We start from the raw sequence: 40,680 nt of genomic DNA on the forward strand, positions 1-40,680 counted from the left end.
CCAGACAGGGTAAAAGCATCAGTGTGACAAACTCCACTGGCTTTAATTTCCACTAAAACTTCTCCTGCTTGTGGCCCTTCTAGTTGCACAGTCTCGATAGTTAATGGCTTACCTGCACCATAGGCTACTGCTGCTTTAACTTCCAAGAGTTAGCCCTCCCGTAAATAATTCAAAATTCAAAATTCGTCTTGGAAAGTTTGCTCAACGGGGGAAACCCCCGCACGCAACTTTCCGCAAAATTCAACAAGCCCTAGTCAGTGTGCTAATGGGAAATATCCATCGCTTAAAGTCATTGTTGGCAATTTATGGATATCTATCTTAGGATGCTTACGAGTTTTTTCATAGTCTGTGTGTCAGTGAACCAGAAAATTGCATTTTTGGGAGAGATTGGTACATTAGTTACAGGCGGTAAACTGGAAAAATGATATCTATCTGCCGCGATAAATTTATATTGTCGTCAACCCTTCACTTACCTTTACTTTTGCATAGCTTATGAACCCTGCCCTAACTAAAATTGGCTCTCAAATGTCTAACCTCACAGGTGTCCGAGCAATTATGAAGGACATTAACGAAACGCTAAAAGCTAATCGGGGGCAGGAATTAATTAATTTGAGTGCAGGCAATCCGTTGATTTTACCAGAGGTAGAACAGTTGTGGCGGGACTACACAGCAGAATTGTTGGCTAGTTCAGAGTATGGGGAAGTAGTTTGTCGTTATGGTTCCAGTCAAGGCTACGCGCCATTAGTTGAGGCGATCGCTAACGACTTTAACAAACGCTATGGTTTAAACTTAACTGAGCGCAATATTCTGCTCACCCCTGGTAGTCAAAGTCTCTACTTCTACGCTGCTAATTCTTTCGGCGGCTACACTAATAATGGTCAGCTCAAGCAAATAGTTTTACCTTTAAGTCCAGATTATACAGGTTATGGTGGTGTTTGTTTGTTTCCAGAAGCTTTATTAGCTTACAAACCCACTCTCGACATTGACGCAGCTAATCACAAGTTTAAATATCGTCCTGACTTCAACCAGTTATCAGTTACAGAAAACACAGGCTGTATTATCTTTTCCCGTCCCTGTAACCCCACAGGTAACGTCATGACAAAAGATGAGGTGCAGAAAATCGCTGCTTTAGCGGCTTCCTATGATGTACCCGTGTTAATCGATTCCGCCTATGCACCACCATTCCCAGCCTTAAACTTTACAGATATGCAGCCAGTATTTGGCGACAATATCATTCATTGTATGAGTTTATCTAAAGCTGGATTGCCAGGGGAACGCATTGGCATCGCCATTGGGGACGAAAAATGGATACAAGTTTTAGAATGCTTCCAGACAAACTTATGTATTCATCCCTCACGTTATGGACAGGCGATCGCGGCTCGTGCTATAGAATCCGGTAGTCTGGCACATATCTCCGAAACTGTAATTCGTCCCTTCTACCAAAACAAATTTACAGTTCTAGAAGACACCTTAAATAACTCCATGCCCAAAGATTTACCTTGGTTCTTACACCGTGGAGAAGGTGCAATCTTTGCTTGGCTATGGTTAAAAGATTTACCGATTACTGACTGGGAATTTTACCAAGAACTCAAAAAAGTCGGTGTAATCATCGTTCCTGGTAGTACATTCTTCCCTGGTTTACAAGAAGAATGGCAACACAAACACCAATGTTTACGTATCAGCCTCACAGGTAGCAACGATGAAATTGTTCTGGGAATGCAACGGTTAGCGAAAGTCGCAGAACAGGTTTATCAAAGTGCGGCGGTTAGTGCTTAAAGATGGGCATTGGGCATTGGGCATTGGGCATTGGGCATGGAGTATAAAATCACCTTTGTCCTTTTACCTTTTAATTTCTCATCTTTACCTCTATCGCTATTTTGGTAGCGTGCTTCGGTAGTTAATTTAACAATCATGAACCTCAAACAAACACAACAAAAGACAGGAAGACGAAAAGTAGGGAAGAAAGAAAAACCCAGTCCCCAGTCCCCAGTCCCCAGTCCCCAGTCCCCCAATTTAGATGACTGGATAGAAATCGGTAAAATTGTCGCACCACAGGGTTTAGCTGGGGAAATACGGGTTTATCCCACAACTGATTTTCCTGAAAGGTTTGAGGAGTCGGGAACACGTTGGTTATTACGTCCAGGGGAAACAGCACCACAACCCATTGAGTTATTAGCAGGGCGTTATGTAGAAGGAAAAAATTTATATATCATTCAATTAGCTGGTGTCGAAGATCGCAACCAAGCCGAAGAATTACGTGATTGTAAATTATTCGTCCCCATTAGCGATCGCCCCCAACTAGGAGAAGATGAATATCATGTGATTGACTTAATTGGTATAGAAGTCTTCTTGCAAGAGTCCGGGGAACTAGTGGGTAAAGTAGTTGATGTCATTCCAGCTGGTCATGATTTGCTAGAAGTACAGTTAACGCCACATGATCATGAGCAAAAACCCAAGAAAGTTTTGATTCCCTTTGTGAGAGCGATCGCACCTGTAGTAGATATATCATCTCGTCGCATCGAAATCACTCCCCCCGTCGGCTTATTGGAACTCAGTCATTAGTCATTAGTCATTAGTCATTAGTCATTAGAGAACAGGTAACAGGTAACAGTTTTTCTCATCTCCTACCTTGTCTTCCCCTGCCTCCCCTGCTTCCCCTGCTTCCCCTGCTTCCCCTGCTTCCCCTGCTTCCCCTGCTTCCCCTGCTTCCCCTGCTTCCCCTGCTTCCCCTGCCTCCCCTGCCTCCCCTGCCTCCCCTGCTTACCAAAGCAACGGTATATCTTTTAGTTGGAAGTTCCTCAACTAATCCTCTATATTCTGTGTTTGCTCGGCTAAACCGTCTTGTGGTGAAATGATGAGAGTGATTCCTGCTGTGGCTAGTATACTGATGATAGCTACGGCAATTAAGGTATTTTGTTTGCCAAATCTGAGAAATACCCTCAAACTTTCAAGGAAGCTACCACTACCTGTTACCTGTATCGGTTCTAGTGCAGCTAATGCAGCCGCCGCATTTGGATAACGGTATTGCCATCTAGGTTCTACCATTCTGCTTAACCAGTTTCTCAAGCGGGGATTGAGTGTAGAGAATTCCTGCAAATTGAAGCGATACTTACCGTTAACTAACTGACTGATACTGATAGAACGAGTCTTGGCAAGTAAGTAAATTAACGTTGCACCTACACTATATAAATCTGATGCTGGGGTGAAAGGCTGACCCAAATGTTCCTCCGGTGGCATAAAATAAGGCGTGCCACTGGCTAAACTGCTAAGAGCCATTTTTTCACCTTGTATGTGTGCCAAATCAAAATCAATCAGATAAGCATTGAATTGCTCATCAACTAAAATGTTTTCTGGTTTGATGTCGCGATGGATAATCGTATCAATACGCTGCTGTAAATACACCAAAATCTCTAAAACCGACATCGCAATTTGTTTAATTGCCTCTGGATGCAAGTGCGGTATTGCAGCTAAAGAAGGAGCGTTTTTATACTCCTGTACTATGTAAAAACCTGTAGCGGTGGTAAAAGTATCTATATAACGAGGAATGCGGGGATGATTGAGTCTTTGTAAGATTTGTAATTCTCGTTCATAAGCCGTTATTCCTAGCCAGTCTACACCAACATGAGCAAGACTAAACTCTTTAATCACCACCCGTTGTGGGGAGTTACGGACATGAGCAAGATAAGTGATGCGTCCCCCTTGCTGGTTGCGTCCCAACTCGCGGATAACTTGATAACCCAAAGCAGAAAAATCTGGATGTTGAATTAAGGGATTTTTCCCTTGATTATTGACATCAAGCTCCATTACACACCACCTGAGTTTGATTTTGTCAAGGCGAAGTCAACAAATTATAAATACTCCTCTAGATGATTACTTGCCATTCTGCCCTACTTTTGCAGTGATGAGTGCTGAGTGCTGAGTGCTGAGTGCTGAGTGGGGAGTGATGAGTAGGGAGTGATGAGTGATTTTTTCTCCCCTGCACCCTGCACCTCTACACCCTTAAACCCTTACACCCCCACACCCCTACACCCTTACACCCCTACACCCCGCTTTTCTGTTCTAACCAATCAATAATCTCAGCATTGACAATATTCGGGACTTCATCGTGGGGACAATGGCCAGCATTAGGAATGGGTACGATTTTGACATCTTTACCATCTGTCAGTGCTTGTTCATAAATTTTCGCACCAGTAATGGGTGTCCAGGGGTCTTCAGCACCCCAAATCACTAATAGGGGACGGTTGATTTTTGGTAGTAGTTCCTGTGGTGCTGGGCCTGGAGGTGCGCTGATAATGGAGGTGAATACTTTTTGCGCTCCTGGGTCGCAGGCTGGAGTGTAGATTAAATCAACTAGTTCATCAGTAACGGCTGTGCGATCGCAGTACACTTGATAGAGGGTGCGGCGAATTTGCTCCTTTTGGCGGATGCGATTAAATATTAACTTACCTGTAATGTGCGATCGCACAAAACGATTAAAAGCCGCCATCACCACTCTTAAAGCTGGGTTCAATTCATGGGAACGATGACTCAACCCACCAGCTGAATTAATCAACACACCGCCAGCCGTGATTTCTGGATATTCAGCCATCACTATCAAACTGATGAGTGCGCCAATAGAATTACCAATAAATACCGCCGGTTGTTGGATATGCTCTGTCCAAAAATCTTTTAATAGTTCTGCCCAAACCTCTGTACTGTAATCTATAGGGGCTTTATCCGAACCACCAAAGCCCAAAAGATCCAACGCAAACACCTGATAGCCAGCATTCGCTAATACGGGAATATTTTTGCGCCAGTGTCCAATGGAAGCACCAAAACCATGCACTAGCACCAAAGGTTGTCCTGTACCCATGACGGTGTATTGAATTTTATGATTGCGCCAAATCCAAATGAGTTTTTCAAACTGCGCTGTAGATACTTTTTGCTCTGGTACTAATGTCATTATTAAGATTCCTATAGTATTGATATATATAGTAAAGTGTTTCACCTCCTAGCATTCTCATCAAAATGTTAATTTGAGTAATGAGTGCTGAGTGCTGAGTGCTGAGTGCTGAGTGCTGAGTGCTGAGTGCTGAGTGCTGAGTGCTGAGTAATGAGTAATGAGTAATGAGTAATGAGTAATGAGTGCTGAGTGCTGAGTGCTGAGTGCTGAGTAATGAGTAATGAGTGCTGAGTGCTGAGTGCTGAGTAATGAGTAATGAGTAATGAGTAATGAGTAATGAGTAATGAGTAATGAGTTGTGGGGATTAAAAGAGAAATAAAGACTACCTTGTCCCAGTCCCCAGTCCCCAGTCCCCAATCCCCAATCCCCAGCGATGCACTGAGCTTGCCGAAGTGTCCCCAGTCCCCAATCCCCAATCCCCCCATATTCCCCGAACGTGTTAGTTTTATCTTCACAAAGGGATTAATAGATGAAGGAACTGTGAAGTTCCCTTCACTTTTAGCCACTTAATACGGTTCGAGATGAAATTTAGACATCCACGTTCCCTACATCATGTCAGCACAGTTTTTCTCACGGCTACATCCTTAGCAGTATTTTCTCCCATATTGTCTGCCTATGCAGATCCTGGAATTTCTACCAAGGTGACGCAAACACAGCTACTCGCAGATGAATCTCTCAGTAGTGATGCTGAACAACTGCCAGAACCAATTAAAATAGCTGTTCTACAAGATATTTCTCAACGCACTGGTATTGAAGTTTCTCAACTCCAAATCATTCAATCGCAACAACAAAGTTGGTCGAATAGTTGTTTGGGTTTAACAATTGCAGATACTAACTGTACAGAAGCAGAAGTCAGTGGTTGGCAGGTAGTAGTATTAAAGGATCAACAAGTTTGGGTATATCGCACTGATGAATCTGGAACATTAGCCAAACTGGATGAAGATGCTACTCAGTTTGTTAATGCGATGATACGGGGTGAGGAAGTGACATCTCGCAGAACTACTAGCAGAACTGTAGAAAAACAAACAACTAGAGTTGAGCGCAATACTCAAGTAGTTGCAACTAGTAGTTCTGTTAAAGGTAAAAAAACAGGCTTCAGCTTGGCAATTTTACAACCATCGGGTAATTTTTCCGATGTTATTGCGCGTGTTTCCTATAAAGCCAAACGCCACAAAGGCTTTGTAGCGGAAAGATTTTTAGGTGATTTTAAATACAAATTAAATCGTAAAGCCAAATTTGCTAAAGGATTAAAAGCAGGCGATCGCGTGGTCGTGCGGCTGTATGATCTGCAAAACCGCTTTATTGGTTACAGCGAATTTGAGTTATTGTCAGCTCACACAGCAGTTAACTTAATTTTGTCCGATAACCCCACAGAATATCAAGTTGTGCGTACTGTTTGCGGTGCTGATGCTGACCAAGATGGCACAATTGATACTAATACCACCGCTTACGACTACTTTACCCAAGTTAGTAATGAACGGGTAACGTTTTTGAGTAGTTCCCAAACTATTAATATCAGTCAATTTCAGGCTGAAGGTTTTTCCACTGTCGCCACAAATAGCGTTTATCCGACTTCCTTCCGCACCGGTGAATTTACACTGGTACGTCAAACAATGAATGTCTTTAGTTACAACTTGGCGGAAGCATTAAAAGTTGAACCAGGTAGATTAGTAGAGTTTAATGAAGTCAGCAATGATGATAACTCCATATATGACATTGGTCAGTTGATGATGACCTATCGTGAAATTGGGGTAGGGAACGGGATTCAGGTAAAATTTGCTGATGTTGGGGATAATTACTGGGCTAAAGACTTTATCGCGGAATTAGCAGCACTGCAAATTATCCAAGGTTTTCCCGATGGTAATTTCCGTCCTGACGAACAGTTGACACGCGCCCAATTTGCGGCAATGCTAACTCAAGCTTTTGCTAAAGCTAAAGTGAGAAATGCTATTAGCTTTCGGGATGTCTCTACTAGATATTGGGCTTATAACGCCATTCGTGATACCTATGCAATGGGCTTTTTAAGTGTGGCTGGGAATAACTTCAAACCTATGCAAACATTGTCTCGTTCAGAAGTTTTGCTAGCTTTAGCCCAAGGACTCAATTATACATTTAGCGGTTCTACGCAAACCATTTTGGCAGTTTATCAAGATGCGACTAGTATTCGCTCTGATGTGCGGAATGCGATCGCAGCCCTCACCGAACGGGGTATCATCGTTAATTATCCCAATGTGCAAACCCTCAATGCTGATAAAGTAGCCACTAGAGCAGAAGTTGCAGCTTTAATCTACAAAACCCTAGCCAGTACAGGTGATGTATTTGATATCTCCTCTCAGTACGCCATAGACAGCATACAGCAGCGAGCCGAGGTTGATAGATTTAATCGCACTGATGACGATGACAATGATGATAAAAAAGTCCGTCGCCATTGTAACCAAGGTATTGGCAATGGTTCCGAAGGCTGCGATCCTGGTAATTCCCGTCCCCACGATGGTAGTAACGATGAAGATGGAAGAACTCCAGGCCGTCCCAGATAGTATTCTCAGTTTTCTCAGAAGCCGATGATTGCTTCTTGATAAGTTCACAGTAGGATAAACACCAAGGGAAAAGGTAAATATATTTCTAAATTTTTACCCTTTCCCCTTTCTTAATAACTCAACCAACATCTTTTTTACTTTTACATTCTTTCTTTTGCCTTTTGCCTTCCTATTCCCCAGTTCCCTTAACATAAACATCTTGAATAGGGAAAGGAATCGAAATCCCAACTTCCTGATAACGCTTGTGCAGTTTCTTAATAAATAAATGTTTGCCGATGCGCTGGTCAAAATATTCACTCACACGCATATATAAAGTAAAATCTATACTGAAATCTCCAAAAGAGTGAAATCTAATATATGGTTCATTCTTAATTAAATCAGGGGCAATTTCTTGCATGACTTCCTTTGCCACTTCTACTGTCACCTGTTCCACCTGTTCCAAATCGGAATTATAACTCACCCCTACATTCATAGTTAAAGTAATTTCCTTGGCAGGTAGATGATAATTAGTGAAAATTGTCGAGCCAAGTTTAGAATTAGGCACAATCACGACATTATTAGATAATTCTCTAATAGTGGTATTTCGCCAAGAAATATCTATGACATATCCCTCATTGCCATCATTCAATTTCACATAATCACCCGTACGCACTTGTTTAGAAAGAATTAGATAAAAACCAGCAAATAAATTTGCCAAAGTATCTTGCAATGCCAAACCCACTGCTAAACCACCGACCCCTAAAGTTGTGATAATCGGAGTAATAGCAATTCCCAAAGTTTGCAAAATAATTAATATGCCTAACCCCAAAACAGCAGCTTTCGCAACATTAGAAATTAGTGATGCGGTAGCTCTAGCGGCTGATTTAGTGTAGAGATTCAAAAACCCAGCCGTGAATCTCGCAGCAACTAAAGTAATAGAAAACAGAAAAGTGATGGTGGTGAGTCTTTGTAATAAATTAATGATATCTGTTTTAATGGGCGCGCTGACAACTGCACCAGAAAAACCCGCTAGCATGAACCAAACAAAAGGCATAGATTGCAGGGAAGTAAAAATAATATGACTTCCTGGAATATTTTTATCAGTAGCAAACTTTTGTAATCGATGGAAAACAACTTTTTCACCAATAATTCCTGTCAACAAGCCCACTAAGATTAATGCTAGAGGTAAAATCCAGTCCATCATTATCAATTTTTAATTTCCTGTCAGCAGATGATTACTGCAAGATTTTACCTCATGACTACACCATCAAAAATCTCCAGATGGGTGAAATACTAGAATTCGGGTGAAAATAAATAATATGGATCTACCGATTATTTATCATCCCGATTACGTTGCACCATTACCTGAAGGTCATCGCTTCCCGATGGCTAAGTTTCAATTACTCTATGAGTTATTATTAACTGACGGCGTAGCCCACTTAGAACAATTTCATTTGCCAAATCAGCCGCCTTTAGAATTAATTGAGTTAGTCCACACTCCCGACTATGTGCAGAGTTACTGTCAAGGGACATTAGATTCCAAAGCACAGCGTCGCATTGGTTTACCGTGGAGTCTAGCCTTAGCCAATCGTACCTGCATAGCAGTCGCTGGGACAATCCTGACAGCAAAGTTGGCATTAAAACAAGGTTTAGCCTGTAACACTGCTGGGGGAACACATCACGCCTTTCCTAGCTATGGTTCTGGTTTTTGTATTTTTAACGATTTAGCCATAGCATCCCGTGTGCTGCAAAAACAAGGACTTGTCAAAAAAATCTTGATTGTTGATTTGGATGTGCATCAAGGAGACGGTACAGCCTTTATTTTCCAGGATGACGAGAGTGTATTTACTTTCTCCATGCACTGCGAAGTTAATTTCCCAGGAACTAAACAAACAAGTGATTTAGATGTTCCTCTACCCGTGGGAATGGAAGACGACGCTTATCTCCAAACCTTGGCGAATTATTTACCAGATTTGCTATCTCAAGTCAAGCCAGACTTAGTATTTTATGACGCTGGTGTTGACCCCCATATAGGCGATCGCTTAGGTAAACTAGCCTTAAGTGATACTGGCCTCTTCCGCCGAGAAATGCAAGTCTTAAGTACCTGCGTCAGTGCTGGCTATCCCGTCGCCTGCGTCATTGGTGGCGGTTACGCCGATGATATGAAGTCTTTAGTCTGGCGACACTCCTTAGTACATCGCGCCGCTAGCGAAACTTATCACCAATATAAATTATACTAATTTTCTACATGATATTACTGATAATAAAGTTTTTAAATATGTTTTAATGTAATTAAATTAAAAAACCCTATTGGCATATTATCAGGTTTTGTTGATGGACAATCCCAAAATCAGCATCTACGAACTATCATCCGACGACTGGGGATATAATTTGCTAGGTTCGGCAATTGACCGTCTTATCCGTGATCTTGAGGGTGAAGATGTTATTGAAGCACATACTGACTTTCAGGAAAGGCGAGAACTTGCTAACGAGTTAATGTTAGAAATGTTTGGACAAGAGCCTTGCCTATTTTATGTGCGTCGTAAAGGTCTAGGGAAACTTAATGGAGAAGAAATTTGGGAACTGACAGTAGCCACCGATAGAGATGATGTGCTACTCCCTCGAAGACTTGAAAAACTACGAAAAACTTTAGGATTAAGAGCTGCCGTACAACACAATGGATACGGCGGTTTAAAAATCATTTCTACTCGGTTGTTACAAACTGAGTTGAGTTATGCTGATGGCTATTCTTTACCTTGTTTTTTACGTTTACTTCCAAACTACAAATACCAAATCAATATTCCACAAGCAGCACTAACTAAAATAGCTAAAATGCCTATCTGTGGTGATCATGTACCTACAGAAGAGCAGATTAAAGCTTGGAAAGTGTTTTTACAAATAGAGAAGAAAATCGCTCAATCACGTCAGTTTTGCGTATATTTATTAGGTCATAATTATGGCTCTGCTACCAGAACCATCAGCTTTGATATTGATGTAGACTTAGCTACTGTTGACGGTGCTGAAGAAAATTCCCTTGATGCGGAAGATTTTTGGCAACGTGTAAGACGGGCAAAAAATGAAGATATCAGGTTATTTGAGACTGTTCCTGATAGAAGAAACTGGCGTGATAGTCGCCAATTAGGGTTAATTGAAGGATTTGATTCTCAGAAGTGTATCATCCGTGTGAGACTAGAACGTGAACTAGCAGAACAGATGGCAGATGGGCTTTATCAACTACCATCTTCAGGATTTTTATATTTTCAAGCTGCTGGTGATATACAACAGATTCGTCGTAAAGAAATAGCTTTAGATGACCTAAATCAAGGTCGTACCCAAAACCCCTACTTAGGAAATTTTTTATTCGATGCTTCTCAAGCAAGAGGAATAAAAAACACTGTTCAACTTCAACTAGATGATTTATTATTATCATCCGCTAATCCTAGCCAGAAAGCAGCAGTAGAAATGGTACTTGCATCTGAAGACTTAGCTTTGATTCAAGGTCCACCAGGCACAGGTAAAACTACTGTAATTGCCGAAATTTGCTATCAAGTTGCTCTGCGGGGTGGACGTACTTTAATTGCTTCTCAAGCTAATTTAGCAGTAGATAACGCCCTGAGTCGATTAGTTCACAACCCTGTAATTCGGGCTGTGCGAAAAGGGAAAGCTGAAAAAGTAGGAGAGGAAGGACAGCCATTTTTAGAAGAAAAAGTAATTAATACGTGGCTAAACAATACAGCTACTTACTGTGAAAATAATCTTGGACAAAGACTTAAGGATGTAAAAGTATTACGTGAATTGTTGATATTATCACAAAGATTTTTAGAATATCTGAAGTTAGAAAATGTATTCCAAGAAGAACAAAGTATATTAGAAACACACAAAGCTAATTTAGAGTTATCCTGTGCAAATAAAACGAATGAATATCAACAAGTAACAGAAGAATTAATTAAGATTAAATCTCTCAAAAGTGCTGTGGATAACTTGTTAAATCAAGTATCTTTAGTAGATTGGCAAGCTCCACAACTTGTGAATTTGTGGAATAGCCTTCTGCCATATATCTCTACAGATATTTATGTCCGAGACTTTTGTGCAAATCTTCGGATTGCAGTTGATTTAGCTTCTGAAATTGGCATAATACACACAAATGTTAGCTTATTTGGTTTAGCTACTTGGTTGCATAATACAGCCACCGTTAACATTTCTGAATTTAAGACAGCTTTAGATTATGCAAATCATACAGCTACAGCTATGATTGAAGCTGAGTCAGCCGCACAGACTCATAGACAAAATTCGCAGTATTTTACTGAGCTCAATTCAAACTACAAAAGATTTCTTAGTGTTCAGCAAAGTTTACAGCAAGAAATCAGGAAATTACAAAAACGTAAGTCTGAAATCAGTTCAGCAGTGATTTCATTAGATACATGGCTACTTACGGCATCATCTACTGTATTTAACAGCTTGACACAATCTTTTAAGACGCGCCAAAAGTTTATAGTTGAATTAATAGAACTTCCTGTAGAGTTATTAACACTCATACAACAGTATGATTATGTAGACGGGGAAAATACTTTTGCTGATTGTCAACTAAAATTTAATGACTTAATTCAGCAATATAGTCAGTGGGATACATCTTGTAACCTATTTAGAGAAATTAAAAATTTAGTAGTAAGAGGAAAAAACTTATTAGGTAATCGCATAATTAGGGAAAGTGATATTTCTGAGATGAGTGCTATTAAAGAAATAAACCCAGTTATATCTCTTTTTAAACTAAAACAATTAGCACAAAATAGTCTTGAAAAAATTGAGAAGCCTTTGGGTATTTGGGAACAGATTATTGAAAGAATTATTGTATTTGCTCTTAATTATAAAAGCTTAGAGACAATTATCAAAATATTACGCCCATATAGCCGTCATTACAGTGTAGCAATCACCCTTGAGTTTGTTAATAGACAAGCGAAAATTCTACTTCAAAGAGTTAAACCGATTTATAGTGAATCAATCCTAATTGAGATTACAAACGAAGTAGTAAAATGTATTAATCAAAATGAGTATACATGGCTAAAGCAATTACAGGCTGAGACAGAACAAACTCAACAAAAGCTAGAAAAAGAATTAAGTGAACAAGTAAGCATAGCAGATAATTGTAAACAAAAAATACTAGCTATTCAAGAATCTTTAAGAATTTCTCATAGTGAATCAGGCTTTAAGTTAAAAAGAGCGATCGCACTATTGCAGGAGCTTTCCCAATTCTCACATTTACCAGATGAATTGCAGGTTACAGTTACAAGAATGCTTGGCGATTCCTCTAATATATTAGCTGAAATTCCACATTTTACCGCCAAAATACATCCTATTGAAAGTCGAATAAAACAACTAGAAAATGTATTATATTTAATAGATAATTCGGCATTGCTTTCAAAAATTCAATCTTTGCTGATAGATAAAATATCAGACATACAATCAACACAGTCAAAGTGTAAGAATAAACTAACAGAATATCAGAAACAACTCAACCAGATCATAGTTAAGTTACAGCAAAACTTAGATAAGCTATCAGCAGAAAGAATCTGGTGGCACTCAACATGGGAAGCAATACCAGATAAATTTAAAATAGCGATTTCTGCTAATGACTCTTTTTCTATAGAAGCCCTATGTGAAGTTGAAAACCATTTTAACTATTGGCAACAGCAACTAAAAAATGAGGAGACTTATTTAACAAGATATCAGAACTTTATTCAAGATTGGATTCAGAAACTGCGTCAACCATCAGAAAGCGATCGCAATGATTTGAGACGAATTTATTTAAATAATGCCAACGTGGTTGGTATTACCTGCGTTCAGGCTGCTAATCGTGATTTTTCTGACGAATTTAAATATTTTGATGTCGTTATCATTGACGAGGTTAGTAAATGTACGCCTCCAGAGTTATTAATTCCAGCCTTAAAAGGTAAAAAGTTAGTTATGGTAGGCGATCATAAACAACTACCACCGATGCTTAATACTGACACTTTAGAAGAAGTTGCCCAAGAAATTGGTAGTACACGCGAAGAACTAGAATTCTTAGAAGAGTCTATTTTTAAACTTCAGTTTGAGTCTGCTGAACAAAGCATTAAGCAAATGCTGAACATACAATATCGAATGCACCCCTTCATTATGGGTGCAATCAATCAGTTTTATGACGATAAACTAGGATGTGGCATTTTAGAACCTGATATAAAACGCGCTCATAATTTAGCAGGTAAAATTATTCAAGAACAACATCATATAGTTTGGATAAAAACACCTATAAATCCTGATTATCAAGAGAAAAGAGAAGGTACATCTTTTATTAATACTCAGGAAATTGATGTGATTGAAACTTTGTGTCACCATTTTAATGATATTTGGGCCACTAAAGTAGCTACTGGTGAACCAAAAAAAGAAATTGCCATAATTACATTTTATGGCGCACAACTCAGAAAAATTGACGAACGACTGCGTTCTGAATCATTTCCATCTTTACAAATTCGTACTGGTACAGTTGACCGCTTTCAAGGTATGGAAAGACCTGTGGTGATTGTTAGTATGGTTCGCAACAATCAGGTTAAAGATGTGGGATTTGCTAAAAAGCCAGAACGAGTTAATGTAGCCTTTTCCCGCGCTCAAGAACTATTAATAATTGTAGGCTGTCATGAATTATTTACTAGTCAACGAGGAAAAGTCGGCAATATGTACTCTCAAATTTCCCACGTTATCCGTCATCAAGGAGGTTTAATTGATGTTTCTCGCATCTGCGGCTAAACCTATTGATGAACATCTGAAAAGTTTAGTAGATAAAATTGAAGCACAAAGTTCTAGCTTATCAGTTTTAGCGGCACGTCAATTTCGATATAATCTCTATCAAACTCCTATAGAGGTAACTATTAAAGAGGCTCGCAATGTTAATCTTCTTGAAGAGTTCATTATTCGAGCAGGTATTGAATTTGACACACCGCTAACAGCAGACGAATTAGCATCCGTACTTGGTCTTGATAGTGTATTTATAAAAAGTACGATTGCAACACTTCAATCATTACAAGTTATAGGAAATACTTCAGAAATTACTGTTACACCTGAAGGACGTTTGTTTTATGAGAGAGGTTCTGTGCCTCAACCTCCATATACAGTAAAAATTTATGCTTTTACAAGTCCTTTAGAAGAGAATATTATTTTTAAGTATGAATCATTAGATTTATTAGATAATGCTTTAATAACGCTGCCGAATTTAGCAGAATTTGTAAATATTGAACAAGAAAATAATGGTCTTATCTCATTATCATTAGATGAACTACAGCGAAAAATTCAGGATTCTAGTTTAGCTCTTCATATTCCAGAAGATGGAAAAATCATTAACTCGTGTAAAATTATCTCACCTGGAAAAAAAATTTGGAAAAAAATAGAGGTCTTAGTAATTTATGATGCAAATGATGATCAATTGAATATTCAAGTACGCAATGGTAATAAAATTTTGGAATCTGCAACAAATAGCCTACAATCATTTATAGCTGACGAGAAGATTTCGCTAAAATCATTATGTTTTTTATCTGATGATATCATCAATTTTGAACGCGAAGCGACTCTTAAAAGGAAAAATACCGAAATAGAAGCTAGAGTTGAGAAAATCAGACAAAAGGCACTAGTTTACAATACAGAAACAGATTCAAATACAGATAAATCAATAGAAAATGGCACAGCTATTCAATTACGTGATAGACAAATTAATCAAGCTTTTTGGGAAGTATTAAAAGCTGCGAAACGTCAAATTCTCATATATTCTCCTTGGGTCAGTTCTGTCGTTGTAGATGGAAAATTTCTCAAGCTACTAAAAGAATTAGTAAATCGTGGAGTTTGGATTTTAATTGGATATGGAATTGCACGACGACAAGAAGATGAGGATAGACCAATACCGCCAGAAGTAGAAGCCAAACTACAGGCGATAAGAACACCTGATGGTTTACCTGGTGTAAGCATATTTTGGTTGGGTGACTCCCACGTAAAAGAAGTAATAGTTGATCAAAAGATTCATCTTTGTGGATCTCATAACTGGCTTTCCTATCGTGGTGACTACCTGCCACGAGGTGAATCAGTATATAAGGTGACAATTCCGAATCAAGTACAAGAAGCCTACGAGTTTCTGTCTCATCGCTTTCAACATCATGCTCAAACACTATGGCAAAAATCTTTAGAAGCGCGTGATCCTCAGATGGCGATCAATTCTTTGTGTGTATGGGCTTCTCTGGGAATGGAAGATTTTGCACTCCGAGAGATACAGGACAACCATTTCTCAGAACTTTTGCCCATCTGGGCAAATATTAAAGCACAGTGTGAAAGAAGCGCGACTAGATATAAGCACAATTAGACAGTGAATGAGCTTCTATTTTCTCCATCTTCTCTGCCCCCTGCTCTACATAGTGATACGATATTTTTTAGTTGGAAGTCCCTTATCGGTAATCCACAATCAATAAAATGGGTGATTACCCTTCACCGACTACCGAACTCAACAGATAACTTAAGTATTAAGATGTACAGGCAAAACAAGTATTTTTAATCAAATTGAGATTAAAGATTCTTAGAAAATATGAATTGAGAGTTAATCAACTTCTCAATATACAAGGTTGGGTTGAACGGAGTGAAACCCACAAAAACAAGGTCTTTGGGTGTTGGGTTTCGTTCCTCAACACAACCTACACCTAAATTTACCAAAGAATTGAAAAACAAGGGTTTTAGATTTTTATACAGTGAGAGTGATTAAAGAAGGGTAGGTAAGGTGAAATTCCATAATTCTTAACTTTAAAGTCGCTCTCAGAGTCGATAAAAAAACTCGTTGACATCGATAAAATCTATAGGCAATAGAAAGCCGAGGAGAACGCAGTGGGCTTACTAAAAGGCTTTGAAATTGAAATGTACACCGGCACGCCCCAAGGAGAAATCATTGGACTCTCCGATAAAATCGTGGCGGAATTAGATGGCTTTGTCAGAGAACCAGATAGCCGCAACGTAGAATATGTAACTAGTCCCTTGCTGAATTATGAAAGCCTATTGTGCGCCTTGCTGACTCCTCGGCGAACCTTACGCAACTACCTGCAAAAATTGGGTGACTACACCTTAATTCCAGGTAGTACCCTATCTTTGGGAGGAAGCGATCGCTTTGTTCGTTCCGACCCCACTAACCCTTATCACGACTACATCGAAAACACCTACCACACCAAAGTCGTTACCGCCAGCGTCCATATCAATATAGGTATAGACGATCCAGAAATCTTAATGCGGGCTTGTCGGTTAATCCGCATGGAAGCACCCTTATTTTTAGCCTTAAGTGCTGCATCTCCCTTTTTAGACGGTAAAGCCACAGGTTATCACTCCACCCGTTGGGGTGTCTTTCCCCAAACCCCAAACCACGTACCATTATTTGCAAGTCACGCCCATCATATCGAGTGGGTAGAACAGCAACTAGCCGCAGGGACAATGCAAAACGTCCGTCATCTGTGGGTATCAGTCAGACCCAATGGCGATCGCCGTCCCTATGACCTCAATCGCCTCGAACTGAGAATTTGCGATTTAGTGACAGATCCCATCGCCTTACTCGCCATCACCGCCTTGTTAGAAGCGCGACTGTTACAACTCATCGAAAACCCCGACTTAGATCCCCTCAGCCAAAGTATTTTCTCTCCCGAAGAACTAGTTAAAATCGCCACTAACAACGAAATAGCAGCCGCTACCCTTAGCCTTGACGCACAACTGCAACACTGGCAAGATGGCCGCACCATCATCGCCAGAGATTGGATATCCGAAATCTATGACGAAGTTTGGGCGATCGCCAAACAACAAGGTTTTAGCTGTTTCCTCTCACCATTACAGAAAATCCTCCGCGTCGGTAACGAAGCCCAACAATGGTTACAACTGCATGGAGTTGGCTTAGACACCCAACAAGTAATCACCCAAGCCATCACCGCCACCCATGAACGCGAACTGGAACTGCAAGATAAATTGTGTTCCTCTTTAGTTGGTTAATTAGGGGTGTAAGGGTTTAGGGGTGTAAGGGTGTAAGGGTATAGGGGTATAGGGGTGTAAGGGTATAGGGGTGTAAGGGTGTAAGGGTGTAAGGAAGACTTTACCCCAATCCCCAGTCCCCAATCCCCAATCCCCAATCCCCAATCCCCAATCCCCAATCCCAAAACCTTAATTTTTTCTTTTAAAAATCTAATCTATGGCCATTGCTTGATATTTATTAACAAAACCTATGGTTAGCCTCTGTCTATTGGTATATATTTCGTGGTAAATATATCTTTTTATACAAATAGAAGTTTTGCAGACCATGCCCCAGGTAGTTCTAGTTCATCCCCAAATTCCACCCAACACAGGTAATATCGCCCGCACTTGCGCCGCTACAGGTACAGAGTTACATCTCGTCGGGCCTTTGGGATTTGAAATTAGCGATCGCTACCTCAAACGCGCCGGCTTAGACTATTGGCCTTACGTCAAACTGCACTATCACAAATCCATAGAAGCATTTCAAACAGTCCACCAACAACGCCAAGGCAGATTATTGGGTTTCTCGGTTGGTGGCAGTTCCAACTATATTAAATATCAATATCAAGATGATGATTGGTTACTCTTCGGGAGTGAAACCACAGGATTACCACCAGAAGTTTTGTCAACTTGCGATGCTACCTTACATATACCAATGGCTCAACCAGGTGTCCGCAGCTTGAATTTGTCTGTGAGTGTGGCGATCGGTTTATTTGAAGTCCGCCGCCAGTTGGGGTACTTACTGTAGTTTGCTTCCTGAACTCCCGCACGTAATTTTACTGAGATAAAACAAGGCAAATTCTCGCCAATTCGACAATTTGAATTCATTAATATCCAGTAGCCACATCTATTTTTGTATTATTTGTTACTATTTTTTATAGTGACAAGAGTAATAATACTGAAAATATTAGAAAATCAGAGATAATTATGATAAGAAATTTGTATATCAAATTCCATCAAATTGCGAATTGGAATGATAGATTTTGATGAATTCAAATGATGGGAGTGCAGGGAACTAAAAACTGAAAACCCTTTCTGAGCAAAGAGCTTGAACAATATTGCCTCAAAAATATTATTGTCTAGCAAAAAAGCAGACGATAGTTTGTACGGTTGTTTTTTAGGGAATAATCAACGTAAAGTCTCGTGTTGAGAAGACGGATCTGGTAGAAAACCCTTGAAGATATCTACAGCAGGGGGCATAGCTTTTCCAGAAGTCTTAGTAAGAATTGCTTACAACGACTTTTTTCTGAGAGAATATCATGTATTTTCCAGCTAAACCGTCAACAGTAACAGGAAACTAGGACAAATCTGGAAGTAACACACTGTGTGAGGGGGTGAGGAGTCGAACGGACAAGTCAGCATAGCAACTTTTTAAGTTTTGCTAACAGGTGTGAACTTGTCTAAATCAGAGAAGCAGGTTAATCTTGCGTAAGTATCTCTGGTAAGAAGTGATCTTGATCTATCGTCTGATGTGATCTAGATCGTTGACTAGTTCCAACTGAAAAATCTAGGTCAGTTAAGCGCTATTGATCATAGGAGGTCGTCTTTGAAACGAGCATTGAAAAAAAGAGTGAAGGCTGTGTTGAACAATACCCCTAGCAGCGATGATGCCCCAGTGGAGCAACTAAACGTGGCTAACAATGATGCTAATCGCCGCGCCCGTAGACAAGCAGCCATGATTGGTTTAGCCCTGTCAATGGGAGCAACCAGCCTTTTGGTGACTCGGCAAAGCGATCAAGCCCAAGCAGCAGCACCTGTAGGTAGTCAAAAAGCGGCCTCAACGGTTTCTGCTGCATCTGATAAAGAAGTGAAATTTGCTCCCACCAAGCTAGGGACTCCCGTAGTCTTATCAGCAAGTGTGCCAGAGAATCCTGTCATCGTTGAACCAACAGCAGTTTCACAGTTGCCTGGGCTTGAAGCTAAATGGCAAGTTTTGGCCAGTGGAATGTCTGTCCCATCTTCAACATCAGAAAATCCTTCCCAAAACGTTACAACTAACAAAACTTCCATAGAAGACCAGCAAGAGCAACTGACAGCACCACAGCCAGCGCAATTGACCCCAGAACAGCTGGCTCAAGCTAACAGTGCGAATGCTGAACAAACTGCATTTATCAAAACACAACCACAAACAGAAGCAACAGAGAGTGCAGATGAAAGTGGTGAAATTAATGCCCAATTAAAGGCACAGCAAGAATTTGCACTAACTCGCCTACAAGAAAAATCGAACCGTTTAAGAAAAAGTCTGGCGGAGTTGCGGTCTGAGGAGTCAAAAGAGTTATCAAAAACTACCTTTGAGTTGAAGCAGCCAACAACAATAGCCAATCAGCTGCCTCCCCTCAACACCCAAGGTACAGTAATTGAACAGTCGCCAACACTCACTGACGGTAGTCAAGATAATCTGGCCACAAGTGTAAAACAACCACAAGCCATTACTATTCCCGTGCAGCAACCAGCAACAACTGCACCAATAGTGACACCAAAAATCACAGCACCATCGTCACAAGGGACTTACGAAGTCAAACCAGGGGATACCCTAGCGGCGATCGCTAATCGATATAATACTTCCATTGCAGAAATAGCCAAAGCTAATGGCATCAGCAATCCCAATCAGCTACAAATTAGCCAAAAATTGGTGATTCCTACCGCTCCAGTTAACAGCCGTGCCATCCCACAAAACCCAACAAACGCGCAATACAACATCAACTCTCCCATAGCTAGTTTCCCCGTCCAACCCACTAGCATCAACTCCCAGCCATTCACTTCACAAACACCTGTTCTTGCTGATAACAGCAGTGTAGATAACAGCAGTGTGACTGTCCCAACCACAGCACCAGCAGCACCGCAAACCTTAGCACCTGATGTTGTTGAGCCAGAAACAACTGCCAACGAACCAGAAGTTCAAGGTGTAGGTGGTGATACCCCAATTCCCAGAGCTTTTGTTGAAATCCAAAAGCCCAGAAAGTCATCTGATAGAGTAGCTAGAGCTAAAAACGAAAGACTCCGCAACCTACAGGCAGAAATTCAGCGACTACAACGCAAATACCGCACTCAGCAAGCTGGGAACAATACCACACCAGAAAGAGAAGATGCAGCCATACCTATTCCTGTATCAGCTCCTAATGGTGTAGCCACCTCTAGACCCGTTTCTAACCAAGGAAGCGTTGCTATCCCCATTACTGTCCCCACTCCCATTACACCTGGTTATGCTAATGAACCAGTGAAACCAGAATTCCGAGCAACTCTTCCTTTAACCGACGAGTCAGTTAACCCAGAATTCTTGCCTAACAGTGGAGCCAGTCAACTTGCACCATCTCGTAACACCAACCGGACACGGATAGCAACCCCCCCATCTGGTGTGAGTGCAAATGATTCCTTGGGTAGAATGCGTGGAACTACCGTTTCTCCTTCTGTTAACAAGCTACCGCCATTAGCAGCTGTAGACCAGTATTTACCTCGTTCCATCGACGAAAACACACCCCCACCCTCGAATTCTTCTGTAGCCTACATTTGGCCAGCGAAAGGTGTACTCACATCTGGTTATGGTTGGCGTTGGGGAAGAATGCACAGAGGTATTGATATTGCCAATGCTGTAGGTACACCAGTGTTTTCATCTTCTGACGGTGTCGTTGAGAAAGCCGGCTGGAATAAAGGTGGCTATGGCAATCTTGTAGATATTCGCCATGCCGATGGCAGTTTAACTCGCTACGCCCACAACAGTGCCATTTTGGTACAAGTAGGTCAACAAGTACGCCAAGGTCAGCAAATTGCCAGATTAGGTAGCACCGGCTTTAGCACCGGGCCACACCTGCACTTTGAAATTCATCCCACAGGTAAAGGTGCAGTTAACCCCATAGCAATGCTACCTGCAAACCGCATATAGCAAAGGCTGTTTTCTATTGGATTACCATCTTATTTTTCAGGGGGAGTTAGTTTAGCTCCCTCTTTTTTCGTTGGGCAGGGGGCATGGGGCATTGGGCATCGGGCATGGGGCATTGGGCATCGGGCATTGGGCATCGGGCAGGGGAAGAAGGGATTTCCTACTCATTACTTCTTACTTCTTACTCATTACTCAGCACGGGCTAAACGCCCCGCTTCCGCTAACAGCACTCAGCACTCATCACTCACCACTCTCTCTGCTATTCTCAGTTTGGCAGAACGCGATCGCGGATTTTCTGAAATTTCTGCTTCTGTGGCAATAATTGGCTTTTTCGTCAAAACTTTTAATAGGGGTGAATTGCGTAACCCGTGCTTAACTAAACGGTCTTCTAAGCTGTGGAAACTAATAATGGCGATTCTTCCGCCAGGGACAAGGGCTTGGGGTGCTTTCTCTAAAAAAGTTTCTAGGGACTTTAACTCATCATTGACTACTATCCGCAAAGCTTGAAACACACGGGTAGCCGGATGGATTCTACCATAGCGGTATTTAGGAGGCACACAAAATGCGATCGCCTCTGCTAATTCTGTAGTGGTGTGGAACGGTCTTTTCTCAACGATACGTTTAGCAATACGTCTTGATAATCTTTCCTCGCCGTATTTAAAGAAAATATCCGCTAATTCTTTTTCATCCCATTCATTAATTACATCAGCTGCTGTCAAAGATTGCCTTTGATCCATTCGCATATCTAAACTAGCGGTGTGACGAAAACTAAAACCCCGTTCTGGCGTATCTAAGTGATAGGAACTTACGCCCAAATCCGCCAAAATTCCCTCAAAACTAGCCCCAGAAAATTGATAATTAGCAAAATTGCTGCGAACAAACTTCACCCGTTCCCCAAACTCTGCTAACTCCTTTCTTGCTGCATTTAAAGCATCCTCATCTTGGTCAAGGGCTGTTAACTTTATATCTGGTGCAGTCGCCAAAATTAAACGACTATGACCACCGCCACCCACCGTGACATCAAGGTAATTTCCTCCTGCACGTAAACCTAAACCTGTAATTACTGCTTGCGGTAACACTGGTAGATGGGAAAACGTCGGTTCTGCAATAGTGGGTAAATCAGTAAAATCAGAAGTCATTAGATTGAGGACAAAAAATAGATAATTACAACAGAATAGAGTTATCAGAATTGACTATTTATCTTTGATACTTAGCTATTGAGTTTAGGTTTGATTGTGGGAATGATTAGTATTTAAAATCAGCACAATTAGTGTACATATAAATCTACTGCATAACGAGCGATCGCACGAATCATCATCATTTAGCATTGGAATAACAGATACACAACATCTACAATCATCTATTTATTACTGACTGCAAACAAAATTCCAGTCAAAATTCAGAATATATAGAAGTAGTTTTCTGGTAAATTCAAATTGAGTAGCCAAACAAATTCTCCACTATCAAAAGTGATTAATTATTAGTCAACAATCAACATTTACTCCACTTTCCCCCACTGCCTCAACTCATCATCCCCAGGGAGATGAAGAAATCCCGTGGCTTAATTTATTGGATATCAAGCTTTCCTATAATAATTGAAGAAGTGAAACAAAATGCAACATCAACAAAACGTCCTCATCTGCCCCCATCTCTCCAACATACTCCCGTATGGGTAATAAATGCCGGGTTTGCCCCAAAAATATTGCCTCTACGAACATGAGCTTGGCAGACACGAAAACTCTTGTCTGGATGGCACTCAGCGATTCAATTCACTTTTTTCTAATGGGAGAACACGGAATTTATGGCGAGAATAGAAACCCGCACTGAACCAATGGTGCTGAACATGGGGCCACACCATCCCTCTATGCACGGGGTTTTGCGGTTAATTGTCACTTTAGATGGTGAAGATGTCGTTGACTGTGAACCGGTGATTGGCTACCTACACCGAGGTATGGAAAAAATTGCCGAGAACCGTACCACCGTTATGTATGTCCCCTACGTGAGTCGTTGGGACTACGCAGCTGGGATGTTTAACGAAGCTGTCACCGTCAACGCACCAGAAAAATTAGCAGGTGTGGCTGTACCAAAACGCGCCAGTTACATCCGCGTCATCATGTTGGAATTAAATCGCATTGCTAACCACCTGCTGTGGTTTGGCCCATTCCTAGCGGACGTAGGCGCGCAAACTCCCTTCTTCTATCAATTCCGCGAACGGGAGATGATCTATGATCTATGGGAAGCCGCCACAGGCTACCGTATGGTTAACAATAACTACTTCCGCGTTGGTGGCGTAGCGGCTGATTTACCCTACGGCTGGGTAGATAAGTGCATGGAATTCTGCGATTATTTCTTACCCGTCGTTGATGAATACGAAAAATTAGTCACCAATAACCCCATCTTCCGTCGTCGTGTTGAAGGTATCGGTACTATTACCCGCGAAGAAGCAATTAACTGGGGATTATCTGGCCCCATGTTACGGGCTTCTGGCGTGAAGTGGGATTTACGGAAAGTTGACCACTACGAATGCTACGACGACTTTGATTGGGACGTGCAGTGGGAAACTGCCGGTGATTGCTTGGCGCGTTATATGGTGCGGATGCGCGAAATGCGTGAATCTGTAAAAATTATCAAGCAAGCCCTCAAAGGACTCCCCGGAGGCCCTTACGAAAATCTAGAAGCCAAACGGTTAGCAGCCGGGAAAAAATCTGAGTGGGATGCTTTTGACTACCAATACATCGGGAAGAAAGTTTCTCCCACCTTCAAAATGCCCAAAGGGGAAATTTACGCCCGTGTAGAAAGCGGTAAAGGCGAACTGGGGATTTATCTGGTTGGTGATGACAACGTCTTCCCCTGGCGGTGGAAAATCCGTCCAGCAGACTTCAACAACCTCCAGATTTTGCCTCATCTGTTGCGCGGTATGAAGGTTGCTGATGTCGTCGTGATTCTCGGTAGCATCGATGTGATCATGGGGTCTGTTGACAGATAGTTAGCTTTTCTCCATTGCTGTATAAGATTTGAGAACCCCGATTTTCTAAGAAAATCGGGGTTCTCAATTTTAGTAATTCTCAACAATAATTATTAATTTTTAATTAATTATCAGTACATTTCTACAAAAGTTATATAAATTGGGATTGCAGAGCATACATTATATAAAGTTTTATTTAGTATTGATTATTTAATTCTAGCAATATTAAATTTACCTATTTAAGTAAGTTTATATTTGAGCGATAGAATCGAATGAATTACTATATAAAACTAACCAAACTAACTGAATCTTATAAATTCGAGAGTTGTGGCAATTCATTCTCACGCAGAATTTGATCCTAGCTCAAATACATCTACAGAAGAGGGCTTACAAAAAGTTCTCCATCGTCTTGTCAATAAGATGCAACGAGACGCATTAATTCGACAAACGACAACCCAATTAAGAGAACACCTGCAAGTAGATCGCGTGGTTTTATACTACTTTTACTGGCAATGGCATGGACAGGTGACATTGGAAGCCGTAAGCTCAGAGCGATTTTCTATATTGGGTTCAACAGGGCAAGATGAGTGTTTTAACGAGCAGTATGCAGCGTTGTATTTAGCTGGTAGAATCAAGGCGATCGCTGATATTGAAACCGCCCCAATTACGCCTTGTCATCGAGATTTTCTTCGCAATTTACAAGTCCGGGCTAATCTAGTCGCACCAATTTTGACCAATAGACAATTATGGGGATTACTAGTAGCCCATCACTGTCAAGGAACTCATATTTGGTCACAATTAGACATAGAACTCATCCAAGTGGCGGCGCAAACTTTAGCCACATCCCCCTATATATTAGGTGAAAGGGAAAAGGGAAAAGGGAACAGGGAACAGTGAACAAATGACGGATAATTGATAACCCCTAATCCCCAGTACCCAATCCCCAGTCCCCAGTCCCCAGTCCCCTATGAATCTCAATTCTGCACTATATCAATCTATAGCTCATCGCATTCATCACAGTCCCAAACAGCGCATTACCTTTGCTGAATATATGAATATGGTGCTATATCATCCCGAATATGGCTATTATTCCAGTAATGCCGTCAACATTGGGTTTAAAGGCGGGGACTTTTTCACCTCAGCGAATCTTGACACAGACTTTGGTGAATTATTAGCCGAACAATTTCTACAAATGTGGGAAATTTTGGGGCAACCTCACCCTTTTATCTTATTAGAAATGGGTGCAGGTCAAGGATTATTAGCTTTGCATATCCTCAATTACATTCAGCAGCATCGTCCCAACTTTTTCTCTGTGTTGCAATACTGGATTGTGGAAAAATCTCCAGGGTTAAAACAAGAACAACAACAACGCCTACATGAGTTTCCCGTATATTGGTATGACTGGGAAGAGATAGCACCCAACTCAATTATTGGCTGTATTTTCTCCAACGAATTAGTAGATGCTTTTCCAGTACATCAGTTTATTTTAGAGGCAGGTGAACTGCGAGAAATTTACGTCACACTTCAAACACCAGTTAATACTTCCGTGTCTTCCACCCCGTCCTTTACAGAAGTCACAGGTGAACCATCCACACCCCAACTAGCAGCATATTTTGATTTAATCGGGATTGATTTACAACGAGGTGGTTATGAAGATGGCTATCGTAGTGAAATTAATTTAGCCGCTTTAGACTGGTTGAGTATAGTATCTGACCGCTTGCAACGGGGCTATGTGCTAACAATTGATTATGGCTACCCTGCCAACCGTTACTATAACCCCAGGCGATCGCAAGGGACACTCCAGTGTTACTATCAACATCGTCATCACAATAACCCTTATATTAATATCGGACAGCAAGACATCACGGCCCATGTTGACTTTACAGCATTAGAACAATGGGGAAAGTCCTGTGGTCTAGAGAAAGTTGGCTTTACCCAACAAGGTTTATTTTTGATGGCTTTAGGGTTAGGAAACCGCATTGCAGACCTTTCCTATCAGAAAATAGACCTATCTCAACTACTCAAAAGACGAGAAACACTCCACCAACTAATTGATCCTACAGGAATAGGTGGTTTTGGAGTTTTAATTCAAAGCAAGGGACTATCCCCACAAGAATGTACTCAACCACTAAAAGGCTTAATTGTGCCACAATGAAAGGGAGCAGGGAAAAAAAGAGAAACTACCACAGCAAACTTCCAACTAAACATTTCAACTTTTCTCCCCTACACCCCACACCCCTAAAAAATTAAAACTCTCTTTAAGAATGCTGTATTAGTAAGATATGGACTAGCATAACAGTGATCGCTATGAAGCACAGTCAACAATCGGAGTGATAATTATGACTGCTCATGACCTGTTAATGTTAGTAACACTACTGAGTCCTGGTATCTTACTATCAGTCCTCATTATGGCGAGTTTTGCCGCAGGTGGCTAACTGCTAAATCCGTAATTCGGGAGTAGAAAAGCTGATGAATACTCAATCACACTTTTTTCTGTGGGCATTTGCCAACACTCAAATTATTATTCAGCACTAGTTAATTTGAGATGGGAATCAAGACTGCTACTCCCTGACTACTGAAAACCAAACTATGACAACGCGATGTCTCAACAAAGGACTCGCTAATGCTTTACTCAAGGAAAACAAACAATGAAGGTGGCATTTCTGGGAACTGGACTAATGGGACAACCAATGGCCCAAAGATTGTTAGCAGCAAATATAGAAGTAATTGCTTACAACCGTACCCCAGAAAAACTAGCACCCCTACAAGCAGCAGGTGCGGAAATCGTCAACCATCCCCGCTATGCAATTCGGGAAGCAGAATGTGTCATTCTCATGTTGACTAACGCCGCCGCCATTTATCATGTTTTATTGTCAGACACTTCATGGCGGACGTTAGCTGGACGCACTATCATCCAAATGGGTACCATTACCCCGACACAAAGCCAAGAAATTCGAGATTCTGTAGTTGGCGGTGGGGGAGAATACATGGAAGCACCTGTATTGGGAAGCATCCCCGAAGCTCAAACAGGAACGCTAACGGTGATGGTAGGCGCGCAACTACAACAATATGAAAGACACTTAGATTTACTCAAGAATTTTGGACCTGATCCGGTGTTAGTGGGGCCAGTGGGAACAGCTTCGGGATTGAAACTAGCCTTAAATCAACTGATCGGCTCATTAACTACCAGCTTTGCCCTCAGTTTAGCTTTTGTGCAGCGTCAAAGGATTGATGTAGAAAAGTTTATGGAAGTTTTGCGTAGCAGCGCGCTGTATGCACCTACCTTTGATAAAAAACTACAGCGTATGTTAGAAGGTAATTACAGCAATCCGAATTTTCCCACAAAGCACTTACTCAAAGATACAGATTTATTTATCTCCGAAGCTCAATCTCTAGGTTTGGATCTCAGCAGCATTGAAAATGTGCAGAAAATTCTCCAAACAGCCATGAAAATGTCATTTGCTGAAGATGATTATTCAGCCTTATTTTCTGTAATTAGAGATTGGGGAGAAGTTAGCGGAGGGTAGGGATTGGGGATTGGGGACTGGGGACAAGGTAGGAGTAATGAGTGCTGAGTGCTGAGTAATGACTATTGACTAATGACTAATGACTATTGACTACCTACAACAAAGGCAACAAAATTTCAAATTCTGTTCCTTTACCTAGTTGGGAGCGAAAATTTAGATGTCCTCCATGTCTAGCAGTGATGATTCTATAACTTACGGCTAAACTCGTTTCTTTATCGGCTCTCTTTTCTATCGAAAAATTTTCGCGCATTTGTTTTTGTAATTCATCAGGAATTCCTGGGCCATTATCAGTAATAGAAATTTCTACCCACCTTGAATCAGGTGCATTGGGTGTAATTGTGGGTTTAGAAATCACCTTTGTGGAAATAACAATTTCTGCTTGTTTGAGATGATGTTGACTATCTGGTTGTAATTGTTGCCTGACTGCTTCATCTAGCAAACCATCTACAGATTGACTTAATATATTCATTAATACTTGGTTAAATTGCCCTATATAGCAAGGCACTGGAGGCAATTTACCGTAGTTTTTGACAATGCGAATCTCGCCCTTTAAACGGCTTTTAATTAAAATTACAATACTATCTATGCAGGCGTGTAAATCTACTGGTTTAGGATAAATTGCGTCGATGTGACAAAAATTCTGTAAGCTGGTGACAAGTTTTTTTAGTCTTTCTGCACCACTGCGCGCACTAGTTAAAGCTTTAGATAAATCTTGCTCTAAATAATCAAATTCTATTTCTTCTTTGATTGTATCGACGGTGTGACAACAATCAGAGCAGTTATTTTCGTAAGCAGCTATTAATTTTAATAAGTCTTGGGTGTAGTTGGATATATGAGTGAGATTACCCCAAATAAAACCTACAGGATCTAAAATTTCGTGGGCAACTCCATCTACTAATCTGCCAAGACTAGCCATTTTATCATTTTGAATCATTTGGGCTTGAGAGCGTTCATAACGCACTTGAGTCTCAATCCCGCGAATTTGCCAAGCTGCGATATTTAGCTCTTGGATATCTAAAAGTTTGTAGGTATTTTCTGCTGTCTGTACTACTATAGGTTCTGCTAAAAATTCTGGCGATCGCTTGAGCGTATGGTACATTGCCGTTAAAATTGGCGTTGTCTCAGGTAACTGTAAAATCGTTCTCCGCACGTAACTATAGATCACCTCTAAAGGTTCTTTCGCCAGTAAATCTTCACCGTGGGGACGAACTAAGAACTCTACTAACCGTCGTCGAGAGATCATTCCATAAAATTTACCGTGTTCTAATAAAATTACACCTGGGAGTAAGGGATATTTATCAAAATATCTTGCTACTTCTGTACCAGTACAGCTGACTGATACCTCAAAAGTGTACATTGGTAGTTCTTGCAGCCTTGATTCTATACTCAAATCGCGATCGCTACCTACAGATAAAATTGGCGGCGATGTTTGGTAACAAAACTCTTGTGACACAGTAAACTCTCATCTTGACCCAAATTTGCCAATAATCAGCTAATATTCTATTCCCTATCTCTTCTGCTGGGATTAATACAAGGAAATTAAAAAAACAAACTGATTTATCAGCTTTTGAGCTATTTTAGCTATTGGTCTGATTTCCACCGAACCGTACTATTCTCTAAACTTTAACGTCAATACCGAATAATTTAAGTATTTTTACTTAAAAAAGATCCTTGATCCGCAGAATTTTGCAAATTGGTATTGCAGATTGAGACTTTTTATAGTACAAGGTCAACCAACCCTAAAATCTAATTTTTGGAGCATAGCCAAAACTATGAATAACGATGAATATGAGTAAAATCGAGCGATCCCCAAATGTTTAAAAATATAAATTATCAAGCAAATTGCCCAGAAATCAGTATCATTAAACGATGATATGAGTAAGTATCATAGCCACAAACCTGTAAATTTAAAGATTATTGCTTTTGCTCTTGAATTTTTGAGTTTTACTCAATGCTATGTTAGTTCAACACTACATACAAAAAATAGGAACTATTACGGTTATACAACAATCATCAGACTCATCATCAGTATATGTTCCACCATCAAAAATCTATCAATAACTTATTGATAGCTATGAAGACTGCCACTCAAATTTCTAACATCTATCAATTAACTGTTTTGAATGATGTTGTATCTAATTAAAATGTGTTTGAACCTGATTCAGATAGAATGACTAAGCATAACCTCAAAACTTCAAACCGCTTTTGACTGCGACACCCATGAATCAATTGAACAATGGTTTCACTATATTTTTGAGTTTGCTAGTCGAGGCGATGCCTTTTTTGCTTCTAGGGGTTTTATTCTCCAGTTTGCTGCTATTTTTCGTAGATGAGCGCAAATTAGTCGAGAAAATGCCCCAAAACCCGCTACTAGGTGCTTTAGTTGGCAGTATGGTAGGCTTTTTGTTCCCAGTGTGTGAATGTGGCAATGTGCCTGTTGCTAGGCGGTTGCTAATGCAAGGAGTACCCACACCTGTAGCAGTTGGTTTTTTACTAGCAGCACCAACAATCAACCCGATTGTCATTTGGGCGACATGGACAGCATTTCGTGATCAGCCAGAAATTGTAATTTTGCGAGTGGTCTTTTCATTATCAATTGCGACAATTATTGGCTATGTGTTTAGTTTTCAAACCGACTTGCAACCCATAGTACAACCAGCGATCGCCCGTTACTTAAAATTTAATCCCCCTCCCAATCCAGAACAAAAACGCCGAGGTAAATCGCCAACAGGAAAACCAGCCATCAACACACCTAATATTTTGCGTTCTGGGACTTATATTTTAGGGGGTAGAGCTGGAATGACGACAAGATTAGACGCTAACCAACTCCCCACAAGTGAACCCAACCCCAACGCAGGTAAAAGCAAAGCAGACAAATTGCGTTTAGTGCTAGATAACAGTATTCAAGAATTGCGAGAATTAGGCGGTGTCATGGTTTTAGGAAGTGCGATCGCGGCCGCAATTCAAGTGTTAGCCCCCCGCGATTTAATCCTCAGCCTTGGCGCAGGCCCCATTACCTCCATTTTGGTGATGCTAGTGTTAGCCGCCGTCGTTTCCATTTGTTCCACAGTCGATTCCTTTTTCGCCCTCTCCTTCGCCTCGGCCTTCAGTAGTGGCTCATTACTAGCATTTTTAGTCTTCGGCCCCATGATTGACATCAAAAGCGTAGGTTTGATGTTATCCATGTTCAAACCCAAAACCATCTTTTACCTATTTGCCCTAGCAGGACAACTGACGTTTTTATTTACCCTGTTCATTAACTTGCACGTAATTTAATTAGGGGTGTGAGGGTATGAGGGTATAGGGGTGTAGAGGGACAAGTTAGACAAGGGAGACAAGGTAGACAGGGGGAGAAAAATCAAAGTAACTTATTTGCCTAATGACTAATGACTAATGACTATTGACTATTGACCAATGACTAAATCTCAACGCCAAAATAAGTTTCTGGCCTGGCTGGATGTATTAGCAATTGCATCTTGGGGCATATTAATGCTGAGGTATTGGGTAACTGGCAAGCTCAATTTGTTAATTCACCCCAATTTCTTTGGTTTAGTGGTTGTATGTGGTGTCGCCTTGATTGTCATAGCTTTCTTGAAAGCAAAAGAACTATGGCAACGGCGAAGACGAGAGGTTACACCCAATGTTCAGCACGTTAACTTCTTCGCACCTGGATGGGGTAGTAGTTTGCTACTCATCTCAGCAATCGTAGGAATAATCATCACACCCCAAGTATTCGCCAGCGATAAAGCACTACAAAGAGGTGTAACAGAGTTAACTAATTCTCGTGTGCAACCCCAAGCCTTTAGGGCTTCCACTCGTCCAGAAGAGCGATCGCTGGTAGACTGGGTACGCACACTCAGCGTCTATCCTGAGCCAGACGGATACACCGGTCAAAAAGTGAAAGTGCAAGGGTTTGTCATCCACCCACCAGACATGGGTAAAGAATACATATTTCTCGCCAGATTTGTTCTCACCTGCTGCGCCGCAGATGCCTATCCAGTTGGCTTACCCGTGAAACTCTCAGAAGGTCAAGAAAGATACACCCCTGACACTTGGCTAGAAATAGAAGGAAAAATGGTGACAGAAACCATAAGTGGTAAACGCCAACTCACCATCGCCGCCAGTTCCTTGAAAAAAATTCCCCAGCCACCCAATCCCTATAGTTATTAGGGACTGGGGATTGGGGATTGGGGACTGGGGACAAGGTAGACAAGGTAAACAAGGTGGGAGATGAGAAAAACTGTTCACTGTCGTCTAATGACTAATGACTAATGACTACCAAATCTTTCCTCCAACCATTAGATCGAATGGCGATCGCTTTAATGCTGTTGCTCAGTTTGTTGATTGGGCTACTCATTTTACAAGGTGATGTCGTAGCAGCGCGAGTGCGGGATTTTTCCTGGCAAAATCAGCAGATTGGGGCAGAAGATATTTCTTTTACCCTCACTTTTAGCCGTCCTATGAATGCTAAAAGCGTAGAGGAAAATTTAAAAGTTTGTCCATTAGCAAACAAAAGTGAAGAGGAAAATCTCAAAAGCTGTCCCGAAGATCGTCCACCACTAGCAGGTAAAATCAGTTGGACAGGACGACGGATGGTTTACACGCTGTTGACACCTGCACCATACGGCACAAGCTATAAAGTGTATTTGCAAGGGGCGAAAGATAAATTTGCGGCTATAGAAGATAAAAAGCGAGTGATCCAGCCTTTTGTGGGTCAGTTTACCACGCGCGATCGCGTGATTCTCTACATAGGAGCTGACCAAGAAGATAAAGGCCGATTAGTTCTTTACAACTTAACTCAAGACCAAAAAACAGTCCTCACCCCCAAAGAGTTAGTTGTGATGGACTTTAAAGCCTACCCCGATGGGGAAAAAATCTTGTTTTCAGCCCGTGCTAGCAATAATCAAGACTTACTATCAGCGAAAATATATACTGTCACCACAGGAGTTTCTGCCAAAGCTGGCGCATCACCAACCACAGCAGGTTTAATCGACCTAGTTTTAGACAATAAAGACTATCAAAATCTCAAATTCGACTTATCACCAGACGGACAAACAATAGTCGTACAAAGAGGAAATAGAAACAATCCCAGCGACTTTGGATTGTGGTTTATGCCAGCGAACATTCCACCAGGCGAAAAACTTCAACCCCAACGTTTACAAAGTCAACCAGGAGGAGATTTTCTGATTACTCCTGACAGTAAAGCCGTAGCCATTGCCCAAGGACAAGGGGCTGCAATTTTACCTCTGCAACAAGATGCCAGCAAACCCTTAGATTTTCTGCCGCAGTTTGGTTTAGTACAATCCTTTTCTAAGGATGGCTCTCAAGCAGCTATGGTCAAATTTAATACTGACTTTACAAAAGAATTATTTTTAGTCACCAATCAAGGTACACAGAAACCCCTAGTCAAGACTACAGGCTCAATTCTCAGTTGCCAGTTTGATCCTGCTTCACCTACCCTCTACTGCCTATTAACACAACTCGTCTCTCAGGCACAATATATAGAACAGCCTTACTTAGTAGCAATTGATCTAAAAAACCAGCAGCAGAAACCACTATTAGTCTTACCAGTGGAACAAAGAAACGTGCAGATGAGTTTATCCCCTGATGGTTTAGCCTTGCTATTTGACCAAGTAGTTCCCGAAACCAATACTAGTAAACCATCTACTAGCAATTTGAAGACTGATGAAGGTGAAGCGATCGCCACTAGTAGTCTTTGGTTAATGCCCCTACTGCCCATTTCTGATGCAGCCATCAGCACCATTAAACCAGAAAAACTTCCCCTAATTGGTTTCCATCCTCGTTGGTTGCCATAGTTACTGGACAAAAGGCAAAAGGCCAAACATAATTCCCCCAGTCCCCAGTCCCATTCTTAAATTTTTGACTTTTTCTATTGACTATCCCAAAGGTGTTTTTGATAAATTATATACAGATATAGTGTTTCTCCAGCGTGTGAATTTCAACTAGGGAGCTGCTACCACATAACTTTTGACTAAAGCCAAGTCAGCTTGAACCAAAATATTTCAGTATCTGTACAGCAACTCATACATCTGTAGCATTTAAACTCAAAATACCCCCGATATCTCAGGTTGACGGGGGGTCAGTTCTTAATGTTATAACGACATCAGTTATAGATGCAAAATGGGGAACACTAATCAATAATGACTACTGAAGCTAGGGGAAACAATAGCTTGGCTGTAAACTTATTCCCTAGACGGTTGATCAGCAATGCTGAAAATTGATTAAGTGGGTGGTTCAAGAGTGATGAATGAAGCCGACACCTCAAATAACAGGAATGTGATGGAATCTCCTAATTCTTCTGCTAATTCTCTACAACCAGAACAAACTATCTGTCCTTTTTATTCAGTCGTACCTGCTGACAATATAACCGTTGCTAAATTGCCACTCCTCAACCCCGCAGCAGATGAGCCGCACCATCACACAACTGCTGATGTTCCCCAAGATAATCATGTACAGTCAGATTGGGTTGTAGAACCTGATAGTGAACAGCAAACACAGATTGCAGAAGAATTTCAAAAACTCCTGGCATTAAATACAGAACTGCGTACTGCCAATAATGAGTTATATCAGCAAGTAGAACATCTTAAAGATGAATTGGTAGAGTCAGAAAAGGCTCTACAGTGGCAAAAAAGACGTTCTAGCGTTACAGAATCTATGCTCAATCAGCAAGCGCAAGAACTTGCTGCGGCTCAAGAACAAATTCAATCATTATTCCAACAGCTAGAAACTACAGCCCAAACAGCACAGCGTCAAGAAATCTTAATTGAAAGTTACAAAGCCCAATTACAAATCAGTCAACAACGCATTGCCCAGTTAGAAAGGGAATGCACTTTATTACAAACAAACTATAGCGAACAATCTCAACAAGTATTGCAGTCAGAAAACGCCTGTCGGGAGTTGCGGACTAGATTAATGCGACAACAACGTCAAACATTACAATTTAAAGCCGCACTGGAAAAATGTCTAGAAACATCCATTCCCAGTTATGATTCTTCTGATGCAGCTACCGATAAGCCGCCAAGTTCAGTCCCCCACAAATCGCGGTTTGCCAAAAAAGCCAGGTCTTTGTTTCCGAATGCACAGCCGATTAAACCTTGGTCAGCAGAACCAGAATCACCAACAGAAAATACTGATCAGGTAACAAGTGAACCTTCATTACCACCTCCATTTACCAGTAGTTACGCTGTTCCCAACCCTTCGCCGATTTGGAACTGGCCGCCTAAAGAACAAACTCCCTCACCCCCACAGCCAGAACCATCAATGGAAACTGGGGAAAGTGAACCTGTAACTCAATCAGAAGAAGTGATATCTGTAACACCATCGCCAGAACTAGATGAGCAAATAGATAGCCTGATTCAAATGTTTTTTGCGTCTCAGTCTGGAACTGGAACTACACCTACACAACCACCATTAACAGAACTTCATTCTGATCATCAAGCTGAAGAAAATCCAGTTTGGGAAACTTGGGCGACAAATGTTGAAGACGATACAGCACCAGAAACGACACCAGACAACCCAGCAATCAAATTTACAGAAATTATACCTCCAGTAAATAACTCTGCTACATTGTCATTTAATCTATCGTCTACAGATAAACCTACTTCCACACCAGAAAATCTTCATAGTGAAACCTATCCACAACATGAAAATTTTGGTTTAGGTGATTTACCTCCAGAATTAGGGGGAGAAGTTGTAGATCAAGATTCTCAATCACCTTCGCCAGTAGTTTATCCTCAACGTCCACCAAAAGGACGTAAGTCTTTAGCATCGGTGGAATTGCCAAAGTTTAAGCAATGAATAGGGGTATAGGGGTGTAGGGGTGTAGGGGTGTAGGGGAAAAAATAAGTAGGAATTTTCCCTTACACCCTCATACCCTTACACCCTTACACCCTTAATTACACCCCTTCTGAACGAAGAGTTTCGTTTCCTAAATTAGCATTAGCAAACTGCTGGGGCGATCGCGGTCTACCTGTGGTGATAGCGTAGTTAATACTTAGTAACCACAGCCATATTCCTGGATAACGGGGTTCTAGTTTGGGTTGAACCCAGATGAGAAAACTGGGAAACCAAGCACCTAGTAAAGCACTTACTAAGGCGTGACGACCAAAATTGGCATAATTTCCTAACCACCTGAGTAAATCTTTCCAGCCAGCCATTTCCCAAATCCACCAAATTAAAGCAGGATTGATGCGTGCTGCTTTTAATGCTAGGCGGTTAAATGTCAACCAATCACAACGATCCTTAATAAAGTTGTCGGCTACTTCTAAGGGTTCATCAGCTAATAACCCAAAGAATGTATTTAACATGGCATTGATGCGCTGGGGTGGGAGAAATTTTCCGGTAGGAACCATCATCCCTTTAGAAAATAGCCAAGTGACAGACACATTGCTTTGGTAAGCGCGGATTAAGTTCAAATGACGTTGACTCAACAAATCATGCTTGAGTGCAACATTTAATAAAGTGGTGAGACGTTCTAAATTACGTACCAGTGAGCCGAAACCTGTGAATACTAAGGGTGATTGTAAAGACGCAGCATCACCAATTGCAATTAATCGATCAAAGGCCACTTGGCGATCGCGACTATTTACACTAAAATGCCCTGGTATGTAGCCAAAGGTTGGCTTTTTCCACACCAACTGCTCTAAATCACATCGGCGATACTCCGGCAAAATCGTAAAGAAATCCTCATACATCTCTAGCAAAGAACCGGGGTTTTCTGGATTAACTTCGTGGTAATGAAATAGATAAATTGTCAGTTCTTCACCCGCACCAGGAAACAATTCCCAAATTAATTGTCTACCCCGTGAAATATCGCCGTGGCTGTACAATACATCGCCATACTGTGAATCCCACACACCAGGGGCAAATCCCTTGTCAATCACTGCTCCCACAGTCGGACAGACGCTATCAAAAGCGCGTCCACCGTTTAATTGCCAAGCAATGGGGGAAGCCGTTCCCATTGCATCCACCAAAAGCCTACCACTCACTTGCTTTTGTGTTTGAGTGGGTAAATGCTGGAGTGTAACTACAACTCGTGATTGCTCAATATTGGCTTGCAAAAACTCTGTTTCATCCCAAATTTCGCCACCTGCGGCTGTTAACTTCTGTCCACACAACCGCAATAATTTATCGGAGTCTAAAGATATATTTAGCACCGTGGGCGTGTGTAAAATAGGCGATCGCAATTTGGGTGGATTATTGCCGTCAAAAAACTTATTAAATCCGTCCTTATATTCTCTGACAATAATCGTTTCCAATTCAGCTGGCGTAAATAAACCCAAGTTCACCAAACTTTGAAGTTCATCACGGGAAATATTCCATTCCCGATTCATCCGTCCAAACGCCAGACGTTCCACCAGCAGCACTTTGTAACCCAATTGTGCCATCACTGCCGCATGAATTACCCCCAGCGCACCGCCAATATAAATCAAGTCGTATTGGGGATTGGGGATTAGGGATTGGGGATTGGGTGTTTTTCCTACCCAGTCCCCAGTCCCCAGCGATGCACTGAGCTTGTCGAAGTGTCCCCAGTCCTTTCTCACAAACAGCACCTGACGAGGCTGTTGAGGATGCCGTACTCCCTCACGCCATCTTTGTTCCCACCAATAGGCGCGCTGGAGGTCATATTCCCCATTGGGCATTTTTTGGAAATATTTCACCGTCAGGGGATAGTAGGGGGCTAAAGCCTCAAAAATTGATTGCTGTGATAAATCAATTGCTGGCGGTTCGGGGTAGCAATGGGGAAAACGCTGTCTGACGGCTTTTGTTAACTTTTGCAGAAAATCCTTTTCTTGGGGAAGAGGTGTATCTGCCCACCGGAAGACCTTAAGGTAAGTAGTTCTCTGGACAGACCAAACAAATACAGAGATTTCTTTCGGTAAATTTTCGGAAAAATTGGTACCACCTGTTGTATATTTACTAGATAATTTCAGGCAGAATCCATCTGGAGTCAGTATTTTCTCCCAATTTCCTGGGTCAAACTCTGATTGCAGCCAACTGCGTACAGTTGCCGTGTCCGAAATCGGAACTTCGAGATAAAGGATTTCTTTCATGTTTTTCTGACATCTGTGATTAATCTACTTATCCAGGCAGATATGCGAAAGGCATCAAGTACGCTAAACTCCGCCCTATCATTTCAATAAAGATTCAGTAAAGAATTTTTAATAATTTGTCAAAACTTTTTTCCATTTCCTAAGTTTAATAAACCCACGCCATGAATTATCCCATTCCAGACAGTCCTCAAGAAATTTTTGCTTTAAAACAACAGCCGATAGATGAAGAATTAGTCGCCTCAGCGATCGCAGGAGTGATTAAAATTGTCCGTTCCCAAGGACAATCTTTAGAAGAGTTGACAGCCCAATTGCTAGCTGATGACCCTGTATTAGATCAGCAGCAACGCCGTTGGCTGAGTACAGTGGTGAGTCAAGCTTGGGAGAGTTTTGGTTAAGCAGGCAAGGGGGGCAGGGGGAAGGGGTGCAGGGGTGCAGGGGTGCAGGGGGCAAGGGAGAAAAAATCACTCAGCACTCAACACTCAGCACTCTTCCAAGCGATCGCTTTTATCCCCTACACCCTTACACCCTTACACCCTTACACCCTCGCACCCTTACACCCTTACACCCTCACACCCCTAAACCCCAAGTCTTGAGATGCTTGAAAATGCAGTAACAACCCATATTCCAAGCCCTCAACAACTGCTTGATAGGACGCTGCCAAAATATTTGTCGAAACGCCGATAGTCGTCCAACGTTGAGAACCGTTACCCGATTCCACTAGCACACGAGTTTTCGATGCTGTTCCCCGATGTCCGTTGAGAATCCGCACTTTGTAATCTGTCAATTCAAAATTAGCGATTTGCGGGTAAAAATTCCTTAAAGCTTTGCGTAAAGCTGCATCTAACGCCGCCACAGGGCCATTACCTTCGGCAGCTTCTAATTTATCTTCCCCATTAACAGCTAATTTCACTGTAGCTAAAGCATTATTAGATTCTTGCCCCTCCACCAAGTCACAGTGGACTTGAAAACCCTTCACCTCAAAAAATTTCTGGCGATCGCCTAAAGCCTCATACATCAACAGTGCAAAACTAGCTTCAGCCGCCTCAAATTGATAACCTTCGCTTTCTAACTCTTTGAGACGCTGGAGAATTTGCTTGGTTTCTGGAGATTGCTTGTCAATTTCAATACCAAAACTCCTGGCTTTAGCTAACACATTACTCACCCCAGACTGTTCCGAAATCACAATCCGACGACGATTTCCCACCTGTTCTGGCTGAATATGTTCATAAGTCAGGGGATTTCTCTCCACCGCCGACACATGAATACCACCTTTGTGGGCAAAAGCCGAACGTCCCACAAAAGGCGCGTGTTCATCAGGGGCTAAATTCACCACTTCACTTACAAAGCGACTAGCTTCTGCTAGTTGAATAAGCTGGTGTTCAGCGATACAACTGTAGCCAAGCTTTAATTGTAAATTAGGAATCAGTGAACATAAGTTAGCATTGCCACACCGTTCCCCATAACCGTTAATTGTGCCTTGCACCATAGTTGCCCCCGCCATCACAGCTGCTAAGGCATTGGCTACCGCCATATCTGAATCATTATGAGTATGTATCCCAATTTGGGGGATTGGGCATTGGTAATTGGGCATTGGTAATGAGGAATCATCTTTTTTCCCATTCCCGATTCCCCATTCCCCAGTTGCTTTTACCACATCCTGTACAATCTGAGTTACTTCATGGGGTAAAGTCCCGCCATTGGTATCACACAGAACTAGCCACTCTGCCCCAGCCATCATTGCAGCTTTGAGAGTTTGTAAAGCATAGTCTTGATTCTGTTTGTAACCATCAAACCAGTGTTCCGCATCGTAAATTACCCGCCGCCCTTGAGTGCGAAAAAACGCGATCGTATCGCGAATCATCGCTAAATTTTCTTCTAAAGTCGTTTTTAGACCTGATGTGACGTGTAAATCCCAGGATTTGCCGAAAATTGTTACCCAGCGAGTCCCTGCCGTCAGTATGTCCTGTAGCATTGGTTCCTCGGCAGCTGTGGTATGTGGGCGGCGAGTTGAACAAAATGCCACAATTTCTGATTGTTTAAGCGGATTCTCTTGTAACTGCCAGAAAAATTGAACATCTTTAGGGTTAGCCCCAGGCCACCCACCTTCTATAAAAGGAATCCCTAATTGATCCAGTCTGTAAGCAATGCGTAGCTTGTCTTCTATGGAAACTGATAACCCTTCGCGCTGAGTGCCATCCCGTAGTGTGGTGTCATAAAGCCAAATTTGGGGTAAGGGATTTGTGGTCATAAGAATCAAACTGTTGATACAACTTTACAAGCAATGTGTCAAGATACAACAAAAAGTCTATTTGGTAATTAGAATATGCCTAAGGTGCTGGCTCAAGGTCAAACAATTGAGTGTCATAGCGGAGCTAATTTACGCAAAGTTCTACTAGAAAATGGTATTGACCTCTACAATGGCGGTGCTAGGCTAATAAACTGTCGAGGAATTGGTAGTTGCGGAACTTGTGCGGTTAAAGTAGAGGGTGAGGTGTCAGCAGCGAATTGGCGTGATCAAACGCGGAGATCGCTTCCTCCCCATTCTCCTACAAAAAACCTGCGTTTAGCTTGTCAGACTCAAGTGCTAGGCGACGTAAAAGTAACAAAATTTGACGGATTTTGGGGTCAAGGTTCTCAAGTCGTATGGCAATCAGAAGGTTAGGTTAAAAAGGAGAAAATCAAGATGGGTAGATGGACACCACTAGTTTAATGGCTGGAGGCTTGGCTTTTAAT

General features: G+C 41.5%; 30 protein-coding genes and 1 pseudogene. 20 read left to right on the top strand and 11 right to left on the bottom strand.

Features of this window, described 5'->3' with window-relative positions:
• Positions 1-146 (bottom strand): annotated as a pseudogene (locus CV014_RS17905) (S-(hydroxymethyl)glutathione dehydrogenase); the annotation flags it as partial.
• Positions 147-492: 346 nt separating this feature from the next.
• On the opposite strand from CV014_RS17905, the gene CV014_RS17910 reads away from it, so the two are divergent.
• Positions 493-1,776 (top strand): valine--pyruvate transaminase, encoded by a 1,284-nt coding sequence (locus CV014_RS17910; protein ID WP_236143262.1) that lies wholly within the window; start codon positions 493-495, stop codon positions 1,774-1,776.
• On the opposite strand, the gene CV014_RS17915 is transcribed toward CV014_RS17910, so the two are convergent.
• On the bottom strand, positions 1,773-1,913 hold the full coding sequence (locus CV014_RS17915) for a hypothetical protein (RefSeq protein ID WP_236143263.1): 141 nt from the start codon (positions 1,911-1,913) through the stop codon (positions 1,773-1,775). The genes CV014_RS17910 and CV014_RS17915 overlap by 4 nt on opposite strands.
• On the opposite strand from CV014_RS17915, the gene rimM reads away from it, so the two are divergent.
• Positions 1,912-2,562: a ribosome maturation factor RimM gene (gene rimM / locus CV014_RS17920; protein ID WP_236143264.1), complete on the top strand. Its 651-nt coding sequence runs from the start codon at positions 1,912-1,914 to the stop codon at positions 2,560-2,562. The genes CV014_RS17915 and rimM overlap by 2 nt on opposite strands.
• A gap of 240 nt (positions 2,563-2,802) precedes the next feature.
• On the opposite strand, the gene CV014_RS17925 is transcribed toward rimM, so the two are convergent.
• From CV014_RS17925 to CV014_RS17935, 3 genes are all read right to left on the bottom strand, one after another.
• Complete coding sequence (locus CV014_RS17925) at positions 2,803-3,804, bottom strand: serine/threonine protein kinase (RefSeq protein ID WP_236143265.1); 1,002 nt, start codon at positions 3,802-3,804, stop codon at positions 2,803-2,805.
• A 235-nt stretch (positions 3,805-4,039) separates the two neighbouring features.
• Positions 4,040-4,942 (bottom strand): alpha/beta fold hydrolase, encoded by a 903-nt coding sequence (locus CV014_RS17930; protein ID WP_236143266.1) that lies wholly within the window; start codon positions 4,940-4,942, stop codon positions 4,040-4,042.
• Positions 4,943-5,010: 68 nt separating this feature from the next.
• Positions 5,011-5,358, bottom strand: coding sequence for a hypothetical protein (locus tag CV014_RS17935; RefSeq protein WP_236143267.1), 348 nt, complete (start codon positions 5,356-5,358; stop codon positions 5,011-5,013).
• A gap of 105 nt (positions 5,359-5,463) precedes the next feature.
• Between CV014_RS17935 and CV014_RS17940 the strand changes: the two genes are divergently transcribed.
• The gene (locus CV014_RS17940; RefSeq protein ID WP_236143268.1) at positions 5,464-7,479 is read left to right on the top strand and encodes an S-layer homology domain-containing protein; all 2,016 of its coding nucleotides are present in this window, start codon (positions 5,464-5,466) and stop codon (positions 7,477-7,479) included.
• Positions 7,480-7,648: 169 nt separating this feature from the next.
• On the opposite strand, the gene CV014_RS17945 is transcribed toward CV014_RS17940, so the two are convergent.
• Positions 7,649-8,662 carry a mechanosensitive ion channel family protein gene (locus CV014_RS17945; RefSeq protein WP_236143269.1) on the bottom strand — a complete coding sequence of 338 codons (1,014 nt, stop codon included), beginning with the start codon at positions 8,660-8,662 and terminating at the stop codon, positions 7,649-7,651.
• Between the two features lie 115 nt (positions 8,663-8,777).
• On the opposite strand from CV014_RS17945, the gene CV014_RS17950 reads away from it, so the two are divergent.
• The 4 genes from CV014_RS17950 (at position 8,778) to gshA (ending at position 17,487) form a co-directional block, all read left to right on the top strand.
• Positions 8,778-9,698 (top strand): histone deacetylase family protein, encoded by a 921-nt coding sequence (locus tag CV014_RS17950; protein ID WP_236143270.1) that lies wholly within the window; start codon positions 8,778-8,780, stop codon positions 9,696-9,698.
• A gap of 94 nt (positions 9,699-9,792) precedes the next feature.
• Entirely contained in the window at positions 9,793-14,238 is a 4,446-nt protein-coding gene (locus CV014_RS17955) for an AAA domain-containing protein (protein ID WP_236143271.1), read from the top strand.
• On the top strand, positions 14,216-15,835 hold the full coding sequence (locus CV014_RS17960; protein WP_236143272.1) for a hypothetical protein: 1,620 nt from the start codon (positions 14,216-14,218) through the stop codon (positions 15,833-15,835). Before CV014_RS17955 ends, CV014_RS17960 begins: the two co-directional genes overlap by 23 nt.
• Positions 15,836-16,347: 512 nt before the next feature.
• Positions 16,348-17,487, top strand: a complete 1,140-nt coding sequence (gene gshA / locus CV014_RS17965) for a glutamate--cysteine ligase (protein ID WP_236143273.1) — start codon at positions 16,348-16,350, stop codon at positions 17,485-17,487.
• Here the strand turns inward: gshA and CV014_RS17970 are convergent, their stop codons facing one another.
• Positions 17,488-17,631 (bottom strand): hypothetical protein, encoded by a 144-nt coding sequence (locus CV014_RS17970; protein WP_236143274.1) that lies wholly within the window; start codon positions 17,629-17,631, stop codon positions 17,488-17,490.
• Between the two features lie 160 nt (positions 17,632-17,791).
• On the opposite strand from CV014_RS17970, the gene trmL reads away from it, so the two are divergent.
• Both trmL and CV014_RS17980 read left to right on the top strand, forming a co-directional pair.
• Positions 17,792-18,253: a tRNA (uridine(34)/cytosine(34)/5-carboxymethylaminomethyluridine(34)-2'-O)-methyltransferase TrmL gene (gene trmL / locus CV014_RS17975; RefSeq protein ID WP_236143275.1), complete on the top strand. Its 462-nt coding sequence runs from the start codon at positions 17,792-17,794 to the stop codon at positions 18,251-18,253.
• 831 nt (positions 18,254-19,084) lie between these two features.
• Positions 19,085-21,385 (top strand): peptidoglycan DD-metalloendopeptidase family protein, encoded by a 2,301-nt coding sequence (locus CV014_RS17980; RefSeq protein ID WP_236143276.1) that lies wholly within the window; start codon positions 19,085-19,087, stop codon positions 21,383-21,385.
• 227 nt (positions 21,386-21,612) lie between these two features.
• Here the strand turns inward: CV014_RS17980 and rsmH are convergent, their stop codons facing one another.
• Positions 21,613-22,521 (bottom strand): 16S rRNA (cytosine(1402)-N(4))-methyltransferase RsmH, encoded by a 909-nt coding sequence (rsmH, locus tag CV014_RS17985; protein WP_236143277.1) that lies wholly within the window; start codon positions 22,519-22,521, stop codon positions 21,613-21,615.
• 662 nt (positions 22,522-23,183) lie between these two features.
• On the opposite strand from rsmH, the gene CV014_RS17990 reads away from it, so the two are divergent.
• From CV014_RS17990 to CV014_RS18005, 4 genes are all read left to right on the top strand, one after another.
• Positions 23,184-24,368: an NAD(P)H-quinone oxidoreductase subunit H gene (locus tag CV014_RS17990; RefSeq protein ID WP_236143278.1), complete on the top strand. Its 1,185-nt coding sequence runs from the start codon at positions 23,184-23,186 to the stop codon at positions 24,366-24,368.
• Positions 24,369-24,674: 306 nt separating this feature from the next.
• Positions 24,675-25,244: a GAF domain-containing protein gene (locus CV014_RS17995; protein ID WP_236143279.1), complete on the top strand. Its 570-nt coding sequence runs from the start codon at positions 24,675-24,677 to the stop codon at positions 25,242-25,244.
• A 70-nt stretch (positions 25,245-25,314) separates the two neighbouring features.
• Complete coding sequence (locus CV014_RS18000; protein ID WP_236143280.1) at positions 25,315-26,502, top strand: class I SAM-dependent methyltransferase; 1,188 nt, start codon at positions 25,315-25,317, stop codon at positions 26,500-26,502.
• Between the two features lie 493 nt (positions 26,503-26,995).
• A complete protein-coding gene (locus CV014_RS18005) occupies positions 26,996-27,874 on the top strand; it encodes an NAD(P)-dependent oxidoreductase (protein ID WP_236143281.1) in 879 nt (292 codons plus the stop codon).
• A 94-nt stretch (positions 27,875-27,968) separates the two neighbouring features.
• On the opposite strand, the gene CV014_RS18010 is transcribed toward CV014_RS18005, so the two are convergent.
• Positions 27,969-29,327 carry a sensor histidine kinase gene (locus CV014_RS18010; RefSeq protein ID WP_236143282.1) on the bottom strand — a complete coding sequence of 453 codons (1,359 nt, stop codon included), beginning with the start codon at positions 29,325-29,327 and terminating at the stop codon, positions 27,969-27,971.
• A gap of 767 nt (positions 29,328-30,094) precedes the next feature.
• On the opposite strand from CV014_RS18010, the gene CV014_RS18015 reads away from it, so the two are divergent.
• The 4 genes from CV014_RS18015 to CV014_RS18030 all read left to right on the top strand — a co-directional run bounded on the left by CV014_RS18015 (position 30,095) and on the right by CV014_RS18030 (position 35,692).
• Positions 30,095-31,150: a permease gene (locus CV014_RS18015; RefSeq protein WP_236143283.1), complete on the top strand. Its 1,056-nt coding sequence runs from the start codon at positions 30,095-30,097 to the stop codon at positions 31,148-31,150.
• Positions 31,151-31,288: 138 nt separating this feature from the next.
• The gene (locus CV014_RS18020; protein WP_236143284.1) at positions 31,289-32,044 is read left to right on the top strand and encodes a TIGR03943 family putative permease subunit; all 756 of its coding nucleotides are present in this window, start codon (positions 31,289-31,291) and stop codon (positions 32,042-32,044) included.
• A gap of 101 nt (positions 32,045-32,145) precedes the next feature.
• Entirely contained in the window at positions 32,146-33,690 is a 1,545-nt protein-coding gene (locus CV014_RS18025) for a hypothetical protein (RefSeq protein WP_236143285.1), read from the top strand.
• Positions 33,691-34,138: 448 nt separating this feature from the next.
• Complete coding sequence (locus tag CV014_RS18030) at positions 34,139-35,692, top strand: hypothetical protein (RefSeq protein WP_236143291.1); 1,554 nt, start codon at positions 34,139-34,141, stop codon at positions 35,690-35,692.
• Between the two features lie 98 nt (positions 35,693-35,790).
• Here CV014_RS18030 and CV014_RS18035 read toward each other — a convergent pair whose 3' ends face one another.
• On the bottom strand, positions 35,791-37,947 hold the full coding sequence (locus CV014_RS18035) for an NAD(P)/FAD-dependent oxidoreductase (RefSeq protein WP_236143286.1): 2,157 nt from the start codon (positions 37,945-37,947) through the stop codon (positions 35,791-35,793).
• A 161-nt stretch (positions 37,948-38,108) separates the two neighbouring features.
• On the opposite strand from CV014_RS18035, the gene CV014_RS18040 reads away from it, so the two are divergent.
• Complete coding sequence (locus tag CV014_RS18040; protein ID WP_236143287.1) at positions 38,109-38,342, top strand: hypothetical protein; 234 nt, start codon at positions 38,109-38,111, stop codon at positions 38,340-38,342.
• A 42-nt stretch (positions 38,343-38,384) separates the two neighbouring features.
• Positions 38,385-38,540: a hypothetical protein gene (locus CV014_RS18045; RefSeq protein ID WP_236143288.1), complete on the top strand. Its 156-nt coding sequence runs from the start codon at positions 38,385-38,387 to the stop codon at positions 38,538-38,540.
• Here the strand turns inward: CV014_RS18045 and cimA are convergent.
• A complete protein-coding gene (cimA, locus tag CV014_RS18050) occupies positions 38,507-40,195 on the bottom strand; it encodes a citramalate synthase (protein ID WP_236143289.1) in 1,689 nt (562 codons plus the stop codon). The genes CV014_RS18045 and cimA overlap by 34 nt on opposite strands.
• 75 nt (positions 40,196-40,270) lie before the next feature.
• On the opposite strand from cimA, the gene CV014_RS18055 reads away from it, so the two are divergent.
• Positions 40,271-40,609, top strand: coding sequence for a 2Fe-2S iron-sulfur cluster-binding protein (locus CV014_RS18055; RefSeq protein ID WP_236143290.1), 339 nt, complete (start codon positions 40,271-40,273; stop codon positions 40,607-40,609).
• Positions 40,610-40,680: the final 71 nt, after the last annotated feature.

It is taken from the genome of Nostoc sp. CMAA1605 (genome assembly GCF_021596505.1).
Taxonomy (GTDB): Bacteria; Cyanobacteriota; Cyanobacteriia; order Cyanobacteriales; family Nostocaceae; genus Trichormus.

Excerpts from the sequence above, each read along its gene's own strand:
- CV014_RS17910 (WP_236143262.1), top strand. The coding sequence starts at position 493 with ATGAACCCTGCCCTAACTAAAATTGGCTCTCAAATGTCTAACCTCACA.
- rimM (WP_236143264.1), top strand. The coding sequence starts at position 1,912 with ATGAACCTCAAACAAACACAACAAAAGACAGGAAGACGAAAAGTAGGG.
- CV014_RS17915 (WP_236143263.1), bottom strand. The coding sequence starts at position 1,913 with ATGATTGTTAAATTAACTACCGAAGCACGCTACCAAAATAGCGATAGA.
- CV014_RS17925 (WP_236143265.1), bottom strand. The coding sequence starts at position 3,804 with ATGGAGCTTGATGTCAATAATCAAGGGAAAAATCCCTTAATTCAACAT.
- CV014_RS17930 (WP_236143266.1), bottom strand. The coding sequence starts at position 4,942 with ATGACATTAGTACCAGAGCAAAAAGTATCTACAGCGCAGTTTGAAAAA.
- CV014_RS17940 (WP_236143268.1), top strand. The coding sequence starts at position 5,464 with ATGAAATTTAGACATCCACGTTCCCTACATCATGTCAGCACAGTTTTT.
- CV014_RS17945 (WP_236143269.1), bottom strand. The coding sequence starts at position 8,662 with ATGATGGACTGGATTTTACCTCTAGCATTAATCTTAGTGGGCTTGTTG.
- CV014_RS17950 (WP_236143270.1), top strand. The coding sequence starts at position 8,778 with ATGGATCTACCGATTATTTATCATCCCGATTACGTTGCACCATTACCT.
- CV014_RS17955 (WP_236143271.1), top strand. The coding sequence starts at position 9,793 with ATGGACAATCCCAAAATCAGCATCTACGAACTATCATCCGACGACTGG.
- CV014_RS17960 (WP_236143272.1), top strand. The coding sequence starts at position 14,216 with ATGTTTCTCGCATCTGCGGCTAAACCTATTGATGAACATCTGAAAAGT.
- trmL (WP_236143275.1), top strand. The coding sequence starts at position 17,792 with ATGCCCCAGGTAGTTCTAGTTCATCCCCAAATTCCACCCAACACAGGT.
- rsmH (WP_236143277.1), bottom strand. The coding sequence starts at position 22,521 with ATGACTTCTGATTTTACTGATTTACCCACTATTGCAGAACCGACGTTT.
- CV014_RS17990 (WP_236143278.1), top strand. The coding sequence starts at position 23,184 with ATGGCGAGAATAGAAACCCGCACTGAACCAATGGTGCTGAACATGGGG.
- CV014_RS18000 (WP_236143280.1), top strand. The coding sequence starts at position 25,315 with ATGAATCTCAATTCTGCACTATATCAATCTATAGCTCATCGCATTCAT.
- CV014_RS18005 (WP_236143281.1), top strand. The coding sequence starts at position 26,996 with ATGAAGGTGGCATTTCTGGGAACTGGACTAATGGGACAACCAATGGCC.
- CV014_RS18015 (WP_236143283.1), top strand. The coding sequence starts at position 30,095 with ATGAATCAATTGAACAATGGTTTCACTATATTTTTGAGTTTGCTAGTC.
- CV014_RS18020 (WP_236143284.1), top strand. The coding sequence starts at position 31,289 with ATGACTAAATCTCAACGCCAAAATAAGTTTCTGGCCTGGCTGGATGTA.
- CV014_RS18025 (WP_236143285.1), top strand. The coding sequence starts at position 32,146 with ATGACTACCAAATCTTTCCTCCAACCATTAGATCGAATGGCGATCGCT.
- CV014_RS18030 (WP_236143291.1), top strand. The coding sequence starts at position 34,139 with ATGAATGAAGCCGACACCTCAAATAACAGGAATGTGATGGAATCTCCT.
- CV014_RS18035 (WP_236143286.1), bottom strand. The coding sequence starts at position 37,947 with ATGAAAGAAATCCTTTATCTCGAAGTTCCGATTTCGGACACGGCAACT.
- CV014_RS18040 (WP_236143287.1), top strand. The coding sequence starts at position 38,109 with ATGAATTATCCCATTCCAGACAGTCCTCAAGAAATTTTTGCTTTAAAA.
- cimA (WP_236143289.1), bottom strand. The coding sequence starts at position 40,195 with ATGACCACAAATCCCTTACCCCAAATTTGGCTTTATGACACCACACTA.
- CV014_RS18055 (WP_236143290.1), top strand. The coding sequence starts at position 40,271 with ATGCCTAAGGTGCTGGCTCAAGGTCAAACAATTGAGTGTCATAGCGGA.